37 protein-coding genes and 4 pseudogenes are annotated in these 42,622 nt (G+C 51.7%); 18 read left to right on the top strand and 23 right to left on the bottom strand.

Annotated features, from left to right (window positions below; translation table 11 throughout):
* Window positions 1-59: 59 nt before the first annotated feature.
* From J4G02_04310 to J4G02_04300, 3 genes are read right to left on the bottom strand one after another with little or no spacing between them, the layout of a single operon-like run.
* Complete coding sequence (locus J4G02_04310; GenBank protein ID MCE2393809.1) at window positions 60-1,049, bottom strand: mannonate dehydratase; 990 nt, start codon at window positions 1,047-1,049, stop codon at window positions 60-62.
* Window positions 1,050-1,088: 39 nt separating this feature from the next.
* Entirely contained in the window at window positions 1,089-2,606 is a 1,518-nt protein-coding gene (locus J4G02_04305) for a sulfatase (protein MCE2393808.1), read from the bottom strand.
* Window positions 2,607-2,659: 53 nt separating this feature from the next.
* Window positions 2,660-2,992 (bottom strand): nucleoside triphosphate pyrophosphohydrolase family protein, encoded by a 333-nt coding sequence (locus J4G02_04300; GenBank protein ID MCE2393807.1) that lies wholly within the window; start codon window positions 2,990-2,992, stop codon window positions 2,660-2,662.
* A 190-nt stretch (window positions 2,993-3,182) separates the two neighbouring features.
* Between J4G02_04300 and J4G02_04295 the strand changes: the two genes are divergently transcribed.
* The gene (locus J4G02_04295) at window positions 3,183-5,174 is read left to right on the top strand and encodes a sigma-70 family RNA polymerase sigma factor (protein MCE2393806.1); all 1,992 of its coding nucleotides are present in this window, start codon (window positions 3,183-3,185) and stop codon (window positions 5,172-5,174) included.
* A gap of 29 nt (window positions 5,175-5,203) precedes the next feature.
* On the opposite strand, the gene J4G02_04290 is transcribed toward J4G02_04295, so the two are convergent.
* Genes J4G02_04290 through J4G02_04280 form a run of 3 tightly spaced genes read right to left on the bottom strand, consistent with a single transcriptional unit; the run spans window position 5,204 to window position 9,092 of the window.
* Entirely contained in the window at window positions 5,204-6,658 is a 1,455-nt protein-coding gene (locus J4G02_04290; GenBank protein MCE2393805.1) for a hypothetical protein, read from the bottom strand.
* A 50-nt stretch (window positions 6,659-6,708) separates the two neighbouring features.
* Window positions 6,709-7,869, bottom strand: coding sequence for a mandelate racemase/muconate lactonizing enzyme family protein (locus tag J4G02_04285; GenBank protein MCE2393804.1), 1,161 nt, complete (start codon window positions 7,867-7,869; stop codon window positions 6,709-6,711).
* Between the two features lie 56 nt (window positions 7,870-7,925).
* Entirely contained in the window at window positions 7,926-9,092 is a 1,167-nt protein-coding gene (locus J4G02_04280; GenBank protein ID MCE2393803.1) for a Gfo/Idh/MocA family oxidoreductase, read from the bottom strand.
* A 175-nt stretch (window positions 9,093-9,267) separates the two neighbouring features.
* Between J4G02_04280 and J4G02_04275 the strand changes: the two genes are divergently transcribed.
* The 3 genes from J4G02_04275 (at window position 9,268) to J4G02_04265 (ending at window position 13,151) form a co-directional block, all read left to right on the top strand.
* Window positions 9,268-10,899 carry a hypothetical protein gene (locus J4G02_04275; GenBank protein ID MCE2393802.1) on the top strand — a complete coding sequence of 544 codons (1,632 nt, stop codon included), beginning with the start codon at window positions 9,268-9,270 and terminating at the stop codon, window positions 10,897-10,899.
* 20 nt (window positions 10,900-10,919) lie between these two features.
* Complete coding sequence (locus J4G02_04270) at window positions 10,920-12,065, top strand: mandelate racemase/muconate lactonizing enzyme family protein (protein ID MCE2393801.1); 1,146 nt, start codon at window positions 10,920-10,922, stop codon at window positions 12,063-12,065.
* A 321-nt stretch (window positions 12,066-12,386) separates the two neighbouring features.
* Window positions 12,387-13,151 (top strand): phytanoyl-CoA dioxygenase family protein, encoded by a 765-nt coding sequence (locus J4G02_04265; protein MCE2393800.1) that lies wholly within the window; start codon window positions 12,387-12,389, stop codon window positions 13,149-13,151.
* 5 nt (window positions 13,152-13,156) lie between these two features.
* Here the strand turns inward: J4G02_04265 and J4G02_04260 are convergent, their stop codons facing one another.
* Together J4G02_04260 and J4G02_04255 are read right to left on the bottom strand one after the other, a co-directional pair.
* Entirely contained in the window at window positions 13,157-14,059 is a 903-nt protein-coding gene (locus J4G02_04260) for a GNAT family N-acetyltransferase (GenBank protein MCE2393799.1), read from the bottom strand.
* Between the two features lie 66 nt (window positions 14,060-14,125).
* Window positions 14,126-16,219, bottom strand: a complete 2,094-nt coding sequence (locus J4G02_04255; protein ID MCE2393798.1) for a hydantoinase/oxoprolinase family protein — start codon at window positions 16,217-16,219, stop codon at window positions 14,126-14,128.
* A 73-nt stretch (window positions 16,220-16,292) separates the two neighbouring features.
* Between J4G02_04255 and J4G02_04250 the strand changes: the two genes are divergently transcribed.
* Complete coding sequence (locus tag J4G02_04250; protein ID MCE2393797.1) at window positions 16,293-16,688, top strand: helix-turn-helix domain-containing protein; 396 nt, start codon at window positions 16,293-16,295, stop codon at window positions 16,686-16,688.
* 136 nt (window positions 16,689-16,824) lie between these two features.
* Here J4G02_04250 and J4G02_04245 read toward each other — a convergent pair whose 3' ends face one another.
* From J4G02_04245 to J4G02_04230, 4 genes and pseudogenes are all read right to left on the bottom strand, one after another.
* Window positions 16,825-17,169, bottom strand: coding sequence for a nucleotidyltransferase domain-containing protein (locus J4G02_04245; protein MCE2393796.1), 345 nt, complete (start codon window positions 17,167-17,169; stop codon window positions 16,825-16,827).
* A gap of 30 nt (window positions 17,170-17,199) precedes the next feature.
* Window positions 17,200-18,117 (bottom strand): annotated as a pseudogene (locus tag J4G02_04240) (AAA family ATPase).
* 26 nt (window positions 18,118-18,143) lie between these two features.
* Window positions 18,144-18,974 carry a hypothetical protein gene (locus J4G02_04235; protein MCE2393795.1) on the bottom strand — a complete coding sequence of 277 codons (831 nt, stop codon included), beginning with the start codon at window positions 18,972-18,974 and terminating at the stop codon, window positions 18,144-18,146.
* Between the two features lie 46 nt (window positions 18,975-19,020).
* On the bottom strand, window positions 19,021-20,442 hold the full coding sequence (locus J4G02_04230; protein MCE2393794.1) for an undecaprenyl-phosphate glucose phosphotransferase: 1,422 nt from the start codon (window positions 20,440-20,442) through the stop codon (window positions 19,021-19,023).
* A 676-nt stretch (window positions 20,443-21,118) separates the two neighbouring features.
* Between J4G02_04230 and J4G02_04225 the strand changes: the two genes are divergently transcribed.
* Together J4G02_04225 and J4G02_04220 are read left to right on the top strand one after the other, a co-directional pair.
* A complete protein-coding gene (locus J4G02_04225; protein MCE2393793.1) occupies window positions 21,119-21,583 on the top strand; it encodes a PKD domain-containing protein in 465 nt (154 codons plus the stop codon).
* A gap of 40 nt (window positions 21,584-21,623) precedes the next feature.
* Window positions 21,624-22,658 (top strand): sugar transporter, encoded by a 1,035-nt coding sequence (locus J4G02_04220; GenBank protein ID MCE2393792.1) that lies wholly within the window; start codon window positions 21,624-21,626, stop codon window positions 22,656-22,658.
* Between the two features lie 43 nt (window positions 22,659-22,701).
* Here the strand turns inward: J4G02_04220 and J4G02_04215 are convergent, their stop codons facing one another.
* From J4G02_04215 to J4G02_04175, 9 genes and pseudogenes are all read right to left on the bottom strand, one after another.
* Window positions 22,702-23,604 (bottom strand): SUMF1/EgtB/PvdO family nonheme iron enzyme, encoded by a 903-nt coding sequence (locus J4G02_04215; GenBank protein MCE2393791.1) that lies wholly within the window; start codon window positions 23,602-23,604, stop codon window positions 22,702-22,704.
* A gap of 34 nt (window positions 23,605-23,638) precedes the next feature.
* The gene (locus J4G02_04210; protein MCE2393790.1) at window positions 23,639-24,775 is read right to left on the bottom strand and encodes a 2-oxo acid dehydrogenase subunit E2; all 1,137 of its coding nucleotides are present in this window, start codon (window positions 24,773-24,775) and stop codon (window positions 23,639-23,641) included.
* Entirely contained in the window at window positions 24,772-25,794 is a 1,023-nt protein-coding gene (locus J4G02_04205) for an alpha-ketoacid dehydrogenase subunit beta (GenBank protein ID MCE2393789.1), read from the bottom strand. The genes J4G02_04210 and J4G02_04205 overlap by 4 nt, the downstream gene beginning before the upstream one ends.
* Window positions 25,794-26,752: pseudogene (locus J4G02_04200) on the bottom strand (thiamine pyrophosphate-dependent dehydrogenase E1 component subunit alpha). Before J4G02_04200 ends, J4G02_04205 begins: the two are co-directional and overlap by 1 nt.
* A gap of 51 nt (window positions 26,753-26,803) precedes the next feature.
* The gene (locus tag J4G02_04195; GenBank protein MCE2393788.1) at window positions 26,804-26,950 is read right to left on the bottom strand and encodes an SDR family oxidoreductase; all 147 of its coding nucleotides are present in this window, start codon (window positions 26,948-26,950) and stop codon (window positions 26,804-26,806) included.
* Window positions 26,951-26,954: 4 nt separating this feature from the next.
* Entirely contained in the window at window positions 26,955-27,638 is a 684-nt protein-coding gene (locus J4G02_04190) for an SDR family oxidoreductase (protein MCE2393787.1), read from the bottom strand.
* Window positions 27,639-27,686: 48 nt separating this feature from the next.
* A complete protein-coding gene (locus J4G02_04185; protein ID MCE2393786.1) occupies window positions 27,687-27,833 on the bottom strand; it encodes an SDR family oxidoreductase in 147 nt (48 codons plus the stop codon).
* A 68-nt stretch (window positions 27,834-27,901) separates the two neighbouring features.
* Window positions 27,902-28,513, bottom strand: a complete 612-nt coding sequence (locus J4G02_04180; GenBank protein MCE2393785.1) for an SDR family oxidoreductase — start codon at window positions 28,511-28,513, stop codon at window positions 27,902-27,904.
* A 66-nt stretch (window positions 28,514-28,579) separates the two neighbouring features.
* The gene (locus tag J4G02_04175) at window positions 28,580-29,446 is read right to left on the bottom strand and encodes a phytanoyl-CoA dioxygenase family protein (protein MCE2393784.1); all 867 of its coding nucleotides are present in this window, start codon (window positions 29,444-29,446) and stop codon (window positions 28,580-28,582) included.
* A gap of 250 nt (window positions 29,447-29,696) precedes the next feature.
* Between J4G02_04175 and J4G02_04170 the strand changes: the two genes are divergently transcribed.
* Window positions 29,697-30,764, top strand: a complete 1,068-nt coding sequence (locus J4G02_04170) for an LLM class flavin-dependent oxidoreductase (protein ID MCE2393783.1) — start codon at window positions 29,697-29,699, stop codon at window positions 30,762-30,764.
* A 29-nt stretch (window positions 30,765-30,793) separates the two neighbouring features.
* A complete protein-coding gene (locus tag J4G02_04165) occupies window positions 30,794-31,558 on the top strand; it encodes an SDR family oxidoreductase (GenBank protein MCE2393782.1) in 765 nt (254 codons plus the stop codon).
* A gap of 42 nt (window positions 31,559-31,600) precedes the next feature.
* On the opposite strand, the gene J4G02_04160 is transcribed toward J4G02_04165, so the two are convergent.
* Both J4G02_04160 and J4G02_04155 read right to left on the bottom strand, forming a co-directional pair.
* Window positions 31,601-31,942 carry a VOC family protein gene (locus tag J4G02_04160; GenBank protein MCE2393781.1) on the bottom strand — a complete coding sequence of 114 codons (342 nt, stop codon included), beginning with the start codon at window positions 31,940-31,942 and terminating at the stop codon, window positions 31,601-31,603.
* 562 nt (window positions 31,943-32,504) lie between these two features.
* Complete coding sequence (locus tag J4G02_04155; protein MCE2393780.1) at window positions 32,505-33,074, bottom strand: hypothetical protein; 570 nt, start codon at window positions 33,072-33,074, stop codon at window positions 32,505-32,507.
* A gap of 751 nt (window positions 33,075-33,825) precedes the next feature.
* Between J4G02_04155 and J4G02_04150 the strand changes: the two genes are divergently transcribed.
* The 9 genes and pseudogenes from J4G02_04150 to trxB all read left to right on the top strand — a co-directional run.
* Window positions 33,826-34,602, top strand: a complete 777-nt coding sequence (locus tag J4G02_04150; GenBank protein MCE2393779.1) for an SDR family oxidoreductase — start codon at window positions 33,826-33,828, stop codon at window positions 34,600-34,602.
* 73 nt (window positions 34,603-34,675) lie between these two features.
* Window positions 34,676-35,497, top strand: a complete 822-nt coding sequence (locus tag J4G02_04145; GenBank protein MCE2393778.1) for a phytanoyl-CoA dioxygenase family protein — start codon at window positions 34,676-34,678, stop codon at window positions 35,495-35,497.
* 62 nt (window positions 35,498-35,559) lie between these two features.
* A complete protein-coding gene (locus tag J4G02_04140) occupies window positions 35,560-36,390 on the top strand; it encodes a dienelactone hydrolase family protein (GenBank protein ID MCE2393777.1) in 831 nt (276 codons plus the stop codon).
* A 128-nt stretch (window positions 36,391-36,518) separates the two neighbouring features.
* Window positions 36,519-37,859 (top strand): PQQ-like beta-propeller repeat protein, encoded by a 1,341-nt coding sequence (locus tag J4G02_04135; protein MCE2393776.1) that lies wholly within the window; start codon window positions 36,519-36,521, stop codon window positions 37,857-37,859.
* 32 nt (window positions 37,860-37,891) lie between these two features.
* Window positions 37,892-39,486: pseudogene (gene ggt, locus J4G02_04130) on the top strand (gamma-glutamyltransferase).
* 75 nt (window positions 39,487-39,561) lie between these two features.
* Window positions 39,562-40,002: pseudogene (locus J4G02_04125) on the top strand (IS5 family transposase).
* Between the two features lie 443 nt (window positions 40,003-40,445).
* Window positions 40,446-41,264, top strand: coding sequence for a phytanoyl-CoA dioxygenase family protein (locus J4G02_04120; GenBank protein ID MCE2393775.1), 819 nt, complete (start codon window positions 40,446-40,448; stop codon window positions 41,262-41,264).
* A 129-nt stretch (window positions 41,265-41,393) separates the two neighbouring features.
* Entirely contained in the window at window positions 41,394-41,702 is a 309-nt protein-coding gene (gene grxC / locus J4G02_04115) for a glutaredoxin 3 (protein ID MCE2393774.1), read from the top strand.
* Window positions 41,659-42,622 (top strand): thioredoxin-disulfide reductase (gene trxB / locus J4G02_04110; protein ID MCE2393773.1); only part of this gene is annotated, 964 nt, incomplete at its 3' end. The genes grxC and trxB, both read left to right, overlap by 44 nt.

Below are 42,622 nucleotides of genomic sequence, written 5' to 3'. Positions count from 1 at the left end.
CAAGCATAAAACTTGCTAAAGCAATCTGTATCCCAAGCATAAATGCTTGGGGCTTAGACCTAAAGGGTTTTTTGATAAACCGATTCACGCAGCCCTTTGATATAGCCGATGGCAAACAACCGTCCTAGCGATGAATACCCAGCGTGTTCGTTGCTATCCCCCTCCATCGTCGGCACATGATCGGGACGCAGCACGCCATTGAATCCAATATCCCGATATGCCTGTAGACACGCTAACATATCGGTTTTGCCATCGTCGTGGAAGGTCTCCTCAAATCGCTCCGGCGTTCCCTTCACATCACGCAAATGCACGAAAAAGATTTTGTCCTGATCCCCAAAATGACGGATAACCGACGGCAGATCGTCCGTCATCAGTGTAAAGTTGCCCTGACAGAGTGTTATCCCATTCACGGGACTCGGTACCAGATCAATCAGACGCTGATAGTTCTCCACGCTCCGCATAATCCGACCAATCCCCCGGATGGGAGAAAGCGGTGGGTCATCGGGATGCATCGCCAATTTGACATTCGCCTCTTCAGCGACCGGCACGACGCGCTCAAGGAAGTATTTCAGGTTATCCCACAACTGTTCCTCAGTCACAACCCCGTATTCGGTGTTTGGCTCGTCATGCATCCGTTCGTCGTCGTAGCCTGTAACGAGTGCACCGCCGCGAGTAGGTATCTCCGTGGAGGTACGCATCCAGTTGAACACCGCCATCCATTCATAACACCAGACCGGAATGCCCAACTTTCCCATATTGCGGATAAGTTCGCAGGCTGTCTCGATTTCTTCGTCATGTCCGGGCAATCCGAGTTTGGCTTTGTTCAACGGCGGACGACTCTCAAGGACAGCGAGCTCAAATCCCCCGTCTTCGTAAGCCTTTTTCACCCGTGAGAGTGAATTGTAACCCCACGGCCGTTCCTCTAGCGGTAGGTCTTCCGCGTCGTTTTGGGTGTCCATAGCGCCGACCGCATAATCGACGCCGCACTGCTTGACCATTTTCCACAACGGCGAGGGCTGTGGACCGAGCATTTCTGCAATCTGAATCATATACCTTTTCCTTTCTCAAAATCAGTGAACCAACACACGCTAGATGTCTGTGAATGGCGAACGCTCGAAACGGCAGTCCAGCTCGACAATCCGCGGATCCTCCTGTTCTGTCAGAACACCCATGAGTTGATCGGAAAGTTGTTGTCGGACCTCCCTATATTGAGCCTCCTCTGCAACGTTATTCAGGTAGTGCGGATCTACTCGCAGGTCGTAGAGTTCCTCCGCCGGGAACTTCCCAAATCCGATCTCAAATAACCTCTGCACCTGTGTCTCCGCACGGTGGTGAATCATCCACGCCTTCGTTGGACTGGCATCCATGTCAGGATAGACGAGTCTTGTGTCATCGCACAGATCGTCGAACGATGGTGGCACTGCGGTGGGATCGTCCAAACCTTTCGGATCGCCCATGGGCCAACGGTCGGGAGTGAAGTTGCGGATGTACAGGAAATCCTTCGTGCGGATGGCGCGTTGCGGATAGGGCAGATTTCCCTCTCGTGCCGTGCCAACATGCCGCTCTCGACCAGTAACAACGAACGTCCGTTCTGGGTCCACCTGCTCGTCTTGCGATGAGGTAAGTACATTTAGCAGACTTCGAGCTGTCATGTCGCTGTGGGGTTCAAGACCAGCAGCCTCCATGAAGGTCGGTGCCAGATCCATGAGGTTTACAAAGTCGTTTAGCGTTCTGCCGGCGGGGATATGTCCGGGCCAACGTGCTGCCAGAGCCACCTCGCAGCCGAGGTTATATAGGTTGCATTTGCCGCGTGGGAAGCCCGGAATGCCGTGATCGCCACTCACAACAATTAGTGTATTATCCAACTCCCCCAATTCTTCTAGGCGTTCCAGAAGTCCCCCAAGTCCAGCATCTACGGCGAGACATTCACCCAAGTAGTCGCAGACATCCTCGCGCACGTCGTGCACGTCCGGCAGAAAAGCGGGCAGCCGTCCTTTCAGGTCGTCCGGGTCTAATCCCCAGAGCGCCTTGCCAGACCCACGCTGCCATTTACGATGTGTGTTCGTGGGACCCCACCAGTAGCAGAACGGCGTATCCGGTGGACGTGCTTCCAGAAAGGCGTCGAAGTTTTGGCGCGATTCGTCGTAGAGGATCTGTTTCGCCCCCTCGACTCCGTGTTCGGGAACGTTTTCTGTAGCAACAAACGAAAACTCGCCGAACTTAGTTCCTGCGGGTGCGTAGCGCGTCCGGTCTGGTATCCCCGGCGACCACGCCTTGTAGGTATAACCGATATGGTAGCCTGCTTCTTCCAGCAGTAAGGGGTATGAGGGGATGGACGAATCCCAGACCGCTCCTTGGAGGATTGCGCCGCGTCCCGTCTGCCAGAAGTAGCGACCCGTGAGTATAGAACTCCGGCACGGTGTGCAGGAAGGTGCGGGTACAAAAGCGTTGGTGAACAGGGCCCCCTCACGTGCCACGCGGTCAAAGTTCGGCGTGTCCAGTAGGGCGTTAGGTGTATTATCCCCTTCAATCTGTCGATACGCACTGGCGTACCGGCCCCAGTCGTCGGCGAAAGCGAATAGGATGTTAGGACGTTTTTCGGGCATTCTTCTGTCTCCTTCGTTTAAATATTTGTCATAATTATTAAAATCGATCTGTTCTATCTATTATCACCAGATCCCCTAAGTTTACCCCTTTCTTGTCTGGAGGAAAGTTTGGTTATATTCGTTTCGGCTACTTCCTCTAAAGTCAAGCCTAGCTCTGTACAAATTTGTGTTAAGTACCAGAGTACATCACCGAGTTCGTTTTTTAACGATTGTCTGTCCTCTTCTGTGATTTGACCTTTCTGATCTCTGAAGATTTTCTTTATTTTTCCTGCAACCTCTCCCGCTTCATTCACTAGACCCATCGTCGGATATACAATCGGGTGATTCATCGGGATGATACCCCAAGTTTTTCTGGATTCAGTTTGATATGTGTTAAAATTTTTCATGTTTATAATACCTTTCCAGCGATGACATCTATTGAATTATGCCTCTCCTCACTTATCTTAGTCCAACAACGTGAGTAAGTCAAGGGACAATTTCAGTGGGGGTGAGGCAAAAGAACTACCACTGTCCTCCAAAAAAGTCGCTGACATTTTCGGTCATTTGGGTACATAATATAATGAAGGGGGTAACACATTGAAACAAGATGACGTACAAATCGTTCACGCCATCCGAGGTGGGGATTCCACAGCCTTTACAGCACTTGTTGAAAAACACAAAAAGGCGGTGTACGGCGTCATTTTGCCGAAAGTGCGGGACTTCCATCAAGCCCAAGATTTGACGTCGGAGACGTTTGTCACAGCGTATCTATCGATCGAATCCCTCGACGCACCGGAAAAAGTCGGGATGTGGCTGTGTGGGATCGCGCGGAATCTCGCTAACAAGTGGCTCTACCGGGAGAAGCGGGACGATTTGAGCGTTGAGAGGTTACTCGAAAACACCTGGGAATCAGCGCACAAAGCCCAACTCCTACACGTCAGCGCAGCGGAAAAAACGCCTGACGAAACTGCCGAACACGCAGAACTGCGTCAACTACTGTGGCGTTGCCTTATTTCGTTACCTGACATCTCTTCTGAGGTCCTAATTCTATCCTACATCCGCGAAATGAAGTCCGCTGAGATTGCACAGTTTCTAGGGATTTCACGGACAGCGGTTACCACACGATTGTCAGATGCACGCAAACGGTTGAAGAAAGAGATGATTCGTATGGTCGAAAACACGATTGAGAGCCAACCTTTGGCAGAAGACTTTACCGAACAGGTTGTCACAGAAGCGGTAAAACGGGGTGAGCGGTATCTTGCCGAAGGCAATTGGAAAAGTGCCCGTGAACAGTTCCAGCGCGCCGCAGACGTTCAAGCTGACTACGCCCCCGCATATCGAGGACTCGGTATGGTCGCACGGGAGATGATTGAGGAGCAACTTTCTTTCCCAGATGGAATGGTTGATAGCACGTTGATTGAAGAAGCGTGTACCGAACTCGCCTGTGCCTATCGACTCGGCGCACGGGACCCCGATACGGTTCGGGCACTAGCGCATCTGTACCATCAGTTTCAACGGTGTGAGGAATATGTGGACCTGCTTTGGAACTTTGCCATGACGACAGACGATTTCGACGCTGGCTTCGACGCCGGGTGCAGAAGTATTGCCGAGATGCAGGAGCCGTGCGTCGCTGACCACAAGCGATCAGTAAACGCCCACAAAACGCTGCTGAAGCGGTTTGACGGTCAGGCAACCCTTACCGACCAACTCGATTCATATCTCCACGTCTTTGATGCGTACCGCGAGGTCGGATGTGCTGCCGATTGGTTGGAACAGACCGAGCATCTAGTTGAGCAGATCGGTGATGAAATCACACTGATGCATCGCGCACTCTACACGCGTGAACGTGGTAAAATGTTGCGCGAATTGGGACGCTACTGGGAAGCGATTTATACCTTTGAAGCGTTCATCGACTGGCTCAAAAATACGGAGACAGTGGATCCAGAAAAGCAGGCGCTTCTCATTGGGGCACAGGGTGACTATCTCCATCTCGCACCGACCTATTATCAGCTTGGTGAACATCAAAAGGTGAAGGTGCTGCTTGCAGAAGCCGAAGCCAACCTTGAGAGTTACCTCATTGAGCGAGACACCGTGCTGGGGAGTATCACCGATGAAAGCGAGACAACGCGCAAACGGTTGGAGCAGATTTATCGAAACGCCGGAGGTTATCCTATGGGAGGCAGTGTGGCGGATATCCGTCGCTGGCTGAATCGGAAGTATTTCATAGCGATCCACATCGCCACGACGTGCCTCGCTCTGGGCTGCGCAGAGGTAGGGGAGGGTGAAGCTGCTATCCGCCTATTGCACCGCGCGGCGCAACATTGGGACCAACGCCGAGATTATATCGGGGAAAAGGTGATGGTGTGGTCGTCCGGGGGAAGAATCATGGCGTATCTGGCAGCGATGACCCTAAAATTCCGAAACGAACGCGGAGCAAGTCTCGAATATCTCAAGCGTGCTCACGAAGATCGGCGACGCGCAGCACGTGGTTCAATTAAGCGTTTTTTTGAGGAGGACGAAGCCTTCGAGTCCGTGCGGCATGACCCAGAATTTCTTGCAGTTGTGAATGCTCCGGTTGTTAGCCAGTAGCTTTCATCGTTTGAAATTCCCACAGGAGATCAGTCAAATGCAACGGAGAAGAGCTCCGCAGAGCGCAGTTTCACGTGTAGGACAATCGGTTTTCCCTCTGGTGCATTGATGTCCGACTGACCGTTCCACGTTACAACCTTGTCCGACCAATTGCCGGTGAGTGGATCGCAGTCGGAGGCAGAACGTCCCGCTACCCCTTCAATCCCGACCTCAATATTACCCGCCATCGGCGCACGGAAGCTCAGTCGGATCTGCCGACCTGACGGGAGAATCGGTACAGTCCAAAATTCGCCTTCGTTGTCGGTGGTCACCGCGCAGAGCCGGTCCTTCTGCCAGTATGCCCACCCCATGTTCGCTGCGGCAAAAATCGCGGGCCAACGTGGAAACTTGTGTGGGTAAGTCGTCCCGGAATAAGGAATAGCAACCTTGTCTGCCCCAAAGGGTTGTAGGTCTTTCCCTGTACCGATAAATTCGCAATCCCACTCCCCTAACTCGCCGGGTGTCAGAATAGGGCCACCGGGAATCTGATTCCACGCGATACCATCCTCACTTGAATAGAGCCGAACCTCACTACGTTCGGTGTAGCGGTGATAGAGCATTGGAATCATCAACTGATATTCCGGCAGTTCCGGATAGGGGCTATAGCCGTTCAAGTAGAAATCATAGTCCGGCGGATCATCAAGGCGGGGCCAGATAATAGGCACCACAGGCGTCCAGTGCATGAAATCCTCCGCTTCTGCCCGTCCGATCCAGCGCCGGCCGTTGCGCATCATACGGGTGTACATCACGTACCGTTCCAACGTCTCGTTCCACAAGACTGTGGTGTCGGTATCGCTTGGGTGCAACATAAACGGTTCAGGTAACGCTGTCCAGTTGACACCATCGGGCGAAGCAGCAGCGAACATTCCAAACCGCCGCTCTCCCGATATTCGATCATCCCGATGGCGCGGCTGGCGGTTGAAATATTCGGTGAGATGCGACTGGAACATGCCCTTTTCAAATTGGGCGCAATAGATGAACTTATAACGCTGGGATTCAGGGGCACGTGGATCGATGAAAAAGGTCATCCCGTCGAAGCCACGCTGGCCCGGTACATTGATTTCGCTGCGCGTCGGTTCGCCCCACTGATAGCCATCCCGCGATTTAATCCCACAGATAGCAACGGAGGTGATGGTATCGGTATGTGCCACCGATCCTGAACCCAACATTGAAACCCCATTTACCTCAATATACCATGTGCGATGCTGCTCTCCATCGAAGATGACGCGCCCCCAGCCTCCGTAACTTTCCATTTTCCCCGCTTTACGCGCCGGTTGCGCCTGCAGCCGGATGCCGCGTGGCACCAACCGAGGCTCCGCTCGCATGGAAACCTGTGGTTCGGGTGGCGTGCTGACTCGATAATGATCTCCCTCTGCCGTCAACCAAGCAACCGCTCCACACTGTATATCCCGCCAATCTGTAAACAGAATTTTCTTTCTTACCACCCTTGCCTCCTCAACACATAAACTGCAGCAAATTAAAAAGTACTAGCAAATCATGCACTAACTCGAATCGGGGCAGTCAGTCCCCAGCCCAAGAACCGGTGTGCTTCTTCTTCAATCACCTCGATCCCTAGCCCTGGGGTTGTCGGAACTGGGATGTGGCTATCTACCTGACCAAAAATCGGATCAGTGAGGTTCTCTCGAATCGGGTGGGGTGTCCGATCAAACTCCATAACAGATTGATTGATGTACGGTTCAGGACAGTCGGAGGGTGGGTTCGATGGCTGACAAGCCAACACGTGCAGTGTCGCTGACAGGCTAATACCAGTGCCCCAAAAGTGCGGATTGAAGTGGACGCCAAAGGCATTTGCCATGTGACCGAGCTTGAACATCTCTGACACTCCGCCGGCGATGGCGATGTCCGGCTGAATAATGTCAAACATACGGCTAGCGAGGCGTTCGGCAAACTCATACCGCGATTTTAGGCTTTCGCCACCGGCGATTGGCATTAACCCCAATTGTTGAACAAGCAGATTGCCCCCATCATTGTAAGATCCACACGGCTCTTCAAACCACATCAGGTCTGCGTCAGCAAGTTTTTGAGCCACCATAACAGCCGTTGTTGGGCTGTAAGCCTCGTTTGCGTCCACCATAAGATGTGTTTGCGGACCAAGCGCCTCACGAAGGTGATATACCCGCTCAATATCTTCATCAATTGGCTTGCCACCGATCTTCATTTTCATTCCCGTGAAGCCTGCCTCAGCGTATCCAAGCGCTTCTTCGGTCAAAGCATCTGGAAAATCGTCCTCCGTGTAGTAGAGTCCGGTGGCGTACACAGGTATGCGGTCACGTACACCACCGCCTAGCAACTCACACACCGGCAACCCGGCGACTTTTCCGGCAATATCCCACAGCGCCATGTCAAATGCGCTGATAGCAAGCGTCTGCGACCCTGCAAAACCGTGACCTTGATATCCAAGCTCATATAACATCTGCCACATTGTCTCTGTGCGTCGAGGATTTTTGCCGATAAGCAGTGGGGCGAGAAACTCCATTGCCCGTGCGTCACCACTTTCGCCCCAACCGTACGTCCCGTCATCAGCGGTGATCTTTACCACGGTTTGCATCCGTGCGTCTGTCCATCGCTGAGACCAGCCGAATGGTTTCGATAATTTTGCTTCAAGCGGATATATCTCGATTTGTTCAATCTTCATCAACTTTCCTTCCGTTATAGAGAGATCGACTTCCTAAGAAAATGGGTAGAGATTCCCTATCCCCGCCCGAGTCGCTGATCTTCTGCCGCCAGCCACTCGGTATAGTCACGGGGCATCGGTTCAGGTGGTGCTAAATCCTGTTCGCGTCGCCATCGGAGTAGTGGATGCTCAAGGCATTTTTGGGGTAGGTCAACCCGTTTCCCATACGCCGCCGATTCAAAAATTCCCATCATAATGTCCACGATGTGATGCCCCTCTGCACCGCTGCATTCGTGGTCTCGGTCTTGGTCTAAGGCGGAAACGTACTCTTCAACGAACCAGTAATCATCTAACTTGGCTGGACTTGAGCGATCATAGTGTTCCGGGTAGACAGGCTCCAACGGTTCCCATTGGTCAGGCTTCCCCTCTGGAATGTAGACAGGTTGAGACAGATGCCACGCGCCGCCTTTGATGAGCAGACACGCCGAACCGAATAGTTTGCCTTCGGTGCCGACGATTTCCATCACCGGATTCGTACCACCCGGAAAACGGTGCTGCAGCAGATTCGCAGTGACACCGTTGTCAAAGTGCAGCGTAGCGGTGATCGATTCTCCCGCAATCGTTCCCATACCCAGCGGTGACGGGACAACGTCTTCGGGCGTGATGGAATGACCATCGGTCAGCGCGACGGCGGAGACACTGCGACAATGTCCTGCAAACTTGAGCATATTGTTCAGTTGATGCGTACCGATGTTCATCAATCCCAAACCACCATAATAGGCTTTTCCACGACTATTGATGTAACGGAGTTCGCCAATCGCCCCTTTCGTGAACGCCTTGTGCATTGCCCGCATGAGTGCACCAACGCGCCCCTGATGATGTACAGCTACGCGAACCCCCTTCTCCTTTGCCTTCGCCATCACCGCAGTAGTGCCTTCAAGGTCAACGCACATCGGCTTTTCAACTTCAATATGGACGCCGTGTTCCAACACCCGCATACAGAGTGGATAATGGAACTCTGTTCCCGTCGGGATAGCGACAAGGTCGGGTTGGGTCCGAACAATCATCTCGTCCAAGTCAGTAAACCGGGCGGCTACACCCAACTCGTCGCCGAGGGTATCCAGTCGTTCCTGAACCAGATCGCACAATGCGACCACTTCGGTACGCGGATGGGCGTGATAGGCGCGACTTGCGGCGGTACCCCGTCCGCGACAGCCTAAAATTGCGACACGATAGGTTTCCATACGACCTCCTGAATCCGTTGAGGAGTTTCACTGTTGGATCATTATCCCCACGCTTTCGTCCTTGACGTTGACCGCGGGTAATGGTATATTAGACCGTGTGTCTATTGTATACGGTTTGGGATATTAATTCAACCGGATTATCACCGTCCGATCTTCTTCGCGCATCTAATCCCTTTTGCCACGAATAAGATTTCAACCCTCTAAAACACAGCTTATTATCTTCGGCGTAATTGTCATCCTCCTCGTCCTGATTGCGCTGATTTATCGTAGGACGTCTCTCTGGGAGCCGGACCAGCGTCTCCTTGCCCTCCTCCCCAATGCCCCGATCTGTTATGTCAGCGTGAAGGACCTTGGAAGTTTCGTCGAAACCTTCCAACGGAGCGAATTTGGGAAGCGGACTGGGCAGATGCCTATCCTTGCAGAGATCCGAAGGGAACTCTGGTGGCGAAGACTTATGTATCAGAAGCAGCGGTGGGAATTGGAAATGGGGGGCAAATTAGACCTCAAGCGGCTTCAAGGATATCTAGGCGAAGAAACGATTTTGAGTGTTTATAATCGAGGCGGCAAAATTTCATTTCTGCTCGTCAGCGCGCTTGGAGCGCAGCAGAAACTGGAGGTTGCGACACTCACAGCGACAGCCCCCGTCAATCCCAAATATAAACGGCTGAAAGAGAGTTATAGACAGCTGGACATCAACACCATCACAGGTTATCCGGAAGATTTTAGCTATGCCTTTATTGGTAAGATTGGTCTGTTGGCAACAGATAAATCTTTGATTCAGGATACAGTTGACATCTACGCCAAACAGCAGCAGAGCTTTACCGCACTAGCGATGACGGGAGACTATCTGGGCAAACAGTATGATGCTGCTCGTAACACTATTTATGTCAATCCAGCCAAACTTATTAAAATTGTTAAGTTTGACCAACCCCTCAAATCATTATTACAGGGGACCGATGTGTGGACGTTCAGCAATCGCTACGAGAATGGTGTTATCTACTCACAACACCGAATGATTAGGAACACCAATTCGCACCCCCGACAACCCTCACGACCGGCAGACGAAAAACTGTTTTCGATCCTTCCCGCAACAACCGCATTCCTGATTACAGGCAACGGCACAAATCTCATAGGGTTGTGGCAACAGATGAAAACCAATTTGTCCTTAAAATATCAGCGAAATGGTATTGATTTATCGCGCCATCTTGAAGCTAGAACTGCGCTGGCACTGTTCCCTCCCCCGGCGGGTGTCCCTGCGTTTGTGCCTTCGGTACTCCTGATTTGTCCAATTCAGGACCGGGCGAACTTAGAAGCCGCTTTAACAAAACTTAAACGAAATAAGATTTCTATCAACGGTAAACCACTTCGATTTTCGGCTCCAATAAAGTACCAAGGGATTGAATTACAACCGATACAACTCCAATTCGGTTTAATCTTCGGTCTAAAGGGCGGATATGCGCTCCTCAATGATTACTGGGTCATCGGCACAACGCTCGGCGGGGTGAAGTCTGCTATCGACGCCTTTACCGGAAAGAAGGTTGCACTCGCTCACACAAAAATGTCCGCCCCCTTAAATCGCCCCAGCCACAGCCATATCCAGATTCAGCCAAGTCTTTTGATTCCAGAATTGAAGCGTCTGCCTCCGGTTGCTGCCTTGCTACTTTCACAACTGATAGATCCAAAACAGATTCGACGCATAACGGATAACATATCTCCACTGGAAGCCCTTGGATTAATCACTGCTAGCATCAATTTCAACGATGATTTTGTCGATGCCGAAATTCAGATTATCTTGGAGGAAAAGTAAAGGAACCGCTGAAAGTTACTATGGAAAATAAGGAAATCAAAATTACAGATATCGAAAGCGAGCTCTACGAATGGGATAAACCGCCAATCTGGAACGGTCTGCACGTCTATGACAAAGGACGACTTCATCTGGTGCGCGTGCGAGCAAGGAACGGAAGAGAAGAGATTATTGGCTACGGCTTCAATGGAGGTACAGCAGCGACACGACCGCTTCAGATATTCCCAATGTATGTCGACGAGTTTAGGCCACAGTTGATAGGGAAGTCCCCCATAGATACCGCGTATGTGTCTCAATTGGCAGATAATATTAAGATATATGGTCCGGGTGGTTATCACACACAGGTACTCGCTGCAATTAACCAAGCATGTTGGGATATCAAGGGGAAGGTTGCGGGAAAGTCAGTTCACCAGTTACTCGATGGCCAACAGCGCCGGATTCGCGCCTATATCGCCGGTGGATACTACGGTAGAGGTAAAGGGCTTGATGAGTTGAGGGAGGAGATGGACCGTAACGTCAACGAATTTCTGGCAACTGCGGTCAAGATGAAGATTGGGGACAGAAACGCGGGATTCGACACTGACATCAAACGGATAGAAGCAGTGCGGCAGCAGATTGGACCGGATACTACCTTGATGGTAGACGCCAATTGCGCTCTGACTGTTGAGCGAGCGATGGCGTTTCTCCCCGTGCTGAAAGCAAACGATATTTTCTGGTTTGAAGAACCAATCTCTAGCCACGATTACCGGGGACATAAGGAATTGGCGGCAGTCGCTAAAGATTACGATGTCCTGATCTCAACGGGTGAAAACGGCTACGGTGTTCATCACTTTCAAACGTTAATTGATTATCAGGGAGCAGATGTTTTCAATATCGATGTCGCGATCCTAGCAGGCTATGAACCCGCTTTAGCGGTGGTGGAAGAATCTGCAGCCCATCAAAAGTTGATTGCGCCCCATGGGGCGCAGGAACTGCAGGTGCATATTGCAGCGGCACGTCAAAACGGCTTGATGCTTGAGTATTATCCGCCTGCTGTGGATCCGTTACGGGGTGAAATCTTTCTCCCGCAAATGTCATTGGAAAAGGATGGATACGTGACGGTGCCGGAGAGACCGGGCATCGGCTTTGAGCCGAACATGGCTCTCCTTGAGCAACATCGCGTTGGGTGAGTCGCGATTCGGAGGGTACGCCCCCTACCGTGTTGGCTGCGGATGTCCCGATGAATCGGGATTTCGCTTACGCTCAACTTGCAGTTCATCAACGAGCAACTTACGTTACAATGAGGGGCTTGTGTCGATAAATAAAGTGTCCGGGCGGGTTGTTAAACTAGCAAGAACGAAAACTATAGTGAATCGGAGAAATAAGTAGACATTTACCAATAACGCGAAGTCTCCAAAGTCCCCCTGATAAGGGGGATTTAGGGGGTTGGCTGTGCATTGGAAGTATCTAAATAATTCTAAAATCTACTATAAACATACAAGGGGACTCAGATGAGTTTAACGGAGAAACAGAAAGCGGATTATGAACGCGATGGATTTGTGATTTATGGACCTTTGTTGTCAGAGGAAATATTAGAAGCCTTGCGTGAGCGGATGGATGCCCTAGCGGATGGATCACATCCCAATGCGGAGAAGGCGGGAATACGGCTGGAAGCCGCCGCCCAGAGGGGTGAACTTGAGAATGTGCCTCGTCGTGACAAGGTCTGGCAACTCTTGGATCCCCATCGTTACGATGAAGTAGTTTTTGACCATGCCAGCAACCCGAAAATCCTAGACATCGTTGAGAAGCTGCTTGGTACGGAGGACATCAAACTCTTCCACACCCAGACCCTGATGAAACCTGCTTTCCACGGTTCGATTGTTTCTTGGCATCAGGATTCGGCTTACTGGACTTCTGTGGATCCGCCGACACTTGTGAGTTGCTGGACAGCGTTGGACGATGCAACAGAAGAGAACGGTTGTGTGCGGTTGCTCCCCGGCAGTTACAAGAAAGGGATTTGGCCCCATGAGCGGCAGGATTTCCTGCACGCCCAAGGTATAGACGAATCAGCAGCGGTGCCAGTGGTGCTGAAGGCTGGCGGTTGTAGTTTTCATCACAGTTTGACCGTCCACGGCAGTGGCGAAAATCGGACGCCGCATCGCCGTCGGGGGCTTGCAACTAGTTACATGCGAGCGGATTCCAAATGGGTTGGCGATCCAGATCAAAAGCGGGACTTTCCGCTCTTGCGGGGTAGGGAGTACCCCGGATGTGTTTGAACGGATTAAATGGTAAACCAGGCGGTGTAAATGTGAAAGCCAAGGTTTTCATATAGATTCACCGCTGCTGTTCGATAAAACTGGGTGCCAATCTCCGTCACGGCGATACCCCGGTCATGTAGGTAATTCAAAGAACTAACCATCAGCGCTCTCCCGAGTCCGACGCCTCTGTGGTCTTCATGGACGCCTGTCCAACCGATGACGCCGGGGAACGTTCCGCCAATCTGTTTTCGCTCATGCAGAACGATGCCCGCGCAGATACCGACAGATTCTCCATCCTTTTCGGCAAAGAAGAATCCCTCCGGAGCAAAATCTAGTTTCTTGTTGACACCCGAGAAAGTTTGGGTCCAGAACTCCTCTGGTGTCGATGAACTGCCAAACACCACATTCTTGACATCCGCCCAAGTTTGCTCATCGCCTTCTCGAAATGTTCGCAGTCTATACCCCGCTTTGATCGGCGGCGGTTGAGGCGTATAGTTCCGCATGTCGAGCCGTAGGATAAGGTGGTCATGTTCAACTTCAATCCCGTCTTGTTCAAAGTCGCTCAACATCTCACGATACGGGGCATCCAGCCAGTTCGCCACACCAATCTGCTTTGCGCCTTTATCTTTGAGGTATTTGATACATGCCCGCATCGGGGGAAGGCTGTGGCATTCGCCCCGGAAGTTGTCGGGTACACCCGCCCAACGAATTTCTCCCAACCCCTCCTCCACCATAGAACTATATGCGAAACTGACTAACTTGCCATTCCTAGAACCGAGCGCGAAGGAACCCGACTGTTTCAGTGAGTCCAAATCAGTCGGGGTAAGTAGCTCAAATCCGTGCACATTGTCGTAAGCCTCATTTATCAAGGATAGCGCTGCGTCTCGATTCTCTATGTTTAGTTCTTCGACAGTTAAGTAACTCATTTTGTGCCCTTATCGTTTTTGTAGTGATGAATCCAACGTAAAGTGGAGAAAGCGAGATGCTCCTTTTCACACTGCCATATCAATGACTACATTTCCCCATTCATCTCGCCGTGCGGTGCAACGTGGTGGCACCAGAATTGTTGTGTCATACTCTTCGACAATGAACGGCCCATCTTCAGATTTGCTGCCTAACCCCTCACGAGATAACACCGGCACCTCAAGCCAGCCGGTCTCCCCACCAAAGTAACAACGCCGGTTTGAGGTTAAAAATTGAGAGCTTGAAGGTTGGAGATATGAGAACTGGGATCTGGCAGTCGGGATGGTGGCGGTCAAGCGCAGGTTGACAACCTCTATTGGGTCATCAGGGGCGCGATGGCCGTAGGTACGTTCGTGATCGGCGGCAAACCGTTCACCTAATGTATGGAAGAACTGCGGCTGTCCGATATTTGCCTCAACGATGGGCAGCGTCAGTTCGGACGATTGTCCCGCATAGCGCAGATCTACCGCACGCTGCAAGACGACCTGTGCAGCGTTTTCTCCCTCTGCCATCAATCCCTCTCGCGCCGAGACTTCCAATCGTCCCAATGTCTCTTTGAAATCATCTATGTCCAGTTCAGAGAGCAAACGCTTGTAGGTCTGGACGAGGTGATAGGCGATGTCTGCGTAGAGCAATCCGAACGCACTGAAGAGTCCGGGAGAGGGAGGAACCAGGATGCGCCTCATACCGAGCGATTCTGCCAATTCTGTCGCATGTAGGGGACCGTTGCCGCCGAAAGCACACAGCACAAACTCGCGTGGGTCGCGTCCGCGCTCTAATGATACGGCTCGTGCCGCCCGCGCCATATTCGCCGCGGCGATACGATAGACACCATGAGCAGCGTCAGGCATGCTCAAGTTGAGTGGGACAGCAATTTTGTCGTGCAGGGTTTGATGCGCTTTTTCTGCGTTCAGTGGGAGCGCACCGCCTGCGAGATGCTCTGGATTGAGGTAACCGAGCACCACATTGGCATCGGTGAGCGTCGGTTCTTCTCCGCCCAACGCATAACATGCGGGACCAGGGACCGCACCCGCGCTTTGTGGACCGACCCGTAGTGCCCCACCCGTGTCCAGATACACGATGCTTCCACCGCCCGCACCGACCTCAGCAATGTCAATCGCGGGTACACGCAACGGATAGCCTCCTCCTTTGCTCAAACGGGTGCCGACCGAGACACCCCCGCCGACTTGGTATTCCGGCGAGTGCAGGATCTGCCTATCTTCGATTAGCGATGCCTTTGCCGTAGTGCCGCCCATGTCGAGCGTCAAAACATTCGTTAAACCGACACGTTCTGCAAGCGTGAGTGAGGCGATGACCCCCGCCGCCGGTCCTGATTCGATGATATGGATGGGTATCTCGGCAGCGGATTCAGCGGACATGACCCCGCCGTTAGACTGCATGACATAGAGCGGGAACGCGTCATCTGTGTAAGTTAGCTGTTGGTTCAGTCGGTCGGATAGCGAGTGTAGATAGCGATTGACGACGGGTTGTAGGTAAGCGTTGATAACGGTTGTGCTTGTTCGCTCATACTCTTTGATTTCGGGCAGGACATCACAGGACAGGGAAACGGGTAGGTCTGGTGCTAACTCGTGGATGAGTTCACCCAACTGCCGCTCGTGATCAGGATTGATGTAGGCGTTGATGAGGCAAACCGCAAGGGATTCAATGTTTTGTGCCAGCATCCATCGAATCACCTCCCGTGCCCCTTTGATATCCAACGGCTGCACGATTTCACCGTTCGCACCAATGCGTTCCGCAATCTCGCGCCGTAAACGTCTTGACGCCAATGGGATCGGCTTCTCCCACGTCAAATCGTACAGACGAGGGTAGCGTAGGCGTCCAATTTCAAGCACGTCCCGGAAGCCCTTTGTTGTGATAAGACCAGTCAAAGCGCCTTTACGTTCCAAAATCGTGTTGGTCGCCACCGTTGTGCCGTGCACGACTTCGGCGATTTGACGCGGCAGCAACGGTGGCAATCCTGTAGCTATGCCTTCTGCGTAATTGTCTGGTGTGGAGGGCACTTTTTGCGTCAGCACTGTGCCATCGTCCCCTATCAGGACGATGTCGGTGAAGGTGCCGCCGATGTCAACGCCGAGGCGGTATATCTTTTGGGTTGAATTCATTCTAGTAGTTCCTTATGCATCGACCGGTCATCCCTTCTGAAACGGCGCTGAACTTATCTGCGTTGGTATCTACATGGACACCAAACTAACGGTCAATCAAGCCGCTCGAAAACTGAATCTTTCATCTAAGAATGTCAGGCGCTGGCTCAAAAGTGGCAAACTAAACGGCGAAAAGGTAGACGGGAAATGGTACGTTCAAGTCGATAGCACATTTGAACACTATCTAAACCCTAATGTCCAGATGGATACTCAGCTAGCCCTTGAACACTTGCAGGATGAAACAAGACACTTGCGAGAATTATTAGCCAACCGAGACAACCAAATTGAGGCCATGAATCAGCATATAGAGCGTCTTTCTCAACTGTTAGCTGTCTCTCACAGATCGATCCAACAGGTTACGGATCAGGTCCAACTCTTGATAGAAGATAATCGAAAGCCATCTTTCTGGAAACGCTTGTTTGGCCGTTAATTATCGGTTCGATTGCCTACATTGACCAGTGGATCGTGGCAACTGTCTGAATTGGGATTTACAGGATTTTAGGATTCTCAGGATCTTCGTCCCCAATGCTCGATGAGCCACTTCTGCCTTTTCAAACCCTGGCCACTCAGGCTGCACGTCTTTCATACAACACTTCTCCTTCTTTCAGAACCTTGTGAATAAATGAATACGGGTCATTGCGCTGCGCGGCGAGGGCTTCGGGGGAGCGGGTAATGACATCAACGGGCAGAACAAAACGCTCGGCAATCGCCCGACGAACTGGATTACCGCGTTGCGACCGCCCTGCATCATTACGCAGCACAACCAATAGATCCACATCGCTGTGCTCGCCAACCTCCCCGCGAGCATGACTGCCGAAGAGTATGATCTGTTCCGGGTTAAAGCGTTCAACGATCAGTTGTGTTATGGCTTGGATAGTGTTTTGGTCAATATGAGTTTCAATAGTACTCATGTTCTATATTGCGTTCTCCTAAATGGATACTCAGATCAGTTCTTGTATCTTCTGCCGAAAGTAGCAGAAACTGGGCGATTTGTTAACCTCAACGTTCATGTGTGGGGTGATGTGTTCCGCCCATGCTGATTTTTCCCTGCCAACCGATCTCCACCCCTCCTTTCTCAGTCTGTTTGCGCCGCCTTCGAATACTGCATCGGCAAGACGCTCCCATGTGCCGCAAATTGAGTCGTTTTCATAACTATTCAATAAGTCGTCTCTGGCATCCGGAGTGAAGTAACTCAGATGCCAACCTTCGATGAAACGGCGAAAGGCAGAAATTCGCGGGTGTTGTTTTAAGGCACCGAGGGTAGCAATACCGAGCTTACGCAGGTCCTCCAATTCGATAGTCTCGGTCTCGTTAGGTTCCTCTGCTCTTATTGACTCTATGAAGAGATCTAGTTGCTCCATTTTTTCATCTTCTTCGTTAATCTCACGTCCCTCCTGTTCCCCTTTCCATGCCACACCTTTGCCACCATTGAGAAATAAAAAAGAGAGCGGTTACTGCCCACGCTTTTGACCTTTTCGTCTCTGTCTGAGGCGTTCCTGTTGGACGTAAGGGCGTCCAGACCCGTCTATCGCTATGTCAATCTGGTATGTAATGGGCCGTACATTCCCGTGTTCTCTGTAGTACACCTCGAACTCAATGGGGCCTGTTTCCCCTTGTGTCTGTATTTTCTCGAAGCCGCCGCGCCCTCGTGCATCGCAGGCTTCCTCGACACCGGACTTGAGGGCATCAGCAAGGAACCCAAAAGCATCAAATAGGGCACTTTTCCTGACCCCGTTCTTGCCAATAACCGCCGTCATGGGGGTGAGCGGTTGTTTTTGATATTCGTTCCCTAGGCGGCCCAGTGTCACATCCTTGAGTGCCTTAAAGTTTCTGACTCTGAATCCTTCTATCCTCGCCATTTTACAGTCCTCATTTCATATATGCGCTAGGAGCTAGTCTTAATATTGTTTGCATCCTGCGGCACACCCATCCGCTGCCTATTGTACTCCATTGTATCTGGGAAGTTGTCCTTCAGATAAGCGAGAACCTCGTCGATAGGGCACTCGCAACGCAAGTTAGCAAACGGAAATTCCCCTGTTTCCCGGAATAGCGCACCGTTCCGGGCGTGAAAATCTCCCAGCCGGTCTGTAAACTGTCCCCAGTGCCCCATGGTGTAACGAACCTCCGGTCTCGGTTCCGCACTCTGTTTCCAACGCTCTGGAAACAACTTCTGGAACGGCGGCACGGAATTGAGCCAGCTTCCGCAGCGGACGAGTTCAACATCGGGACGCCGAACCTGAGAGTCCTGCAGCAATCGAATCAGGGACGCAGCAAATGGAATCCACATATCGCTCAGAGGAGATCGAGGTTGATAGACGTTGAGGATGTGGATGTTGAGCTGATTTCCGCCGTAGTCGTAACTCCAGCACTCGTAGGGACGGGTCTCCGGCGGTGGCAGCGTATCCGGGCGTTTCTTCAGATAGAGCAACAAGAGGTCTAATCCCGTTGCCTCAAGCTGCTCGGTGGACGGTGCCTCCATGTAACGGTCAAAAACCCTCCGCAGTTCTTTTAGAATCCCCGTCCACTCCGGGGCAGCCTCCCCGTTGACTGGGTGGTGTTTGCCGTCGTAAAGCGACGTATTCCGGTAAATATTTACCCGACCATTCACCAACGTTTCAAAGTCGCTTTCCTCTTCGCGAAGACGCTTATGGACAAACCAGAGACTGAGTTTAGTAAACTCTTTAACATAGTTGATGTGTATTGAATTATGTTCCAAGGTGTGCTTTCCTCCTACCTATAAACTCCTACACCCTGTGGACAGGTTATCCTTCTGTATCCCGCTGTGGAGCGCGTTTAATTGACCAGAGTGTCTTGAGAAGAATCTTGATGTCAAAGCCGATTGACCAGTTTTCGATGTAGTACAGATCATAACGGATACGCTCCTCCAATGAGGTATTCCCACGGAGTCCATTGACCTGCGCCCAGCCGGTGAGTCCGCATTTGACGCGATGCCGATCCAAGTAATGTGGGATCGATTTACTGAAATCATCAATCAATCCTGACATCTCCGGGCGAGGACCAACCAAACTCATATCTCCCTTAAAGACGTTGAAAAATTGAGGGAGTTCATCTAAACACCAACGCCTTAGAAACCTACCGAGCCATGTCTGCCGTGGGTCATCTTTTGAAGCCCAGACGTGTCCAACGCCCACCTCGGCATCTTGTCGCATCGATCTAAACTTATAGATATAAAAAGGTGTACCATCCCGTCCTACCCGTTCCTGTCGAAAAATAACCCTTCCCGGCGACGAGAGCTTCACAGCGACAGCTATGCTGAGCATTAACGGACTGCAAACAATCAGCGCAATGCTGCTCAACAGGATGTCCATTCCGCGTTTAATCATCCCACGCCAACCTTGAAGCGGTAGTTCCTTCAACCTGACCACGGGAATGCCATCAAAATCCGCCACCCGTGTGCGACCAATCATCACTTCATAGAAATCTGGGAGCAGATGCAGCCGTACAGATAGCCCCTCGCACACATCTACAATCTGCAAAATCTCTGTGTGGGAAATCGCCGGCGAGGTAATAAAAAGTTCGTCAATTCGATACTTCTGGACGAGGCTCCGAATCTCCGTGAACTCACCAAGAATGCGGTGAGAGATCGGCTGTGAGGGAGGCAGTCCACCGAGCAGGACACCGACAAATTGGTAGCCGCTGCTTGTTTTCTCTTCAAACGAATGAATCAGTTGTTGCGTCGTTGTGTTAAAACCGACAACTGCGACACGACTAATACCAACACCCAACTGCTGGATTGCCTCTTTGAAACGCTGGATTACCAATCGGTTGAGAGATAGGAGAATAACACTCAGCACACATGATAAGATCATCACCCAACGCGAATATTGGTGGTTGTGATAGATAAAGAAAATCGCGCCGAGTGTGGCAATTGATGCGATCACCCCCGTTTTTGAGATGGACGCTACTGTTTCAAGTGTAATGCGCCCCTCAATCCGATAAAGCCCAATCCCTCGAAGCACAAGGATCCAGATGAACCCCATCAGTGGGATGAGTTGGAAATAGTAATCGAGTGGAGGGGGAGCGCCCTTATGGATGGCGACCCCGTCTAGCCATCCCGATTCAAATCGGAGCCAGTACGCAACGAAAACTGATGCGCTGATGAAACAAACATCAAGGAGAAGGGTGAAAACAGTAAGAAGTTGATCAAGAGTTTTATTTGACATGACACATTACATTCCAGTTCATCTGTTCGGATTGATGGAATTGTATCAAAAAAACCTGTAATTTATCAATGGTAATCTGTACGGGAGGATTGTTCAAAAAGCGATAAAGTACGTGACAAAGGGTATCATGAGGCACGAAACTTAACCGAATTTTAGCATTGCGGCTGGGCTAGTGGGTATGCTATAATCGAACTTTCAGTCGTTCCGATCAAATCAGATCTGGCATTTCTCCACACGAAGGCTTGGGCTGCGTATCCGAAGGAGGAATAATTGTATGAGAAACCGCTTACAACCCCAATGGGATCAGAATTCAAAGCAACTTACCTCCCCAAGTCCATTGAGATTCAAGGTGATTTGTGCGATGGCTATCTTCCTAGCGATTCCGTCATTAGTTTTCGCACGAGCCACCGTATCTATCCAACCGTTAGAGATAGAGTCTCCAGCTGCTGGCAAGGAATTTTCCGTGGATGTGGTCATCACCAATGGGGAAAATGTTGCCGCTTATCAAGTCACAGTGGAGTTCAATCCAAATACGCTTGCACTTGTGGACACAAAGAATGCCGATTACTTGCCGGCGGGCGTCTTTGTAGTCCCACCGATCATCACCGATAACAACGTAACACTGGCGGCGACCGCTCTGGCTGATGCCTCCAACGGAGACGGCACCCTCGCAACTATTACTTTTGCCGTGGTCGATGTTAATCCGTCCACACTCAAATTTACAGCGGTTCTCCTTTCGGACCCGGACGCTAACCAGTTAGACGTAATCACGAAAAACGGCCAAATAACCGGCCCGGTAGAGTTGAATGAAGCTCCCGTTGCCGTCATTGAAGCGAGCCCATCAAAAGTTTTCACAGGTCAATCGGTTTTGTTAAACGGCGCAAGTTCGCAAGATGATAGCGGAATTAGAACTTACGTTTGGCGTTTTGGCGATGGTTCTAGCGCTGAACGGAAAGAAACAGTCGAGCACGTTTATAAGCAATCCGGCACCTATACCGTTACGCTCACGGTTACCGATGATGGGGTTCCTCCGCTGAAAGATGAAGCCATATTCGTTATCACAGTTACCGATAAAGATTTGTCTGTCCATCAACAGGGGAAGCAGATAATATCATGGGGGCAGCTTAAAATCAGAAAATGAACGAAAAGGATAAGGAGGTTTCTGAAAAGGAGCTAGGAATATGAGATTGATTCAGTTTCAACTGCCAGAAAAGGGGAGGCGAATCGGATGTATTGATGGCGAGCATGTTGTCGACCTGACCAGCATCAATGCGGAGTGGACGCGAATCTATAACCTCTTCCTTGAGGCTCGCAGAAGCGGGCAGACTATCGATGTGTATCTTGCAGCGACCCCCACTGAGGTCGCAGATAAGGTGTTGTATAATCAACTTCTCACCGGGCGACCAGGGGATGCGAGCGGTTGGATCTTGCCTCCATTTGACCATCCGGACCCAGCCCACTGCACAGTTTCTGGGACAGGGCTAACGCACCTCGGTAGCATGGAGGCACGCGACCAGATGCACACAATCACTGACACCGATGAGGGGACGAAAACAGATTCGCAGAAGATGTTTGAGATGGGGTTGAAAGAGGGCAAACCCGCACCCGGCGAGCGCGGGATTCAGCCCGAATGGTTCTATAAAGGGAACGGGACAATTCTACGGGGACACAACGACTTTCTGGATATTCCCGACTTCTCAGAAGATGGCGGCGAGGAACCGGAAATTGTGGGTTGCTACGTCATTGACGACGATGGGATTCCGTGTCGGCTCGGTTTTACAATTGGCAACGAGTGGGCAGATCACCCGATGGAGCGTGTGAATTATCTGTGGCTTGCGCTTTCGAAAATGCGCGTCTGTGCTGCCGGACCGGAGTTAGTAACCGATGAATCGTTCACCGATGTTCGAGGCAGTTGCCGCATCGTGCGGGAATCGGAGGAGATCTATCATTCTGGTGATCTCCTCACGGGCGAAGCGAACATGAGCCATACCCTCGCCAATCTTGAGGATCATCACTTCAAGTATGCCCATTTTCGGATCCCCGGCGATGTGCATCTGCACTACTTCGGGACGATGAAACTCTCTTTTCCGGATCGACCGACCTATCAGACAGGGGATGAGATTGAAATTCGCTTTGATGGGATGGGAGAACCGCTCGTCAACTATGTCCGTCAAATTCCGGTCTCAAAGATACCGGTTGGAGTAGAGAAGGGATAGCGCGTCAATTCGTCGGTTTGTTGACACTGACAAGAGCAACCCGCTATCGAGCGATGCGAAACCCAATCACAAATTCGGTGTACTCCTTGCTGAAGAAGTCGTAACTTGTGCAGGTGCTGTAATCGTGATTGTAGTACCACGCCCCGCCCCTGACCACGCGGAAGTGTGGATTATCTTCGTCATACCATGTACTTGTCCACTCCCACACGTTACCCAGCATATCGTAACAACCGAAGGGGCTAACTCCATCCGGGAAGGCGCCTATAGGGGTTGTCCCCCCCGCACCAAGTTCTACGGTGTTGCAGCGCGGTTTGTCGATTTCATCTCCCCACGGAAATACACTTCCATGGTCACCGCGGCATGTCCGCTCCCACTCCTCAAAGGTGGGTAATCGGCAAGCTGTCCACGCTGCATACACTTCCGCATCCTCACAACTCACCTCCACGACCGGGTGATCACCCTTCTTCTCTGGATATGCTCCGTCCTCCCAAGATTGTGGAGGCCGATGCCCTGTCGCCTGAATGAACCGCTGGTACTGTGCATTCGTCACCGGATAGCGAGCTATCTGGAATCCTTCCACCCAGAGCGGAGTCAATTCCTCACCGATCAGCACCTCCCCGGCGGGGAGGTCAACCATGCTATCCAAAACCTGAAAAGCAGCATCACGGACGATTTGATCCGCGTGATTGAGCGCATGACCGATAGGTGAGATGACCTCTCCGATCGGCGGCGTTGTGAGAGGGCGCATCTGTTCCCAACCCAGATTTGTCGCCAACAACAGCCGAACGGCTTCCATTAAGGATTCCTCAAAGTGCCATGTCCAGTACTGCTTGAGCAGTTGCTGCAACGCCTCCGGATCATCGCTTTGCGCGAGTGCAATCCTCGCTTTCCGGCGATCCGTCCCGCTACCCTCAGTCAGCGTCTTCAGACTTATCAATTCTGCCAATGTGCTTTTCACCTTCTTAGGACTCGAATGCGTATCATTCCAACGCCGATATATCCTCTACCAGTTGCTTCAATCGTCCCAGAAACTGTGCGGCGATTACACCGTCAACGACCCGATGGTCACACGACAGCGTCAGTGCCATCCGCACCCCGGGCACTACCTGCCCATCTTTGACCACAGGCTTCTCCACAATCGTCCCAACAGCGAGAATCGCCGCTTCCGGTGCGTGGATGATGGCATGAAAGGTTTCAATGTCGTACATCCCCAAGTTCGTAATGCTAAACCCTGCACCGGATGCATCATCCGCCGAAAGCTTTCCAGACCGCGCCCCATCGACCAGCGAACGCACGGTTTCAGCTATCTCGGCGAGGGGACGTTGATCAGCATCGCGTATCACAGGAACAACCAGCCCGTCCTCCACGGCGGTGATCAGCCCAACATTCACTGCATGAGGGATAGCAAACGCGTCACCCTCAACCTGCGCTCTCATTTGAGGGAACTCGCGGAGTGCTAGACCAACTGCCTTGACGAAACAGTGGGTGATTGAGATGCCCTCTGGCCGGTCATTCAAAAGCGACGCCGCATCCGCCTCTAATGTCAGGTAGAAGTGCGGGGCACTTTGGAAACTCTCTTGCGTCATCCGAGCGATGGCACGACGCATCGAACTCATTGGCACCAATTCAGCATCTGACGCCGCCCGGCTGGCTTCGACTGCATGTTCCACATCCCCGGTCGTTATCGCACCACCGGGACCGCTACCCGATAGTTCTGCTAGGTCAATTCCATGCTCCGCTGCGAGTTTGCGGGCGGCGGGGGATGCCCGTACCCGACCTGTTGTCGCGCGACGTGGGCGCGTTGATGGACTCGGAGCTGTGCTGACCTGGGTCGCTTCAGGAGTTGGGAGTGGAACCTCCTCAACTTCAGGGATGGGCTCATCCGCTTCACCGATAAAACCCATCGTCACACCCACGGGACGCTTTTCCCCTTCGTGGATCAGTATCTTGCGTAGGAGCCCCGATGCAGGGGCAGTAATCTCAATGGTTGTTTTTTCGGTCTCGACCTCACACAGGAGTTGCCCCTCTTCAACGCGGTCTCCCTCCGCTACACTCCATCCGATAACCGTTGACGCCTCGCTGCTGAAACCTGATTTGGGAAGCACAATAGGTGTCATACGGACATCACCTCCTGAATCGTTGCCACAACCCGTTCTTGTGAGGGGATGTAGGCATTCTCCAACGTCGGACTGAAGGGAACGGGCGTATGAGGTGCGGTGATGCGCTTGATCGGTGCCTCAAGGCTATAGAACGCCTCATCTGCTGCTAAGGCTGCGATGTCTGTGGCAAGGCTGCACCGCGGGGTGTCCTCATCGACAATCACGAGGCGACCTGTTTTCTCGACCGAATCCAGAATGGTTCCACCGTCCAACGGACTGAGCGTCCGTGGATCGATCACCTCAACACTGACCCCTTCGGCTTCAAGCGTCTCCGCCGCAGAAAGTGCTACGGTGACCATCTTTGCAATGGCAACGACAGTTACATCACTACCCTCGCGTCGAATTTCCGCCACCCCCAAGGGGACGGTGTACGGTTCTTCGGGCACGTGCCCCTTCTCCCCCAATAGCGTCTTATGTTCGAGGAAGAACACGGGATCATCGTCCCGGATGGCAGCGATCATCAACCCCTTGGCATCGTAGGGCGTGGTAGGAATTACCACCTTTAAGCCGGGGATATGTGTGAAGATAGAGTAGAGGCTCTGCGAGTGCTGTGCCGCCGCGTTTACCCCTGCCCCAATCAGCGCACGGACGACCATCGGGACCTTCGCCTTGCCACCGAACATGTAGCGCAGTTTCGCTCCCTGATTGTAAATCTGATCCATGGGTATACCAAAGAAGTCGATGAACATCAACGCAGCGATGGGGCGTAAGCCCGTTGCCGCCGCACCAACAGCTGCCCCGATAAAGCCCGCCTCACTGATCGGCGTGTCGCGCACCCGATCGCGTCCAAACTTGCCGACCAACCCGCGAGTGATGCCCATCGGTCCGCCCCACGAATCCTCGGCACCCGGCTCGTCTGATCCGGCACCGCCAACGATATCCTCACCCATAATAATAACCGAAGCGTCGCGTTCCATCTCCTGATGAAGTGCTTCACGGATAGCCAATCCAAGGGTCATTGTACGTTCTTCGCCCATTATATCACCTCCTCGTAATTAACGTAAACGTCTGTCGTCACTTCGCTCGCATCGGGGAAGGGACTGTTGGCAGCAAATTCGACCGCCGCCTCAATAGTGTCGGCGACCTGTGTATCAATGGTGTCCAGTTCATCATCGCCTAACAATCCTTGTTCGGTTACACGATCACGGAACCGTTGGATGGCGCAATGTTTGGTCCGATACGCCTCAATTTCCTCCCTCGACCGATACCCCTGTGTATCACCTTCGTAGTGGCCATAAAAACGATAAGTTTGGCACTCCAGCAGTGTGGGACCTTCTCCCGCCCTTGCCCTATCAATCGCTGCGCCGGTCGTTTCGTAAACATCGAAGAGATCCAAGCCATCAACAGTAACGCCGGGGATGCCGTAGGCTTGGGCACGTGCGGCGATGTCGCCGCCGGCAGAGGCGTATTTCACGCTAGTTGATTGGGCGTAACGGTTATTTTCCACAACGAATATCGCGGGGAGTTTCCAGATAGCTGCCAAGTTCAAGCCTTCGTGGAAGGTGCCTTCGTTGGCACCACCATCGCCAAAGAAACTGACAGCAACTGCTCCGCTACCCTGTACCTGTGCCGTGAGTGCTGCCCCACAAGCCAGCGGGACACCGCCGCCGACAATGCCGTTAGCACCGAGCATCCCCCGGTCTATATCAGCAATATGCATGGAGCCGCCCTTACCTTTGCAGGCACCGGTAGCGCGTCCATAACACTGACACCCTTGGCGATGCAGTGACCGTGACCACGATGGGTGCTAGTGATATTATCCGCATCGGATAGGTGGGCGCAGACGCCGACCGCCACCGCTTCCTCCCCTGCGTAAAGGTGGACGAAACCCGGAATCCGTCCGGCGGCGTATTCGTCGTGCACCCGATCCTCGAACTTGCGGATGGTGAGCATCCGCTCGTAGATCTCAAGTAGTTTGTCTCTTGGAATGTCCATACGATTCCTCCCCCTATTTCATCGGGATTCAAAGCAACTTAATTTGTGTTGTCAACTCATTACTAAACCACCGGCGACGTTGATAGCGAGGCCCGTGAGATAATCGGATTCAGACGAAGCGAGAAAAACGGCTGTTTTTGCCACATCTTCCCCTACGCCAACCCGTCCCAAGGGAACACTCGAATTGCGTTGTCTCATCGCTTCAGCGTGCCGTCCACTCGCCCGCCACTCTTCGCCGGATATATCCTCCGACGATAGGGCAGCTGCTATGTAACTCACCCGCTCTGTAGATGGCGTTCACGTTAATGTGATGAGGCGCTAATTCTTGTGCCAAGGCTTGCGTGAAGCCGATCACTCCGAATTTGGAGGCGGCATACGCTGCGGAACGTGCCGAACCCTGTTTACCCAGCATGGAGGACATAGTAATGATCTTTCCACCACCACCACGGTTTATCATGTGCCGGGCGACCGCTCTACAGCAGAGAAAGGTTCCTTTGAGGTTCACCTCGTGCACGGTATCCCACGCCTCTTCCTCTAGTTCAACCACCGGCACACGGTCTGGACCAGGACGCGAGCCGGCATTGCTCACAAAGATGTCGATATACCCGAACTGATCAACACCCTCATCCACCAGTGCATCTACCTGACCGGCGTCGGATACATCTGCTAACATGGTTACTGCCTGTCGACCCAACGCCTCAATTTCACGGACGACCGAATGGGCTCCCTCCCAATCGTTTGAATCGTAGGCGTAAGGATTGCTGGCAACGTCATTGACAATGACATCGGCACCCTCCTTGGCGAGGCGTGTCGCGATCGCACGACCAATGCCGTGTTCACCACCTGCCCCTGTCACTAGGGCAACTTTTCCATTAAGATTGTACATAAATTTCCCCCGATTTCATCGGGATTCAAAGCAACTTAATTTGCGTTTTCAACCCATCGCTGAACCACCGGCAACGTTGATAGCGAGACCCGTGAGATAATCGGATTCGGACGAAGCGAGGAAAGCTGCCGTTTTTGCCACATCTTCGCCCACGCCAACGCGCCCTAAGGGAACCCTCGAATCACGTTGTCTCATCGCCTCATCGTGCCGCCCACTCGCCCGCCACTCTTCGCCGGATATATCCTCCTGCGATAGGGCAGCCGCTATGTAACTCCACAGATGGCGTTCACGTTAATGTGATGAGGCGCTAATTCTTGTGCCAAGGCTTGCGTGAAGCCGATCACTCCGAATTTGGAAGCGGCATACGCTGCGAAACGTGCTGAACCAGTTTTGCCCGACACGGAAGACATGGTGATAATCTTTCCGCCCCCGCCGCGGTCTATCATGTGTCGGGCAACCGCTCTACAGCAGAGAAAAGTCCCTTTGAGGTTGATCTTGTGCACGGTGTCCCACGCTTCTTCCTCCAGTTCAACTACCGGCACGCGGTCAGGACCAGGACGAGAGCCAGCATTGCTCACAAAGATGTCGATATGCCCGAACCGCTCAACGCCTTCATTCACCAATGCATCCACCTGATCGGCGTCGGACACATCTGCTAAGATAGCTATTGCCTGTCGACCGAACCCTTCAATTTCACGGACGACCGAATGGGCTCCCTCCCAATCGCTTGAGTCGTGGGCATAAGGATTATCGACAATGTCATTGACGATGACATCGGCACCCTCCTTGGCGAGGCGTGTCGCGATCGCACGACCAATGCCATATTCACCGCCCGCACCTGTTACCAAGGCAACTTTTCCGTTGAGATTGTACATAAACTCCTCCTAAAGCGTCTTTCAATAGCTCATCTCCCTCTTTGGATTCCGGACCAATCGAGGGGCTTACTCTCCCTCTCGACGAGGTCTCACTAGCGTGGTGCCATCTGCCTCAATCAGCGGTCGGTGATAAATGTATGGAGGCTCCAGCACCGCCTGTTGGGCTTCAGTTAATTCAGAGACCCACTCCGGCATGTCTGCCTCGTAATAGCCACCATGATAGTGGAGGTACTTGGGAGTATAGCGATAGAGTGCGGTGCGTCTCTCACCTTTTCCCTTCCACGGAAGGGTGCCGTGCGTGGTTGCTTCGTTGAAGATCACCATATCGCCAGCTGAAAGGGGGATGTGGTAGACAATTTCCCGGTTGGCTTCCCACAACAGGATGTCTTCGGGACAGGAGTAGTTCGCTTTGTGGCTGCCCGGTATGACGCATAGACCGCCATCGCCAGGGTTCACATCTGTCATGTAAAACTGGCAATTGATCAGACCGCACCGCATTCTGCCGTTTTGGTAGGCGTAGAAGCGAGATCCGTTGAAAGTAACATTGCCATCGCCATGAAGGCGCAGACCTTCGGTACCGGCTGTGGCAGTCAGTATATCTGGCTCATGATCCAACTTCCAACCTCGCCCCAGCAGGGTATTGAGGTAAGGGATGAGTTTGGGATGAGCTAACAGATCACGAAAGGGCTGACACCAAGGGTGTTCCCAAGTTAGCATACCGCTGATACGACTGCGGAGGTACTTTCCTTCCAACTGTGGACCAACTGCGCGGAGATCGTGTTCGCTATGTTTGTCTATGTTCGCATCAACAGCTTCATTCAGGCGTTTCACCTCGTCGGTTGAGAGAAGATCTTTAACAACGATAAAGCCCTGCAGATCGAATAGGTATTTTTCTCGTTCGCTCATTGTGGGAAACTGTTCTGCTTCGTACATAATTGCCGCCTCCCGTTTGGCGTGTGGGTTTTGATGTCCCTGCTGCTATAGAATGATTACTATAGCAGTGTTCATCAATCGGGTCAAGCGAAAACCGAGGCTGCCGAAGTTTTCTGTTGACGCTACAGGACAACCGTGATATAAGAATAGAGGCGATAACTGTCTCACAACTTAAAAGACCAATGGGCTATCCTACCGACGACAAAATCAACCTAGCCAGGATTGTGCCTAAACGCAAGGAGGTTTTCTCATGGAACTCGGTTTCTTCACAATGCCGCTGCATCCGCCGGGCGCGGATTTCACGAAGACCTTGGATCACGATATGGAGCAAGTGGTGACACTGGACAAGTTGGGCTACACAGAGGCGTGGATCGGTGAGCACTTCACTTTTGAATGGGAGAATATCCCATCCCCTGAACTCTTCATCGCGAATGCTTTGGGGTTGACTAAAAACATCGTCTTCGGTACAGGCGTTACATGTATGCCCATCCACAACCCGGCTGCGGTCGCCCATCGCATCGCCCAGCTCGACCATCTCGCGCACGGGCGTTTCTACTGGGGGGTTGGTTCCAGCGCCATACCGGGGGACTGCGAGATGTTTGGATTCGCCGCGGACGGCGACCGGCGAAAGGCAACACGAGAGGGTATCGAGGCGGTGCTCCAAATTTGGGAGGACCCCAAACCGGGGCTATATGAAACCGAGTACTGGCGTTATAAGATTCCTGAGCCGGTGGACGATATCGGCTTAAAGGTGCACATCAAGCCGTATCAGAAGCCTCACCCGCCTATCGCGATGGGAGGCGTTTCACCAAGATCGGACACGCTGGTGTTGGCAGGTGAGCGGGGCTGGATTCCAATGAGCCTCAATCTGATACCTGTAGAGGTCATCCAGACACATTGGGAAGCGGTGGAAGAAGGGGCGCAGAAAACGGGTCGGACTCCGGATCGCTCAATGTGGCGCATCGCACGGGAGATTTACATCGCAGACACAACCGAACAGGCGCGCAAGGAGGCGTTAGAAGGAGTCCTCGCACGCGACTTCAATGAGTACTGGTTCAAACTCCTGCCCAAGGAACGATTCAAGAGAGATCCCAACATGTCCAACGATGAAGTGACAGTCGAGTGGCTACTTGATAACCTTTGGATCGTCGGAAGCCCTGACGATGTCGCCGATCAGCTGCGCCAACTATACGAGGACGTAGGCGGCTTTGGCGTACTCCTAGCGATGGGACACGAATGGGAACCGAAGGAGAAGTGGCTCAATTCCATGACGTTGCTTATGAATGAGGTGATGCCCAAACTGGCAGACCTGACCTAGGTCCACTCTGGGTGTTCGGGAGGTGAAGTATGCGTTTGAAGGACAAAGTAGCGCTGGTTACGGGAGGCGGTTCCGGCATTGGGGGTGCGACAGCGGTGCTATTCGCTGCGCAGGGAGCGAAGGTGGTCGTCTCCGATTTGAATGAGGCTAACGCCCTCGAAACCGTTGCAGAGATAAAGACCGACGGAGGTGACGCCACTGCTCTCACCGGAGATGTATCAAGGAACGCCGACGCCGAGGCGATGGTGAAGGATACGGTGAAGACCTATGGCACGTTGGATATTGTGGTCAACTGCGCTGGGGTTATCGCCGGTAAGGCGCTCCCGAAAGGCGCATCCCCTGAAGAGGTGTGGGACCGTGTGATGGAGGTCAACCTGAAGGGGACCTACCTGGTAACGTGGCATGCGGTGCGGATGATGGAAGGGTCCGGCGGCGGGTCTATAATCAACATCGCCTCCATCAATGGAATAGTGGGCTATCCGATCGGCCTCGGCGGCGGCTTTGATGCGTATGTTCCCTCAAAGGGGGGCGTGGTCCAATTCACCAAAAACTTGGCTATCGACTACGGCAAGAAGAACATCCGCGTGAATTGCATCTGTCCCGGTCACATAGACACCAATCTCATCCGCGAGTTTGTCCAAGAACAGCGCGAATGGTTGGAACAGCGTTACCCGATGGGACGGATCGGAAAGCCCGAAGAGATTGCTTACGCGGCACTTTTTCTGGCATCGGATGAATCCTCTTTTGTGACGGGTGCTCCGCTTATCGTCGATGGTGGATATACCGCGCAGTAGATCGGATTCGCAAATCACAATCCATTTGGCGGTGAACCTATGTTAGTAGTTTCCCCCGAACTGAATTCTGTTGCCTTCAGGGTCTGAAATATCGAAGCACGCTAATCCGTCCCCATTTTTTAATGGTCTCAATCGTAAACCCTTCGCCTTGAAGGCATCGTGAACGGCTTTTACACTTTCGACGGGAAAGCCAATCTTTTGTCTTCCGCCGTTTGGCTTGCTCGCACTGTGCAGGCAGAGTTTACACTGCCCGGTGTTAAAGCGGAAGAAGCGGTGCGCCGGAAACGGTTGTTCTTCGTCGGGCTGCAATCCGACAATATCCCTGTAAAATGCGGTAACAGTCTTCATGTCTTTGACAAAAAGTATGATGTTTCCTATATCCATGAGATTGTTCCTTATAATGTAACGTGACGTTGGTTACATTGCAGGCGCGTAATTTAAGTGTGCGCCATGCTATACCCAATACCCACTTCATCGAAATCAGAGCTTTTAGCTTAAAAGTTGATTAACATTAGTAATACATATTTTAACATATCAGAATAATATTTGTCAAATAAAAAACAAGTTTTAAGACTTACGCAGTTGGTTCATAAGTCCCCCTGCAACTCCCCTGACAAGGGGAGAAGATAAAAGGGGATCTTCTCCCTTGTCTTTCCCCTCTTATCAGAGGGGTTGGGGATTTAGGGGGTTAAAAATAAAAAAACTCGCGCTGCGTGCTAAATTGTCGTAAGTCCTGAAGTTTAATAACTTTAGGACTTATGCACTTCGCCCGCGAAAATCGTGTCGTATGTTGTACGACGTATTAGCACGGTTATGCCACGCTAGAATGGCAATTCAGATGATAACATGTCACGACTCTCCGAAAACACTAGCGCCATACTCTCTTTGCATATTCTCCACAAGGCTAACTTGTGTCAATGCTATTACCAAGCAACTCTGCTACCTTTCAGAATGAACGTGACATTGTAAGTGAAACGGTTGTTCCGAGTTCAAAAGCGTCACCTTCATTGGACAGTGTTCGCTGATGAAGTGGAAACATTACGGAAAAGCGCACTGGTATGCCATATCCAGCGTTGAGCGTTGCACCAAACAATCCAGAGTTGAGAACCAGACCTGAATTAACATCTTGCTCGCCGTCCCAATAGGCGTAGGATTGATAAAACCTGAGATAGGTGGCGTGAAACGCAAGCCAATCTAACAGGCGATATTTCACTTCTGCTGTCGAGGTCAGTTCTACAGACCCGCGATAGGTTTTCTTGTTTTCATAGAACGGAAATTGCCCCATGATAGAGGCGTTTAGTGACAAGTCACCAAAGAGTGGTGTTCCGTAATGTAATTCAGCCAATGGGTTGAACGTTCCCGTTCCAAACTGGATATGAAGATGTTCCAATCCAGCATCACCCAACGCAAAAGGGTCTTCTTCTGTTTTCCCTACTGGAATGCTGCTTCCGAGTGATGCAACCAAATGGTCACTGTCACGTAAGATAAAGGAGAAGACTAAAATTGGAAAATCCACGGTAGGTTTCGTCGCGGTGATGGATATTCTGGTTTGCCAGTATCGCCGCGCGCTCATGGGAAGATGTGGGTTCGATCTTCTCAACGCTTGCGTCTTGGTTTTTAATTGCGTAAGGGATACTCAGCAGAACCTTCCAGTTGTCAGCTATGCTATACTGGAGGCCCAAATCCAGACGAAGAACATCAAGGGAGACCAGATGTCGGTGCAACGGTGATTTGACTACTTGTCCAGTTGGGGAAAGTCCCTTCGTAAATGTCCGCCCTCAGAGTCAAATCCTCTCAATACATTGAGGGAGAATCGAAATTTATCTGTATCTTCTGAAGTCAAACTGACTTCACCTATCCCGCTACGCGGTATTACGGGATTATTTCAAGCACCTCACGACTCTTGCCCCAATGCAAACGGTAAAAGATGGAAAAAACCGAGTAAGAGTGTGGTTAAAAAGACTGTCGTTTTCATCATTTTTGACTTATAGTGAATTCAAAAAATAAATAGACACTTTCGCCCCTCTGTGCAGCGATCCCGATTTATCGGGGCCGGTAGGTGCGGCATCCTAACCGCACCGGTTTGGAGTGTCTCATTAATTCTAAGGTCCACTATAGCTCCACGAGAGTGTTATAAAAAAAGTGAGTGAGATTATGCCGAATCGCTTTAGAATCAGACGCATCCTACACTGTGATGGTTGAACGATTGAAACTCAAATCAAAAAATCTTCCAATCTGTAATCGTTAAAAAGGAGGAAGCCACTAACATGAAAGATCAGGTTGTTATTGTCACCGGCAGTGGTCAGGGCATCGGCGAGGCAACTGCCTTGCGTTTCTCAAGCGAAGGGGCATCCGTGGTTGTGGTGGACATCCAAGAAGCGAGCGGCAACGAAACGGTCCAAGAGATTCAGCATCAAGGCGGCAAAGCGTGTTTTGTCAGGGTTGATGTGTCAAACCCCAGCGATGTGCGTAATATGGTAGAACAAGCCGTGGCAGCGTTTGGAAAGATAGATGTCCTTGTTAATGTCGCCGGCGTTCAGGGGATGGTCGCCGATATTGTTGAGTTGCCTGAGGATGAATGGTATCATGTTCTCAATGTAAATCTCACAAGCGTCTACCTCTGTTCAAAGTATTGCATTCCTTATATGCTCGAACAGGGCGGCGGCTCCATCGTCAATATAGCGTCGATGCAGAGTTTTTTCAACATGCCCGGATCATCGGCGTATGCCGCCGCGAAGGGAGGCATCGTCTCATTAACGCGAAGCATGGCGCTGGATTTTGCCCCCCAAAACATCCGCATCAACGCTGTCGCACCCGGCTATATCGATACACCCTTACTGCGTGGATTTGCGGAGGCGACCGGCGATATGGAAGGTGCTATTCAGCAATGGTGCAGTCGGATACCGATTCGACGGTTGCAACAACCCGCGGAGGTTGCGGAAGTGATTCTGTTCCTCGCCAGTTCAAGAGCTTCAGCGGTGACCGGTGTCACCTATCCGGTTGACGGGGGTATCTTAACGGCTCAGCCGTTCATGGGGGATTAGATTTCAATTATTGCGATATCCCTGATACGTCATGTGTTGGAAAGACAACTTACAGACCAATAAGGAGAAACCAATGGCTACGCAACCCGATTATGATCTCGATTTGAAACTTGCCGAGTTAAAAATTAATGGTTACGTTACCTTTGAAGACTTGATACCAGTAGAGACGATAGATCGGATACGTGAAGCGTTCCTGCCCCTCTTGGAAGAGGTAAAGGCTCACAGCCATACGCAAGGCGAAGATGTCAAGGTACGTGGGCACACCGATGATCGGCTTGTTGTAGAAGGGCGTTTACAGATCGTCAACCGTTACACGATGTACGTCCCTTGGGAGCAGCCCTTCGCCGATCCCCAGATCTTCGAGAACCCGGTGATGCTAGATTTTCTCGACCGGTATTGGGGCACCAGCGACTATCATATTACCTGCTACCATTCAAACAACCCGTACCCCGGCAGCGAGTACCAGCGGTGGCATCGAGATGCGGGGATTTCCAAACTAGTTCCCCATGTTGGCTTAGAGGTTTGTCCACATTTTGGTATCAAGTTTCCGCTAGTAGATACCTACGAGGAAAATGGGAGCTTTGAAATCTTGCCCGCCACCCAATACCTCGCCGATCCAGAGTTGGAGAATTGTTACGACGAAGTGCTGACAAAAGGCGATTTCCCCACAGCACGCCGTCTCAACCTAAAGAAGGGAACGCTATGGGTTCAGGATCCACGGACGCTCCACCGTGGAACCCCCAATCGCGCCGACCAGCCCAGACCAGAGTTGGTGATCTGCTATTCCCTCCCTTGGTTCGCGATGCGTAACCCTATTGAGATGACTCAGATGGAATACGATAAGCTCTCTGAACGGGGCAGGGAGATGCTTTCTCGGTGCGAGGTAATTGGATAACGACCCCGAATAAGCTTTGGTCGAGGTCCCCTAGAAACCCATAACTTTTAAGAGGAGACAAAATGAAAACGTTTTACAGTTTAACCCGATTAATTGTGTCAATCATCGGTTTCGCCCTGATTGGCGGTTTGATGATGGATGGCACTTATGCAGATGCAGACACTGCAAAAGAGCAACTGGAGAACTCACCGCGGCACGGGGAATGGGTGAAAATCACCGCAGAGAGCGGACGCGAGGTCAGTGCGTTCATCGTTTTCCCGGAGATCAAGGAGAACGCAGCTTCGGTGATTGTCATCCATGAGATTTTCGGCCTAACGGATTGGATTAGACAGGTCGGTGATGAACTTGCGAAAGCGGGCTTTGTCGCAATCTGTCCCGATTTCCTTTCCGGGATGGGACCAAACGGAGGCGGCACCGATAGCTTTGAAGGTAACAGTGTCCGGCGCGCGATTCGTGACCTAGATCCGGACCAAATCACAGCGGATCTCAAAGCGGTGACAAAATATGTCCGCGATCTGCCTTCGACGACAGATGTAGTCGCTGTGAGTGGATTTTGTTGGGGCGGTAGGCAGTCGTTCCGCTTTGCGACTAATGACAATTCGCTGAAAGCGGCTTTCGTTTTCTATGGCAGCCCCCCAGATGCAGCGGCATTGGGGAAGATTACCTGTCCGATCTACGGTTTTTACGGTGAGAGTGACAACCGAATCAACTCGACCATTGAATCGACAAAAGCAGCTGCAGCATCCGCCGGTATCACCTATGAACCAGTGATCTATTCCGGTGTAGGTCACGGCTTTTTGAGGCGCGGAATGGCTGCGGAGGCGAGTGAGGTTCAGAAAGCTGCAACCCGTGAGGCTTGGGAACGATGGGCGAATTTACTGAATAAGCAGTAGAGAATACAAAATTGGTTCATATTAAAAGTGCAAAATGCGAAGAGAAACCGAGTTTTTTCGGAAAAACTCGGTTTCTTTGCACCATTCTTTAGCATAAGCCATAAACTTAACACAGGAGAAATTTTCAAATGAAAAGGGCACTTACCTCTGTCATCTTTTTTTGTGTAATTACAACTTTTTTGTGGGGAACGGACTCGTTTTCAGAGCTTGAGAAATATTGGCACCAGTGGCGGGGACCTGAGGCTTCCGGCGTCGCACCGCACGGAGATCCACCCATCGAATGGAGCGAAAACAAAAATATCCGATGGAAAACCGAGATTCCGGGTCAGGGACATGCCACCCCAATCGTGTGGGACGATACCATTTTTGTCACAAGTGCTGTCAAGACCAACAAACAGATAGAACTAGCACCAATGGAGGAACCGCAGCGGCGAAGGGGTCGTCGTGGTCGCTCCTCAACCCCATCATCTGTCCACCAATTTGTAATTTTCGCTATCAACCGTTCTGACGGGAGCATCCGTTGGCAGCAGACCGCCCGTGAAGAGGTGCCGCATGAAGGAACACACCAGACCGGTAGCTGGGCAGCAAATTCCTCTGTCACCGATGGGGAACATGTGTACGCTTACTTCGGCTCCCGTGGTCTCTACTGTTATGACATGCAGGGGAATCTCCAGTGGGAGAAAGACTTAGGGGACATGGCTACCAGACGCAGTTTCGGTGAAGGCAGTTCACCAGCACTCTATGGGGATGCCATCATTATCAACTGGGACCACGAAGGGGATTCGTTCATTGTTGCTTTGGATAAACGGACGGGTGAAGAACTCTGGAAAGTTGACCGAGATGAAGTAACGTCGTGGGCGACGCCACTCGTCGTTGAACACAACGGGAATCATCAAGTCATTATCAATGCAACGCACCGCACCCGTAGCTACGATCTGGCGACAGGGGAAGTGCTTTGGGAATGCGGCGGTATGACAGCCAATACAATTCCATCGCCCGTAACAGCGAACGGTATTGTCTACGTTACCAGCGGTTTTCGCGGCAACGCTCTGCAAGCGATTCGTCTCGCTGATGCAGAGGGAGACATCACCCGTGGGGAGGCGATCGTTTGGGAGTATGGCAGAGATACCCCTTATGTACCTTCCCCGCTGCTTTATGACGATACACTCTATTTCCTGAAAAGCAACAGTGGAATCCTTTCCGCCTTCAACGCCAATACAGGCGAGGCATACTATGGACCAGAGCGTCTGGAAGGCATCTCGGAAGTCTATGCGTCGCCGGTCGGTGCGGACGGCCGCATCTATATCGCAAGCAGAGACGGCGTCACACTTGTAATCAAACACGGTTCAACGCTTGAAGTCCTCGCTGAAAATGTCCTCAATGATGGTTTCAATGCCTCACCCGCAATCGTAGGCAAGGAGATATATCTACGTGGGAATAGATCCCTCTACTGCATTGCGTCTGATTAACTTAGCGCCCAATACACTAGAAAGCAGACAACATAAAAATGTTTGATGATTATCGTCCCAATCGATTTGGACCAGGGCGATCCGCCGTTATGTGCAAACACGGCGCGGTCGCCACAAGCCAACCCCTTGCTGCGGGTGCGGGTTTACAAATCCTGCGCGATGGTGGGAATGCGATCGACGCCGCCGTTGCCACGGCTGCCATGCTCAACGTTGTTGAACCGATGTCTACGGGGATTGGTGGAGATATGTTTGCGTTGGTGTATCGTCCGCAAGATGGGATTATCGTGCGCCGTATGCCGCAGAACTTGAATTCTTTACGAAGCAGGGGTTGACCAGTATTCCAAGCACAGGGAGTCTGTATCCTGTGACCGTTCCCGGCACGGTTGATGGGTGGGGGACAATTCTCGAAGCCTGCGGCACGATGACGCTGGGCGATGTCCTCAAGCCTGCCATTGAGCATGCGGAGAACGGGTTTCCAGTCAGTCCACAGATCAGCCTAGCGTGGCAAGAAGCCGCTGGACTGCTTTCGAGCACGCCTGATGCCGCTAAAACCTACCTGACAAGCGGACGCGCACCAAAACCGGGAGAGGCTTTCTACCAACCCAATTTCGCAAATACCCTGCGCCTGATTGCTGAAGGGGGGCGTGAGGCGTTTTATGGGGGCGAAATCGCCAGAAAGATTGTGCAATTCTCCGATGAGAACGGCGGCTTATTCACAATGCAGGATTTTGCTGATCACACCTCGAATTGGGTGGAGCCGATTTCAACCAACTATCGCGGCTACGATGTCTACGAAATTCCGCCCAACGGACAGGGGATTGCTGCCCTGCTCGCTCTGAATATCGCTGAAGGCTTCGACCTCCAGTCAATGGGGCATAATAGCGAAGCCTCTTTGCACTGTTTGATTGAGGCGATGAAGCTAGGGTTTGCCGATCTGGACCAATACATTACTGATCCGGAGGTTGAAGATGTTCCCGTTACGGGTTTACTCTCCGAGGAATACACCGACAGCCAGAGGGCACGAATCAATCTCGATCGTGCCAACACAGATCCGATTGCAGGTACACCGCCGATGGGGAGTGATACCGTTTATCTCTGCGCTGTTGACAAAGATCGCAATGTTGTTTCGTTCATCAACAGTCTCTTTGCGGGCTTTGGTTCGGGCATGGTGGCAGGAGATACAGGGATTATGCTGCAAAACCGAGGGGCAGGGTTCTCGCTCAATCCGAATCATGTCAACCGGATTGCACCGCATAAACGGACGATGCACACAATTATCCCCGGTATGATCGCCCAAAACGGTGTACCATTTGTAACCTTCGGTGTGATGGGCGGACAGATGCAGCCACAGGGACATCTGCAATTGGTGAGCAACCTCGTCGATTTCAATATGGACGTGCAATCCGCGCTCGATGCCCCGCGCTTCCGCGTTTTGGATGAATCAACTGTCACCATCGAAGAGGGTGTGCCGATGAACGTCCTGTCGGGATTGGCGCGGAAGGGACATCAGCTGCTACCGCCGTATACCTTCTTCGGTGGCGGACAAGCGATCTTTATTCATCCGGAGTACAATACACTAATCGCGGGGTCTGAACCACGCCGCGATGGTTGTGCCGTGGGGTATTAACCTAAATCGTGAAACGTAATGCGTGATGAGTAATAGTTCACTAGGTTCTGTTGATATTTGTGGCATAATGGATATATGTCAACCCTCACGTTACCTGATACTCAATGGACAAAAATAGTAAACTTCCTTAACACCTGTCCCGATATCTATACCGGAGAGGAAACTCACTTAAAGCGCTTTGTTCAAGCGGTGCTTTGGATAACTCGTAGCGGTAGCCAATGGCGACTGTTACCTAAACAGTACGGTAATTGGAACAGTGTCTACAAACGATTTGCAAGGTGGTGCGATAAAGGGGTCTTTCAACGGTTGCACCAGCACTTCGTCAATGCCCCTGATATGGAGTGGCTCATCATTGACACCACTATCATTCGTGCCCACCCCTGTGCCGCGGGTGCATTGAAAACCAGTGGTGGACAAGCCTGTCAAGCACTCGGACGCAGTCGAGGTGGATTCTCAACCAAGATTCACGTCGCTGTTGATGGATTAGGTAATCCATTACGTTTTAGCCTGACCGCCTTTTAGCTCGACGTACCAAGCAGGTTGAAAACTCTCGGAACGGAGAGACTGATGTTGCGGCTAGCTGCTGATGAGAATTTTAATAGTAATAGGACTTACACACTTGGTCAGAAAATAGGTTATAATAGGGGCTATGAACCCACCCCAATACATCAAATATGATAATATCAACTTTTTGATTGCCACAACCGTTACAATGCCGCAAAATGAGCTAAGGCAATTCCTGGCTAACACAAGCTAATTACCTCCGGGGGGTGTAGAACCATCACCGACACCTGCCATCTCAGGCAGCGACTGCCTTCAACGCCGCGTATGACGATCTGGAATCTACAATTTCAACCTTTAGCCCAAAAGAGCGCATCTCACCCATTCCCAAAGTATTGTTTACTTTTTCGCGTTGGCATTAGGTTGGCATTTTTTATCACACGGAAGGATTCATCTGCATGGAAAACACCGAAACCGTTACCCTCACCCCCGCACAGCGGCTGCATTTCGACATCTACGGTTTTGTACTGCTAGAGAATGTCTTGACCGCCGACGAAGTCGCTCGCATGAAGGACGCGCTTCATCGGATGAAAGCCGATCCGGATCTTGAGTCCAAACGGGTCTACGCCCATAAACGCGGTGAGCATCATATACTGCTGGGTAATCTGGTCGAGTATGACCCTGCTCTGCTAGAATACGCCGCCCATCCCAAACTGGTGCCGCTCGTTGAAGAGGTGGTCGGTGGCAAGGTCCGCCTTGAGGAGACCGAGGCAATCATCAATAGTAGGGATCCAGAAGCGGATATTAAGGAACTCCACAAACGACGCTATAACCCCACCGGACTCCATCGTGGGACACAGCACGGCTGGGGAACTTACATCGAACAGAGCAAATTCCACTGCATCTTTGTCAAGACGTTGACCTATCTCACCGATGTAGGAGCCGACGACGGCGGCACCTGTTTTATCCCCGGCAGCCACCGGCTCACTTGGGACAGGGAAGAGATGATCGAAGCCGCACTCTCCGATGATAAACTGATCTATCAGGTAGAGGCAACCGCCGGCTCGGTCCTGCTCTTTCCAGAATCCCTCATCCACAGCACGACCGCTATCCGCAGCGACAAGGAGCGTACAATCCTAGTCGCTGGATACACCCCACCGATGGTGCGTGAGTGGCCCGGTAACGAGATCAGTCCTGAGTTTATCGAAACCCTGCCCGAAGATATTAAGCCGCTTATCTCTGGAAGCGATAGTTGGCGTTGGGAAAGACGATATTGATCGTGGCTCATGCTAAAAGAAAGTGTAAAATGCTAAGAGCGCGAAACGTAAAGAAAATTGGTTCATTAGTTCATTTGTTCATTGCGTCATGACGAAAGAATGAGAAAACGATAAAAGAGGATTAAATAAATGCCAAACGTTAAGATGTATACAACCAGTTTCTGTCCATACTGCTACAAGGCGAAAGGTATCCTTGACAGGATGGGCATCGAATTTGAAGAAATCAACATCAAAGGGGATCCCTCGATGCGCGATGAAATTGAGAAGCTAACCGGTCGCCGCGATGTACCGCAAATCTTTATCGATGATCAACATATCGGCGACGATGATGATTTAGCTGAACTCGCAGCATCGGGGAAACTGAATGAAATTTTTAACATAGAAGGAGAAACAGATGGCAGAGATAAAAAACGGAAACGATGGTTTGGAAGAGCGTAACATCATCATTATCGGTGGCGGCACGGCGGGTTTCGCCGCAGGGGTCTACACCTCGCGGGCAATGCTGGAGCCGCTACTCATCACCGGAGACGCACTCGGCGGGCAACTCTCACTGACACTTGATCTTGAGAACTATCCGGGCTTCTTCGGGACCGAAGCCGCAGAGTTTATATCAGGGATGCAGAAACAGGCAGAGCGTTTTGGGACCGAGGTAAAGTTTGACATGGTAACAGAGGTGGATTTTAATCGCCACCCGTTCTACCTGAAGACCTACGACCAAAAATACCTCGCCAAATCGGTCATCATTTGTACCGGTGCTTCGCCGCGAACACTGGACATCCCCGGCGAAGAGGGGTACGGTGGACGTGGTGTCTCCTACTGCGCCACCTGCGACGGATTCTTTTTCCAGAACCAACGTCTCATCGTTGTCGGCGGGGGCGATGCCGCCCTTGAGGAAGGGATATTTCTGACAAAGTATGCGTCAGAGGTCTATGTCGTCCACCGCCGAGACCAACTCCGCGCCAGCCAAATCATGCAGGAACGCGCTTTCAAGAATGATAAAATCAAGTTCATCTGGGATACAGTCGTCGAAGAGATCCAAGGAGACGACGAAAAGGTCACCGGCGCGCTGCTCAGAAACGTAAAAACCGACGAAAAGCAAGTATTTCCGATTGATGGCGTATTTATCTTCATCGGACACATCCCGAACACCGAGCTATTCCAAGGTGTAATCGACATGGATGATCAGGACTACATCGTGGTGGACAAACTCCAGCGTACCAATATCGACGGCGTCTTTGCAGCGGGCGATGTACATGACCACATCTTCCGCCAAGCCATAACGGCTGCCGGTGCCGGTGCCGCCGCAGCTATCTCCGCTGAGAAGTTTATCGCTGAGTTGGAGAATCGCGCCTATCCGG

Source organism: Candidatus Poribacteria bacterium (genome assembly GCA_021295755.1).
GTDB lineage: Bacteria > Poribacteria > WGA-4E > WGA-4E > PCPOR2b > PCPOR2b.
Note: the sequence above shows the minus strand (reverse complement) of the source record. Positions and strands in the feature narration are given on the sequence as shown.

Excerpts from the sequence above, each read along its gene's own strand:
- J4G02_04140 (MCE2393777.1), top strand. The coding sequence starts at position 35,560 with ATGAAAACGTTTTACAGTTTAACCCGATTAATTGTGTCAATCATCGGT.
- J4G02_04230 (MCE2393794.1), bottom strand. The coding sequence starts at position 20,442 with ATGTCAAATAAAACTCTTGATCAACTTCTTACTGTTTTCACCCTTCTC.
- J4G02_04285 (MCE2393804.1), bottom strand. The coding sequence starts at position 7,869 with ATGAAGATTGAACAAATCGAGATATATCCGCTTGAAGCAAAATTATCG.
- J4G02_04255 (MCE2393798.1), bottom strand. The coding sequence starts at position 16,219 with ATGAATTCAACCCAAAAGATATACCGCCTCGGCGTTGACATCGGCGGC.
- J4G02_04205 (MCE2393789.1), bottom strand. The coding sequence starts at position 25,794 with ATGGGCGAAGAACGTACAATGACCCTTGGATTGGCTATCCGTGAAGCA.
- J4G02_04195 (MCE2393788.1), bottom strand. The coding sequence starts at position 26,950 with ATGAGACAACGCAATTCGAGTGTTCCCTTGGGACGGGTTGGCGTAGGG.
- J4G02_04300 (MCE2393807.1), bottom strand. The coding sequence starts at position 2,992 with ATGAAAAATTTTAACACATATCAAACTGAATCCAGAAAAACTTGGGGT.
- J4G02_04170 (MCE2393783.1), top strand. The coding sequence starts at position 29,697 with ATGGAACTCGGTTTCTTCACAATGCCGCTGCATCCGCCGGGCGCGGAT.
- J4G02_04190 (MCE2393787.1), bottom strand. The coding sequence starts at position 27,638 with ATGTACAATCTTAATGGAAAAGTTGCCCTAGTGACAGGGGCAGGTGGT.
- J4G02_04260 (MCE2393799.1), bottom strand. The coding sequence starts at position 14,059 with ATGAGTTACTTAACTGTCGAAGAACTAAACATAGAGAATCGAGACGCA.
- J4G02_04245 (MCE2393796.1), bottom strand. The coding sequence starts at position 17,169 with ATGAGTACTATTGAAACTCATATTGACCAAAACACTATCCAAGCCATA.
- J4G02_04160 (MCE2393781.1), bottom strand. The coding sequence starts at position 31,942 with ATGGATATAGGAAACATCATACTTTTTGTCAAAGACATGAAGACTGTT.
- J4G02_04150 (MCE2393779.1), top strand. The coding sequence starts at position 33,826 with ATGAAAGATCAGGTTGTTATTGTCACCGGCAGTGGTCAGGGCATCGGC.
- J4G02_04305 (MCE2393808.1), bottom strand. The coding sequence starts at position 2,606 with ATGCCCGAAAAACGTCCTAACATCCTATTCGCTTTCGCCGACGACTGG.
- J4G02_04145 (MCE2393778.1), top strand. The coding sequence starts at position 34,676 with ATGGCTACGCAACCCGATTATGATCTCGATTTGAAACTTGCCGAGTTA.
- J4G02_04270 (MCE2393801.1), top strand. The coding sequence starts at position 10,920 with ATGGAAAATAAGGAAATCAAAATTACAGATATCGAAAGCGAGCTCTAC.
- grxC (MCE2393774.1), top strand. The coding sequence starts at position 41,394 with ATGCCAAACGTTAAGATGTATACAACCAGTTTCTGTCCATACTGCTAC.
- J4G02_04280 (MCE2393803.1), bottom strand. The coding sequence starts at position 9,092 with ATGGAAACCTATCGTGTCGCAATTTTAGGCTGTCGCGGACGGGGTACC.
- J4G02_04210 (MCE2393790.1), bottom strand. The coding sequence starts at position 24,775 with ATGACACCTATTGTGCTTCCCAAATCAGGTTTCAGCAGCGAGGCGTCA.
- J4G02_04175 (MCE2393784.1), bottom strand. The coding sequence starts at position 29,446 with ATGTACGAAGCAGAACAGTTTCCCACAATGAGCGAACGAGAAAAATAC.
- J4G02_04220 (MCE2393792.1), top strand. The coding sequence starts at position 21,624 with ATGAGATTGATTCAGTTTCAACTGCCAGAAAAGGGGAGGCGAATCGGA.
- J4G02_04250 (MCE2393797.1), top strand. The coding sequence starts at position 16,293 with ATGGACACCAAACTAACGGTCAATCAAGCCGCTCGAAAACTGAATCTT.
- J4G02_04165 (MCE2393782.1), top strand. The coding sequence starts at position 30,794 with ATGCGTTTGAAGGACAAAGTAGCGCTGGTTACGGGAGGCGGTTCCGGC.
- J4G02_04120 (MCE2393775.1), top strand. The coding sequence starts at position 40,446 with ATGGAAAACACCGAAACCGTTACCCTCACCCCCGCACAGCGGCTGCAT.
- J4G02_04310 (MCE2393809.1), bottom strand. The coding sequence starts at position 1,049 with ATGATTCAGATTGCAGAAATGCTCGGTCCACAGCCCTCGCCGTTGTGG.
- J4G02_04265 (MCE2393800.1), top strand. The coding sequence starts at position 12,387 with ATGAGTTTAACGGAGAAACAGAAAGCGGATTATGAACGCGATGGATTT.
- J4G02_04135 (MCE2393776.1), top strand. The coding sequence starts at position 36,519 with ATGAAAAGGGCACTTACCTCTGTCATCTTTTTTTGTGTAATTACAACT.
- J4G02_04180 (MCE2393785.1), bottom strand. The coding sequence starts at position 28,513 with ATGTACAATCTCAACGGAAAAGTTGCCTTGGTAACAGGTGCGGGCGGT.
- J4G02_04185 (MCE2393786.1), bottom strand. The coding sequence starts at position 27,833 with ATGAGACAACGTGATTCGAGGGTTCCCTTAGGGCGCGTTGGCGTGGGC.